At 69.4% G+C, this 48,690-nt stretch carries 45 protein-coding genes and 1 tRNA gene; 21 read left to right on the forward strand and 25 right to left on the reverse strand.

Annotated elements, in window-relative coordinates; translation table 11 throughout:
- The 5 genes from ON30_RS22485 to ON30_RS22505 all read right to left on the reverse strand — a co-directional run.
- The coding region (locus tag ON30_RS22485) for a Ppx/GppA phosphatase family protein (protein ID WP_040709898.1) at positions 1-713 on the reverse strand (713 nt) is incomplete at its 3' end.
- Positions 714-1,232 carry a DUF501 domain-containing protein gene (locus ON30_RS22490; protein ID WP_040709899.1) on the reverse strand — a complete coding sequence of 173 codons (519 nt, stop codon included), beginning with the start codon at positions 1,230-1,232 and terminating at the stop codon, positions 714-716. It abuts the gene before it with no gap.
- Complete coding sequence (locus ON30_RS22495; RefSeq protein WP_040709900.1) at positions 1,229-1,879, reverse strand: FtsB family cell division protein; 651 nt, start codon at positions 1,877-1,879, stop codon at positions 1,229-1,231. Before ON30_RS22495 ends, ON30_RS22490 begins: the two co-directional genes overlap by 4 nt.
- A gap of 90 nt (positions 1,880-1,969) precedes the next feature.
- Positions 1,970-3,256 carry a phosphopyruvate hydratase gene (eno, locus tag ON30_RS22500; RefSeq protein WP_040709901.1) on the reverse strand — a complete coding sequence of 429 codons (1,287 nt, stop codon included), beginning with the start codon at positions 3,254-3,256 and terminating at the stop codon, positions 1,970-1,972.
- A 121-nt stretch (positions 3,257-3,377) separates the two neighbouring features.
- The gene (locus ON30_RS22505; RefSeq protein ID WP_040709945.1) at positions 3,378-4,100 is read right to left on the reverse strand and encodes a lytic transglycosylase domain-containing protein; all 723 of its coding nucleotides are present in this window, start codon (positions 4,098-4,100) and stop codon (positions 3,378-3,380) included.
- A 614-nt stretch (positions 4,101-4,714) separates the two neighbouring features.
- Here ON30_RS22505 and ON30_RS22510 point away from each other — a divergent pair.
- The 5 genes from ON30_RS22510 (at position 4,715) to ON30_RS22530 (ending at position 10,909) form a co-directional block, all read left to right on the forward strand.
- Positions 4,715-5,896 carry a TauD/TfdA family dioxygenase gene (locus tag ON30_RS22510; protein WP_083911602.1) on the forward strand — a complete coding sequence of 394 codons (1,182 nt, stop codon included), beginning with the start codon at positions 4,715-4,717 and terminating at the stop codon, positions 5,894-5,896.
- On the forward strand, positions 5,865-6,878 hold the full coding sequence (locus ON30_RS22515) for an ornithine cyclodeaminase (protein WP_051029784.1): 1,014 nt from the start codon (positions 5,865-5,867) through the stop codon (positions 6,876-6,878). Before ON30_RS22510 ends, ON30_RS22515 begins: the two co-directional genes overlap by 32 nt.
- Positions 6,869-8,254, forward strand: a complete 1,386-nt coding sequence (locus tag ON30_RS22520; protein ID WP_085999391.1) for an alanine racemase — start codon at positions 6,869-6,871, stop codon at positions 8,252-8,254. Before ON30_RS22515 ends, ON30_RS22520 begins: the two co-directional genes overlap by 10 nt.
- A gap of 74 nt (positions 8,255-8,328) precedes the next feature.
- Positions 8,329-9,363, forward strand: coding sequence for a PLP-dependent cysteine synthase family protein (locus ON30_RS22525; protein ID WP_040709902.1), 1,035 nt, complete (start codon positions 8,329-8,331; stop codon positions 9,361-9,363).
- Positions 9,364-9,490: 127 nt separating this feature from the next.
- On the forward strand, positions 9,491-10,909 hold the full coding sequence (locus ON30_RS22530; RefSeq protein WP_051029786.1) for an MATE family efflux transporter: 1,419 nt from the start codon (positions 9,491-9,493) through the stop codon (positions 10,907-10,909).
- 51 nt (positions 10,910-10,960) lie between these two features.
- On the opposite strand, the gene ON30_RS22535 is transcribed toward ON30_RS22530, so the two are convergent.
- From ON30_RS22535 to ON30_RS22545, 3 genes are all read right to left on the reverse strand, one after another.
- Positions 10,961-11,536 carry a TerD family protein gene (locus ON30_RS22535; protein ID WP_040709903.1) on the reverse strand — a complete coding sequence of 192 codons (576 nt, stop codon included), beginning with the start codon at positions 11,534-11,536 and terminating at the stop codon, positions 10,961-10,963.
- 111 nt (positions 11,537-11,647) lie between these two features.
- On the reverse strand, positions 11,648-12,133 hold the full coding sequence (locus tag ON30_RS22540; protein ID WP_040709904.1) for a hypothetical protein: 486 nt from the start codon (positions 12,131-12,133) through the stop codon (positions 11,648-11,650).
- Between the two features lie 112 nt (positions 12,134-12,245).
- Positions 12,246-12,710, reverse strand: coding sequence for a flavodoxin domain-containing protein (locus tag ON30_RS22545; RefSeq protein WP_040709905.1), 465 nt, complete (start codon positions 12,708-12,710; stop codon positions 12,246-12,248).
- A 297-nt stretch (positions 12,711-13,007) separates the two neighbouring features.
- Between ON30_RS22545 and ON30_RS22550 the strand changes: the two genes are divergently transcribed.
- Positions 13,008-14,321 carry a cytochrome P450 gene (locus ON30_RS22550; protein ID WP_051029788.1) on the forward strand — a complete coding sequence of 438 codons (1,314 nt, stop codon included), beginning with the start codon at positions 13,008-13,010 and terminating at the stop codon, positions 14,319-14,321.
- Here the strand turns inward: ON30_RS22550 and ON30_RS22555 are convergent.
- From ON30_RS22555 to ON30_RS22570, 4 genes are all read right to left on the reverse strand, one after another.
- Positions 14,309-15,007, reverse strand: coding sequence for a nucleoside triphosphate pyrophosphohydrolase (locus tag ON30_RS22555; protein WP_040709906.1), 699 nt, complete (start codon positions 15,005-15,007; stop codon positions 14,309-14,311). The genes ON30_RS22550 and ON30_RS22555 overlap by 13 nt on opposite strands.
- The gene (gene mfd, locus ON30_RS22560; protein ID WP_040709951.1) at positions 15,004-18,621 is read right to left on the reverse strand and encodes a transcription-repair coupling factor; all 3,618 of its coding nucleotides are present in this window, start codon (positions 18,619-18,621) and stop codon (positions 15,004-15,006) included. Before mfd ends, ON30_RS22555 begins: the two co-directional genes overlap by 4 nt.
- Positions 18,622-19,755: 1,134 nt before the next feature.
- Positions 19,756-20,403 carry a TetR family transcriptional regulator gene (locus ON30_RS22565; protein WP_040709907.1) on the reverse strand — a complete coding sequence of 216 codons (648 nt, stop codon included), beginning with the start codon at positions 20,401-20,403 and terminating at the stop codon, positions 19,756-19,758.
- 185 nt (positions 20,404-20,588) lie between these two features.
- A complete protein-coding gene (locus tag ON30_RS22570; protein WP_051029797.1) occupies positions 20,589-21,203 on the reverse strand; it encodes a TetR/AcrR family transcriptional regulator in 615 nt (204 codons plus the stop codon).
- A gap of 361 nt (positions 21,204-21,564) precedes the next feature.
- On the opposite strand from ON30_RS22570, the gene ON30_RS22575 reads away from it, so the two are divergent.
- From ON30_RS22575 to ON30_RS22590, 4 genes are all read left to right on the forward strand, one after another.
- Positions 21,565-21,635: transfer RNA gene (locus ON30_RS22575), tRNA-Gln, on the forward strand.
- 114 nt (positions 21,636-21,749) lie between these two features.
- Positions 21,750-23,240: a bifunctional UDP-N-acetylglucosamine diphosphorylase/glucosamine-1-phosphate N-acetyltransferase GlmU gene (gene glmU, locus ON30_RS22580; RefSeq protein ID WP_040709908.1), complete on the forward strand. Its 1,491-nt coding sequence runs from the start codon at positions 21,750-21,752 to the stop codon at positions 23,238-23,240.
- Positions 23,240-24,220 carry a ribose-phosphate diphosphokinase gene (locus tag ON30_RS22585; RefSeq protein ID WP_040709910.1) on the forward strand — a complete coding sequence of 327 codons (981 nt, stop codon included), beginning with the start codon at positions 23,240-23,242 and terminating at the stop codon, positions 24,218-24,220. The genes glmU and ON30_RS22585 overlap by 1 nt, the downstream gene beginning before the upstream one ends.
- 93 nt (positions 24,221-24,313) lie before the next feature.
- Complete coding sequence (locus tag ON30_RS22590; RefSeq protein WP_040709912.1) at positions 24,314-24,577, forward strand: hypothetical protein; 264 nt, start codon at positions 24,314-24,316, stop codon at positions 24,575-24,577.
- Here the strand turns inward: ON30_RS22590 and ON30_RS22595 are convergent, their stop codons facing one another.
- The gene (locus ON30_RS22595) at positions 24,578-26,218 is read right to left on the reverse strand and encodes a fatty acyl-AMP ligase (RefSeq protein ID WP_040709914.1); all 1,641 of its coding nucleotides are present in this window, start codon (positions 26,216-26,218) and stop codon (positions 24,578-24,580) included.
- 232 nt (positions 26,219-26,450) lie between these two features.
- On the opposite strand from ON30_RS22595, the gene ON30_RS36960 reads away from it, so the two are divergent.
- Positions 26,451-27,029, forward strand: a complete 579-nt coding sequence (locus tag ON30_RS36960; RefSeq protein ID WP_245554166.1) for a hypothetical protein — start codon at positions 26,451-26,453, stop codon at positions 27,027-27,029.
- A gap of 52 nt (positions 27,030-27,081) precedes the next feature.
- Complete coding sequence (locus tag ON30_RS41205) at positions 27,082-27,339, forward strand: hypothetical protein (RefSeq protein WP_051029791.1); 258 nt, start codon at positions 27,082-27,084, stop codon at positions 27,337-27,339.
- On the opposite strand, the gene ON30_RS22605 is transcribed toward ON30_RS41205, so the two are convergent.
- Both ON30_RS22605 and ON30_RS22610 read right to left on the reverse strand, forming a co-directional pair.
- Positions 27,340-28,257, reverse strand: coding sequence for a ribonuclease Z (locus ON30_RS22605; protein ID WP_040709916.1), 918 nt, complete (start codon positions 28,255-28,257; stop codon positions 27,340-27,342).
- Positions 28,258-28,266: 9 nt separating this feature from the next.
- Positions 28,267-29,448, reverse strand: a complete 1,182-nt coding sequence (locus tag ON30_RS22610) for an aminotransferase class V-fold PLP-dependent enzyme (RefSeq protein ID WP_040709918.1) — start codon at positions 29,446-29,448, stop codon at positions 28,267-28,269.
- Between the two features lie 181 nt (positions 29,449-29,629).
- Between ON30_RS22610 and egtA the strand changes: the two genes are divergently transcribed.
- The 4 genes from egtA to egtD all read left to right on the forward strand — a co-directional run bounded on the left by egtA (position 29,630) and on the right by egtD (position 34,122).
- On the forward strand, positions 29,630-30,898 hold the full coding sequence (gene egtA, locus ON30_RS22615; protein ID WP_040709920.1) for an ergothioneine biosynthesis glutamate--cysteine ligase EgtA: 1,269 nt from the start codon (positions 29,630-29,632) through the stop codon (positions 30,896-30,898).
- A 62-nt stretch (positions 30,899-30,960) separates the two neighbouring features.
- Complete coding sequence (egtB, locus tag ON30_RS22620) at positions 30,961-32,292, forward strand: ergothioneine biosynthesis protein EgtB (RefSeq protein ID WP_245554167.1); 1,332 nt, start codon at positions 30,961-30,963, stop codon at positions 32,290-32,292.
- Between the two features lie 34 nt (positions 32,293-32,326).
- Positions 32,327-33,154 (forward strand): ergothioneine biosynthesis protein EgtC, encoded by an 828-nt coding sequence (gene egtC, locus ON30_RS22625; protein WP_040709922.1) that lies wholly within the window; start codon positions 32,327-32,329, stop codon positions 33,152-33,154.
- Positions 33,151-34,122: an L-histidine N(alpha)-methyltransferase gene (egtD, locus tag ON30_RS22630; RefSeq protein ID WP_040709925.1), complete on the forward strand. Its 972-nt coding sequence runs from the start codon at positions 33,151-33,153 to the stop codon at positions 34,120-34,122. The genes egtC and egtD overlap by 4 nt, the downstream gene beginning before the upstream one ends.
- A gap of 22 nt (positions 34,123-34,144) precedes the next feature.
- On the opposite strand, the gene ON30_RS22635 is transcribed toward egtD, so the two are convergent.
- From ON30_RS22635 to ON30_RS22650, 4 genes are all read right to left on the reverse strand, one after another.
- Positions 34,145-34,369, reverse strand: a complete 225-nt coding sequence (locus ON30_RS22635; RefSeq protein WP_040709927.1) for a hypothetical protein — start codon at positions 34,367-34,369, stop codon at positions 34,145-34,147.
- Positions 34,370-34,441: 72 nt separating this feature from the next.
- Complete coding sequence (locus tag ON30_RS22640) at positions 34,442-35,083, reverse strand: DUF2461 domain-containing protein (RefSeq protein WP_040709928.1); 642 nt, start codon at positions 35,081-35,083, stop codon at positions 34,442-34,444.
- Positions 35,084-35,144: 61 nt separating this feature from the next.
- Positions 35,145-35,726: an aminoacyl-tRNA hydrolase gene (pth, locus tag ON30_RS22645; protein ID WP_040709930.1), complete on the reverse strand. Its 582-nt coding sequence runs from the start codon at positions 35,724-35,726 to the stop codon at positions 35,145-35,147.
- Between the two features lie 10 nt (positions 35,727-35,736).
- A complete protein-coding gene (locus ON30_RS22650) occupies positions 35,737-36,348 on the reverse strand; it encodes a 50S ribosomal protein L25/general stress protein Ctc (protein ID WP_040709932.1) in 612 nt (203 codons plus the stop codon).
- A gap of 317 nt (positions 36,349-36,665) precedes the next feature.
- Between ON30_RS22650 and ON30_RS22655 the strand changes: the two genes are divergently transcribed.
- Positions 36,666-38,306, forward strand: a complete 1,641-nt coding sequence (locus ON30_RS22655) for a peptide chain release factor 3 (protein ID WP_040709934.1) — start codon at positions 36,666-36,668, stop codon at positions 38,304-38,306.
- Here the strand turns inward: ON30_RS22655 and ON30_RS22660 are convergent, their stop codons facing one another.
- A complete protein-coding gene (locus ON30_RS22660) occupies positions 38,307-38,828 on the reverse strand; it encodes a nuclear transport factor 2 family protein (RefSeq protein WP_040709954.1) in 522 nt (173 codons plus the stop codon).
- Between the two features lie 500 nt (positions 38,829-39,328).
- Positions 39,329-40,228, reverse strand: coding sequence for an Abi-alpha family protein (locus ON30_RS41210; protein ID WP_083911603.1), 900 nt, complete (start codon positions 40,226-40,228; stop codon positions 39,329-39,331).
- A 405-nt stretch (positions 40,229-40,633) separates the two neighbouring features.
- On the opposite strand from ON30_RS41210, the gene ON30_RS22670 reads away from it, so the two are divergent.
- Both ON30_RS22670 and ON30_RS36305 read left to right on the forward strand, forming a co-directional pair.
- Positions 40,634-41,884 (forward strand): hypothetical protein, encoded by a 1,251-nt coding sequence (locus tag ON30_RS22670; protein WP_245554168.1) that lies wholly within the window; start codon positions 40,634-40,636, stop codon positions 41,882-41,884.
- Complete coding sequence (locus ON30_RS36305; RefSeq protein WP_083911604.1) at positions 41,875-42,786, forward strand: Abi-alpha family protein; 912 nt, start codon at positions 41,875-41,877, stop codon at positions 42,784-42,786. Before ON30_RS22670 ends, ON30_RS36305 begins: the two co-directional genes overlap by 10 nt.
- A gap of 1 nt (position 42,787) precedes the next feature.
- Here ON30_RS36305 and ON30_RS22680 read toward each other — a convergent pair whose 3' ends face one another.
- Both ON30_RS22680 and ON30_RS22685 read right to left on the reverse strand, forming a co-directional pair.
- On the reverse strand, positions 42,788-44,575 hold the full coding sequence (locus tag ON30_RS22680; RefSeq protein ID WP_040709938.1) for an ABC-F family ATP-binding cassette domain-containing protein: 1,788 nt from the start codon (positions 44,573-44,575) through the stop codon (positions 42,788-42,790).
- 186 nt (positions 44,576-44,761) lie between these two features.
- Positions 44,762-45,697, reverse strand: a complete 936-nt coding sequence (locus ON30_RS22685; RefSeq protein ID WP_040709959.1) for a 4-(cytidine 5'-diphospho)-2-C-methyl-D-erythritol kinase — start codon at positions 45,695-45,697, stop codon at positions 44,762-44,764.
- Between the two features lie 184 nt (positions 45,698-45,881).
- Between ON30_RS22685 and ON30_RS22690 the strand changes: the two genes are divergently transcribed.
- Both ON30_RS22690 and ON30_RS22695 read left to right on the forward strand, forming a co-directional pair.
- Positions 45,882-46,088: a heavy-metal-associated domain-containing protein gene (locus ON30_RS22690; RefSeq protein ID WP_040709940.1), complete on the forward strand. Its 207-nt coding sequence runs from the start codon at positions 45,882-45,884 to the stop codon at positions 46,086-46,088.
- Positions 46,088-46,972 (forward strand): DUF8832 domain-containing protein, encoded by an 885-nt coding sequence (locus ON30_RS22695; protein ID WP_040709942.1) that lies wholly within the window; start codon positions 46,088-46,090, stop codon positions 46,970-46,972. Before ON30_RS22690 ends, ON30_RS22695 begins: the two co-directional genes overlap by 1 nt.
- 342 nt (positions 46,973-47,314) lie before the next feature.
- Here the strand turns inward: ON30_RS22695 and rsmA are convergent, their stop codons facing one another.
- On the reverse strand, positions 47,315-48,196 hold the full coding sequence (gene rsmA / locus ON30_RS22700) for a 16S rRNA (adenine(1518)-N(6)/adenine(1519)-N(6))-dimethyltransferase RsmA (RefSeq protein ID WP_040709943.1): 882 nt from the start codon (positions 48,194-48,196) through the stop codon (positions 47,315-47,317).
- A 25-nt stretch (positions 48,197-48,221) separates the two neighbouring features.
- Positions 48,222-48,690: resuscitation-promoting factor (locus ON30_RS22705; RefSeq protein ID WP_040709944.1), on the reverse strand; the 469-nt coding region annotated here is incomplete at its 5' end.

Consider the following 48,690-nt stretch of genomic DNA (forward strand, 5'->3'; position numbering starts at 1 on the left):
GGCAGATCCAGCGCGATCGCGGCCAACGTCGTCATCGTGCCCGCCACGCCGACCCAGGTGTGCGCCCGCTCCACGGGCACCTCGGCGAAGGCGGCGGCCAACCGCTCGGTGGCGAATTCCCGTGCCGCCGCGACCTGTTCGGCGGTCGGCGGATTGCCCGGCAGGCAGCGTTCGGTGATCCGCACGCAGCCGATGTCGGCCGAATACGCGGCCTGCACGCCGTCGGCGTCGCCGAACACCAACTCCGTCGAGCCGCCGCCGAGATCGACGACCACGAAAGGCCCTGCCTCGTCGGACAATTCGCCGATCGCGCCGGTGAACGACAGGCGCGCCTCTTCGTCACCGGTGATGACCTCGGCCTGCGCGCCCGGCACGACCGTGCCGAGTTCGGCCCGCGTCATCTCGAAGAAGACCTCGCGATTGGCGGCGTCGCGGGTGGCCGAGGTGGCGACCATCCTGACCTTGCCGACCCGCGCGTCCCGCATCAGCGCCGCGTAATCGGCCAGCGCGACCCGCGTGCGCTCGATGGCCTCCGGAGCGAACGCGCCCGTGGCGTCGACCCCTTGCCCGAGGCGCACGATACGCATCTCCCGGTGCACGTTGACCAGCGTGCCCTCCGCGGTGACGTCGGCGATCAGCAGACGGATCGAATTGGTGCCGCAATCGATCGCCCCGACCCGATTCGGCAGCGCGCCTTCGTTTGGTGCGTTCATTCAGACTTCCTTCGTACCGAGGTGTTCCGGCCAGTCGGCGGGAACGGCCGTGCCGCGCAACCCGTGCGCGGCGGCCAAGGCCACCGCCTCGTCGCCGAACGGGTTCACCCCCGGCCCCTTGGCCAGCGCGTGCGCGATGAGCACGTGCAGACATTTCACCCGATCCGGCATCCCGCCGCCGGTGAATTCGGTGCCCAGCGACTCGATCTCGTTCCGCTCGGCCAGATAGCTCTCGTGCGCGGCGCGGTAGGCGGCGGCCACCTCGGGGTCCGCGCCGAGACGTTCGGTCATCTCGCGCATCACCCCGGCCGACTCCTGTCTGCTGGCCTCGGCCGTCAGCCGCGGATCGGTGAGGTAGTACAGGGTCGGGAAGGGGGTGCCGTCCGGCAACCGCGGTGCCGTCTTCACCACCGCGGGCAGCCCGTCCGGCGTCCGGTAGGCCACGGCCAGCACCCCGCGCGGGGCGCGGCCGAGTTGCTCGGCGATGATCTCGAGATCGCGGTCGGTCGGGGCGGTCACCGTGGTCCTTCCTGGGTGGGCTGCGCGGGCGTCGGCGCGGGAGTGGTACTCGGGGGCGGCTGCCGGGGTTGCGAGATCGTCTCCCACAGTTCGGTGTACCAGGGATCGGGCACTTTCGAGCGCGTCGGCGCGGCCGGCCGCGGCGGCTCCTCGATCCCGGGCACCTGCACGATGTACGGGGTCTCCCCCGGCATCACCAACCGCAGCCTGTCGCGCGCCTCCGCGCGGATGAACGCCGGGTCCTGCTGCTGGGCGCGCCGATCGCGCAACCGCGCCAGATCGGCTTCGAGGTCGCGGCGCTCCTGGGCCAACTGCGCGGCCTCGGCCCGCTGCGCGAAATACGTCCGCATCGGGACAGCCAGCGTCAACGCCAGGGAACAGACCACGACCGCGAGGATGACGGCCTTGCCGGTGGACAGGCCCAGGATCGTGCGGTCCTGACGGTCACCGCCCGCACGCGGGGCGACGGGTCGGGGTGCGGCGGCGCGGTCGGGGTCGGCGCGTCTGCGCGCGGCCCGTTTCGCCGCGGCCGGTCTGGCCGCCGTCTCGGTGTCGGAGCCCGCCCGCGGCCGTGACCTGGCGACGCGCGAGGTGCGGCGATCCCCACGTCCGGCCGGACTGGTCCCGCGCCCGCGTCGCTCCGTCATCGCACTCCCCGCACTCGTGCCGCGGTGCGCGCGGACCGGGGGCGGCGATCTCGCTCGCCGCACTCCGTTCCGTCCGCGCGCACCCGGCGATCACCCCTCGAACGCGAAGCGCGGGAAGGCGACCTCACCCGCGTAGCGGGCCGAATCGCCCAGCGCGTCCTCGATGCGCAGGAGCTGGTTGTACTTGGCGACCCGCTCGCTGCGGGCGGGCGCGCCGGTCTTGATCTGACCGCTGCCCACGGCGACGGCCAGATCGGCGATGGTGGTGTCCTCGGTCTCGCCGGAACGGTGCGACATCATCGTCTTGTAGCCGTTGCGGTGCGCGAGTTCGACCGCGTCCAACGTCTCGGTCAGCGTGCCGATCTGGTTGACCTTGACCAGCAGCGCGTTGGCGGCGCCCTTGTCGATGCCCTCTTCCAGACGCTCCGGGTTGGTGACGAACAGGTCGTCGCCGACCAACTGCACCTTGTCGCCGATCAGGTCGGTCAGCGCGACCCAGCCGTCCCAGTCGTCCTCGGACAGCGGGTCCTCGATGGACACCAGCGGGTAGGCGCCGAGCAGGTCGGCGTAGAACTGCGCCATCTCGGCGGCCGTGCGGACACTGCCCTCGAACTTGTAACCGCTTCCGGCGGTGTAGAACTCGGTGGCGGCGACGTCGAGCGCGAGGGCGACGTCGGTGCCGAGCTTGAGGCCGGTCTTGTCGATGGCGACGCTGATCAGGTCCAGCGCTTCCTTGGTGCCCGCCACGTCGGGGGCGAAGCCGCCCTCGTCACCCAGGCCGGTGGCCAGCCCCTTGGACTTCAGCACCGCCTTGAGTGAGTGGTAGACCTCCGCGCCCCAGCGCAGCGACTCCTTGAACGTGGGCGCGCCGATCGGGGCGACCATGAACTCCTGCACGTCCACGCCGGTGTCGGCGTGCGCGCCGCCGTTGAGGATGTTCATCATCGGCACGGGTAGCACGTGGGCGTTCGGGCCGCCCAGGTAGCGGAACAGTTCCAGTCCCGAGGACTCGGCCGCCGCGCGCGCCACCGCGAGCGAGACGCCGAGCAGGGCGTTCGCGCCGAGGCGGGACTTGTCGGGGGTGCCGTCCAGGTCGAGCAGGGTCTGGTCGACGGTGCGCTGCTCGACCGCGTCCAGGCCGATGACGGCGGGCGCGATCTCGTCGAGGACGCCCTCGACGGCCTTCTGCACACCTTTGCCCAGGTAGCGGTCGCCGCCGTCACGTAGTTCCACGGCCTCGTGCTCACCGGTGGAGGCACCGGAGGGCACGGCCGCCCTGGTCAGGGTGCCGTCGTCGAGGGCGATCTCGACCTCGACAGTGGGGTTACCGCGAGAATCCAGGATCTCGCGTGCTCCGACCTGTTCGATGATGGCCACGAAAACGACACTCCTTCGTTGCTGGCACGGTTGGTCTCACGGGGTGGGTCCGTGCGGTGCCGAGCCTATCGCAGGTCGGCGCGGCCCCGGTGCCGGCACGGCGAGGCGCCCGGGGCGGCGATCACACGCGTCTGCCCACGCTGTAGGCCGCCGCCCGGTCGCGGACGGTCAGCAGATAGGTCCGCGACTGGTTGTAGGTGAGCAGGGCCTTCTGCCAACCGCCTTCGGAGGTGAGATCGCCGCCGATCGCGCAGAGGTAGCGGGCGGCGGTCAGCGCCGCGTCGTCGATGTTCTGCGGATCGATGACGCCGTCGCCGTTGGCGTCCACGCCCCAGCGCTTCCACGTCTCCGGGATGAATTGGAACGGGCCGACGGCCCGGTCGAATTCGGTGTCGCCGTCGAGCAGGCCGCGGTCGGTGTCGCGGATCAGCGCGACGCCCGGTTTCCCGTCGAGCGGGATACCGATGATCGGTGGACTCACCACGCCCTGTTCGCTCACCCTGGCCCGCCCGTGGGTGCCGTGTCCGCTCTCCACGCTCGCGATCCCGGCCAGGGTGGTCCAGGCCAGCCCGCAGTCCGGCCGGGACCGCGCCAGGACGGCCGCGGCGTACCCGTAGGCCTCCAGGGCGACCGCGGCGATCCCGGTGCTCGATTGTTCACCCGCCCACCCGCGCAGTTGGACGGCCGTGCGACCCGGTGCGTCCAGATCGATGGCGGGCAGCGGAGCTCCGGGACCGGGCGGGATCCCCTCGGGGATCGGCGGCAGGTCGGGACCCCCGCCGCAGCCCGAGAGCAGCAGGGTGACCAGGGCGACGACCGCGTAGGCCGCCTTCTTCGACAACACTCCTCCATCATCCTGATCCGCGGGGATGCTCCGCCGGATCGCGTGCCGCGACGCGCACGACGCGCCGAGGGTTGTCCCCAGGGCGAAGTTGTCCACAAAGACGATCCGACGCCCGTACCCAGTCGAACCGCTCGGCGGACCGGTACGCCCTCCACGGAGCCCGCCCAGCCGAATTTTCGTGCGGCGCCGCGCTTTCGCCCGGTCCGCAGGTCGACGCGTAGTGATTTGCGCCTCAGCGCAGCGGAATTCGCGGACCACCGACCTCCACGACGAGCGCCCCCAGCGAATTCCGGGCACAACCCGACACCGCCGCTGACCACCGAGGACAGGCTAGCCTAATTCCTTATCCGCCAACGAGAAAGCCGACACGGAGGCCACGACACGCAGAAGCAATCCAACACGCCGAACGGCCGCCCGAGCGCGCACCACACCGGGCATTACCGTATGCCGTGAGATAGCTCCGACCAGGACCCGACGCACCGCACCCCGCGAGACCCCGCAATTGATCTCGCGACTCGCTTAGGTAAGCCTTGCTTAAGGGGATCGGAAACGCTAGCTTCGCAGATCGGATCGTCACCCCGCTTTTCGACCCGATGCGAAGAAAGGGAATCCTGGTGAAAAGCGTTCTCTCCGAACGTAAGACGCTTCACCCCCCGCATATCGAGCGACGTGCGCTGCCCGCCGAGGCCGGGCAGGCCGTGCGTGCGCTCGCGCGCGAGATCTGTACCGATCTGGAGTCCTTACCCGGAGACCGCCGCGAACTCGCGCGCACCCTCACCGACCCGGAACTCCTCGCGCGCGTCGACGCCCGCGTCGGTGAACTGCCCCCGGTGCTGGACCGGGTGCTGCGCGCGCCGGGCGCCGCCGGGGCGACGATCGTGAGCCGCCTGCCCGTGACCGACGACGAGTTCGGCCCGACCCCCGCCACTTGGCGCGAGGCGGCGGCCTGGGCGGGCGATCCGGGGCGCCGGGCCCGTTCCCTCGAATTCGACGTCGTCATGATGCTGTTGGGGCGGCGCGCGGGCGAACCGTTCGGCTGGCAGGGTCAGCAGGACGGCAGGTTGGTCAACAACATCCTGCCCTCCCCCGGCCACGAGGACGAGCAGTCAGGGGCCAGCAGCAAGACGCTGCTGAGCCCGCACACCGAGGACGCTTTCCATCCGGCCCGTTCGAATCTGCTCGTGCTCGCCTGCCTGCGCAATCCCGATCGGGTGGGCACCACCGTGTCCTCGGTGCGGCGCGTCGCCCTGGACGAGGCCGAACTCGACGTGCTGGGCGTTCCGACGCTGCCGATCCTGCCCGACGTCTCCTACGGCGAGGGCCACCAGCGCTACCGGGCGACGCCGATTCCCACGGTGTGGCGCGAAAGCATCCGGGGCACAGCGGATCTCACGCTGCGCTACGACCCGGCCTACACCCCGCTCGACGACGCCGACCCCGAATTCCGGCGCGCCTACGCCCATCTGACCGCCGAGTTGGAGCGGGTCTGCGTGACCGCCGCGCTCGAGCCCGGTGAACTGCTGCTGGTCGACAACGACGTCGCCGTGCACGGCCGCGTCCCGTTCACCGCCCGCTACGACGGCACCGACCGCTGGCTCAAGCGTGTCAACATCCACCTGCCCGAACGGCGGCGGCGAGCCGCCGAAGCCGACGAGAATGGATACGGGCAGCGAATCGTGGCCCCGTTCCGGGACGGAACGTATCGGCAGGCAACCGGGGACGGGCGGTACGCGGTCCCCGGTGCGGGAGCGGAGTGGGGCAGCGATGACGAACGAGGAACCGTTGAGCACACGTGACCGGGCGACGCCGCTGCGCGTACTGAGCCGCAGCGACCTCGCCGACGTCCCCATCGCGCCTGCCGACGTGGTGCGCGCCGTGGAGGACGCGTATCTGGCCTTCGCCGCCGGGGATTCGGACAATCCCCGCAAGCTCAGCGTCGCCAACCCGGACGGCTGGTCAGTGGCCTACGCCATGCTCGGCCGCGACGGCCGCCGCCGGGTGGTGGCGATGAAGACCTCCTACAAGTTCGATCCGGGTCACGACCGCAGCACCAAGCGCTACTACACGACCATCACGCTCTACGACGACACCACCGGCGCGCCGATCGCGATGATGGACTGCGCGCGGGTGGGAGCGCTGCGCACGCCCGCGGTCTCGGCGCTGCTGGTGCGCGAGACGATGCGCCGCGGCGCGGAGAGCGTCCTGCTGATCGGCACCGGCACCCAGGGCCGCAACGCGCTGCCGCATCTGCTGGCCGCCACACCGCAACTGCGCAAGCTCATGGTCTACGGCACCCACAGCGAGGGGCTCGCGGCGGTGCACCGGCAACTCGCCGAGCACGATCCGCACGCGGTGCTGGAGACGGTGAGCGACCCGCGCGCCGCCGCGGCGGTCGCCGACGTCGTGTTGGCCACGGCCGGGCCCGGTACCGAGGTGGCGCTCGAATCCGCCGATCTGGCACCGGGTTCGACGGTGGTGCTGGTCGGCTACGGTCTCGCGCCCTCGACGCTGGTCGAGGCCGACCGGGTGGTGGCGACCAGCGCCCAGCAGATGCAGTTGACCGGCACCGACATGGCCGGACCGGACGGGACGCTGCGCGGTGTCGACGCGGAACTGCCGCAGATCCTCAGCCGCAGGGCGGTCGCCCGCCAGTCCGACGACCAGCGGATCTTCGTCTACAACAGCGGTTTGGTGCTGACCGACATCGCCGTGGCGCACGCCTTGGCCGAACGCGCCATCGCCGAGGGGCATGGCACGGAGGTCCCGCTGTGGGACTGATCGAACCGGACGCCGTCGCGCACCGGTCGGATCCCACCGCGGCGGCACCCGGGATCAGCGCCGCGCCTCTGCCCGCCCACCGCGACCCGTGGGAGCGGCGACTGCTCGCGGACCCGGATCTGCTGGGCGATATCGCCTTCGCGATCGGCGGCCCGTTCCACGTGCTGTATCCCGACCGCGTCGAGCAGAACATCCGCGGTTTCCGCGACGCGCTGCGGGAGGCGGGCGTCGAGGGGGCGGTGTACTACGGCAAGAAGGCGAACAAGGCCGACTGCGTGACCCGCGCGTGCGCAGACGCGGGCGCCGGGGTCGACGTGGCGAGCGCCGGCGAACTGGTGGCGGCGCTGGCGGGCGGCGTCCGCGGCGACGAGTTGATGGTGACCGGCCCGCACAAATCCGACGAGTTGATCTGGTTGGCGATCCGCCACCGCGCGCTGCTGGCGGTCGACAGCGTCGAGGAACTGGATCGGGTCGGCGTGCTGGCCGCGCAGGCCGGTCCGATCCGGGTGCTGCTGCGCGTACTGCCGCGCGCTTCGGACAGCCGGTTCGGGCTGACGTCCGAGGAGATCGCGGTCGCGACGGCGACGCTGGACCGCGAGGGCCCGGTGACGTTGGCGGGCTTCAGTTTCCACCTGTCCGGCTACGATCCCGTCGCGCGTGCCGAACAGGCCGCCGACCTGGTGGATCGCTGTATCGAGGCGCGGGCGCTCGGACACGACGCCGCGGTGATCTCGATCGGCGGCGGTTTCGCGGTCGACTATGTCGCGGCGGCGCGGTGGTCGGCTTTCACGGAGTCCGTCGACCGCGGTTGGTTCCACGCGGACAAGCGGTTCGAGGGATACTACCCGTACCACAGCCCGCGCCCCGGCCCGGCGATGCTCGCCGCGATCCTGCGCCACGGCGATCTGGCCGCGCGCCTGCGGTCCCACGGTGTGCGTCTGGCGCTCGAACCCGGTCGCGCGCTGCTGGATCGCGCGGGGTCGACGGTGTTCCGGGTGCAGGGCAGCAAGATCCGCCACGCCCACGGTCGGCCGTACCGACTGCTCACCGTCGACGGCACCAGTCTGAGCCTGTCCGAGCAGTGGTTCGACAGCGAATACCTGCCCGATCCGGTGCTGTGGCCCGAGCGCCCGGGCGAACCGACGCCGACCTGCGTGGGGGCCGCCACCTGCCTCGAGTCCGACATGCTCAGTTGGCGGCGCATCCCGCTGCCGCGCGCGGCGGTGGTCGGCGATCTGCTGGTCTATCCGAATACCGCCGGATACCAGATGGATTCCAACGAATCCGCTTTTCACGAGCTGCCGATCCCGCCCAAGGTGGTCCTGCACGAGGGTCACGGCGATCGGTGGCGTTGGAGGCTCGACGCCGGGAAGTAAGGCGTCGCCACCGGCCGCATCCGCGCGATCAGCCCCGCGCCGCGGTCGGGCCGCTCACGAACGAGGAGATACCCATGCCACTCGTCAGCCGCGTGACGGACCTCATCGGTCGCACACCGCTCTTCGAATTGGCCGTCACCGCGACCGGCACCCGGTTGCTGCTCAAGCTCGAGCAGTTCAATCCGACCGGCGCGGCGAAGATCCGCATGGCGCGCGAGATGGTGCTCGACGCCGAGCGCCGGGGTTTGCTGCGCGCGGGCGGACATATCATCGAGTCCACTTCCGGGAATACCGGACTCGGTTTGGCGGTAGTGGCCGCCGAACGTGGGTATCGCTTCACCGCGGTGGTCGACCGTCACGCGAGTAGGGACAAGTTGCGAACGATGCAGGCAATGGGCACCGAGCTGGTCTTCGTCGCCGACGAGGGCGATGACGAGCTGGCGACCTCGGCGCGCGAGGACCTGGCCGAGTCGATGGCCGCCGAGCGTCCGGACGCCTTTTTCACCGAACAGCACAACAACGATGCCAACGCGGTCGGATACTATCCCGTAGCTGAAGAATTGCTAGAAGATGTGGAGCGCGTGGATATCCTACTGTCCGCGGTCGGCACCGGCGGCTCGCTGTTCGGCACCGCCACCCGTCTGCGGCAACTGGGCTGCACACCGAAGGTGATCGGCGTCGAACCGGTCGGCTCCATCGCCTTCGGCGGCGAAGGCGGTCCGTACTGGCAGTCGGGCACCGGCACACCGCCCGGCGCGACGATCGGCACCGCCGTGGACTACTCGCTACTCGACGAAGGCATGAAGGTCTCCGATGTCGACGCCTTCGCCACGGCGCGGGCGGTCGCCGCCGAGGTCGGACTGATGATCGGCGGGTCGGCGGGCGGTTCGGTGTACGCGGGGTTGAGCAGGCTCGACCAGTTCCCGCCGGGGTCGACGGTGGTCACCATCGTCTGCGACGGCGGGGAGAAATATCTGGACACCGTGTTCGACGACACCTGGATGAGCGCGCGCGAACTGCTCGCCCCGGAGGTCGAGGGGAAGGTGGCGGGCCTGCTGCGCCGCTACTCCCCGGCGAATCGCGGACAACGATTGGTACAAGCGGGATGATCCGATCCGGCACGGCGATCGGCCGCGGCTGTGCGGCAGATCACCGTTGCGGTCCCGGCGTGGTGATTGAGACCATCAACCGATACTTAGGTATGCCTAACTCATGGCATTCGAGTGGAGAGGCGCGATGAAGCCCCCGAACATCCGCGAGACGGCGCACCGCGCCGACGGGCGACGGCTCACCGCCCTCGCCGCGCCGATCGCGCTGACCCAACTGGCCCAGATCGCCGTCTCCACCACCAACATCGTGCTCATGGGCACCCTCGGGGTTGCCCAGATCGCGGCGGGCGGACTGGCCATCGCGCTGTTCAACCAGATCCGCACCATGTGCGTCGGACTCGTCACCGGCACCGGCAACCAGATCGCGAGCGCCGTCGGGGCGGCGGGCAAACGCGGCGACAGCGCCGACGCCGAGATCCGCGACCTGGTCCGCTCCAGCTTCCTCATCGCCACCCTGGCCGGTCTACTCGGCGGCCTCGCGCTCATCGGCCTGGGCTGGTCGCTGCAATGGCTCGGGCAGGACGCGGGCGTGCTAGCAGAGGCGCGACCGCTCATGGTCGCCCTCGCGCCCGGTTTGCTGCCCTGCCTGTGGTTCCAGGTCCTGCGCCAGTACACCGTCGGCATGCAGCGACCGCAGGCCCTGCTCATGGTCACCCTCGGTTCGGTGGCGCTGAACCTGGTGCTCGCCCTCGCCTTCATGGATGGCTACCTCGGCCTGCCCGCCCTCGGACTCACCGGCATCGGCGTGGCCACCTCGCTGGTCTTCCTGATCACCTTCGCGGTCTTCTACGCGATGGTGCGCCGCGACGCCGACCTGGGCCGCACCCTGTCGCTGCGGCCGTGGCCGGTGCGCCGTGACACGGTCGTCGGCGAAGTGCGCCTGGGCGCGCCGATCGCGCTCACCTACGGGTCCGAGGCGGGCATGTTCTCGGTGCTGGCCCTGGTGATGGGCAGTTTCGGCGCGGCCGCGCTGGCCGCGCACAGCATCGTCTACCAGATCATCTACATCGTGTTCCAGGTCGCGATCGGCCTCTCGCACGGCGCGTCGATCCTGGTCAGCCACAACGTCGCCCGCGACGAATTCGACCGAGCGAAGGCCGTCGCCAGGCTGGCGCTGGGGCACGCCGCCGTGGTGGCCGCGCTGACCGGCCTGGTCTACGTGGTCGCGCCCGCGGTGGTGTTGCGCCCGTTCCTCGATCCGGCCGACACCGCGACCGTCGAGGTGGCGCGCGGACTGCTGCTGATCGGCATCGTGCTCCAATTCTTCGACGCCGCGCAGAACATCGGCACCGGCCTGCTGCGCGGTCTGAAGGAGACCAAGGCGGGCTTCCGACTGTCCCTGGTGGGCTATTGGATGGTGGGCCTGCCCGCCGCCCTGCTGCTCGCGTTCCCGCTCGACCTGGGGGCCGCGGGCGTGTGGTGGGGGTTGACCGCCGGTCTGGCCACCACCGCGGCGCTCATGCTGCGCCGCTATTTCGCGCTGGTGAACCAACGGCAGCGCGAAATCCCCGGACTGCTTCCCGAAACGCTGCGCACCCCGGGCTGATCCGAGGTGCGCGGGCCGTGCGCGCGTCGCGGCCCGCGCACCCGCGCGATGTCAGATGTGCACGCCGTAGTCGCGGGCGATACCCGCCAGGCCGGAGGCGTAGCCCTGACCGATGGCGCGGAACTTCCACTCCGGGCCGTGCCGGTACAGCTCACCGAAGACCATCGCGGTCTCGGTGGAGGCGTCCTCGGTGAGGTCGTAGCGCGCCAGTTCCGCGCCGGTGACCGAGTCGACGACCCGGATGAAGGCGTTGCGGATCTGTCCGAAGGACTGGGCGCGAACGTCGGCGTCGTGGATCGACACCGGGAAGAAGATATTGGTGATCGTCGGCGGCATGGCAGCCAGATCGACATTGATCGACTCGTCGTCTCCCTCACCCTCACCGGTCAGGTTGTCGCCGGTGTGCTCGATGGTGCCCTCGGGCGAGCGCAGGTTGTTGTAGAAGATGAAGTGCTGATCCGACAGCACCTTCAGGTTCGCTCCGGTGGCGAGCGCGCTCGCATCGAGGTCGTAATCCGCCCCGGTGGTGGTGCGCACGTCCCAGCCGAGTCCCACCGTGACCTTGGTGAGGTTCGGGGCCTGCTTCGACAGCGAAACATTTCCGCCCTTGGCCAGTGTGACGCTCATGATCCCCTTCCGTTCGGCGCGGACGCGCCGGCTATCCAACCGATTATTACCAATGTCCCGATCGACGGTGCGCCGGTTTTCCTTCCGATGCCGACACCTCGCGCGCGCGGGTCAACGGGAATTGTCTGCCCAATCCCGCAAAGTCGCCACCCTGCCTTGCAGAGCATCCAGTTCGGTGGCGTCGAGCACGGTGCGCTGAATACCGTCGGCGACCGCGAAGACCGACTGCCGATGATCGTCGATCACCGAGACGTCGATGCGCACGGCGACGTAATCCTCGGCCTCGGGCATCTGTTCGGCAATCACGGTGGCGGTGCCGCGCGCGCAGAGCGCGACATCGCCGCCGCCGAGGATCAGCAGCGCCATCTGGGGCTGGTCGCGTAGTCGGGCCAGCGACCCGCGATCGGATTTCAGACTGAGCAGCACCGTCCTGGCGTCCGCGCGCACCGGCCAGGAGACCGGAATCGCGTGCGGCACGGCGGTGGGATCGGTGGTGACCAGGACCGCGATGGTCTCCCTCGGCCATTCCGGCAGCGCGTCCAGTTCGGGATGATCGGTCGAGTGGTCCTGCCGCGCGGGGCTCGCTCCGGTTGCCATCTTCGTTCACCTCATGGATCGATGCGCACGACGGGCTGTGCCGCGCGCTGACTCCAGTCTAAGGCGCTGCGTCCCTTCGTCGCTGGCGCTCGGCGCGGCCGACGGTCGCCTCTCAGGTGGTTATCAGGCGCAGGTCGACGGGGATCGGGAGGGTGCGCGCCCAGTCGCGCGCCATGTCGCGCACCCGCACCTCGGCCGAGGCGTCGTGGCGCGCGTGTTCGCCGAACCGGGCGGCCCCGTGGGCGATCAGCGTCCGCGCGGCAATCTCGCCGCCGCGATTGAAGGTGTCGCCGTACACCGAATCGCCGAGTCCGAATACGGCGAAACGCAATCCGGTCAGATCGGGGCGACGCAGGGTGATCGCGTCGAAGAACGGTTCGGCCCCGGTGGGCAAATCGCCGTCGCCGTAGGTGGACACGACGAGGACATATACCGCGGCCGCATCGAGATCATCGATCGAGAAATCGGACATATCGCGTATCGAAACGGTGTGCGATCCGGACAATTCGTCGGCGATGCACTCCGCGGCGGTTTCGGCGGTGCCCATCTCCGACCCGAACAGAATCTCGACGCGCATCACGCGTACTCCTCTCGCCTCGCGACACCCTCGGTCGACTTCGGTAAGGCTACCCTTAGAAAACGCCCCGCAGGGCTGGCCGATCCGCCGGTTGCCCGAAGGTTGACAGACCCGTGCGAGGAGCCCGCGCGCGTACGGTGGAACGCGGCGGTGACCGCACTGATTCACCGTTCATCGCCTCTCGGGAACAGGCCCGCCGGTCACGGCGTGAAACGCCGAGCACCCTGTAGCCGATGATTTGCCGTGTGATATTCGTAACAAAGTAGGTCTGTGCTCGCTCGACGATGGAGGAGCTCGATGAAACCGCAGTACGTGTACCGGTGGGTCAACAATCACGGCGTGATCCGCCTGTTCGCGAAAGCCATGCTCCGTCGCGGCGACCTGTTCTCCCGCCTCAACGGCAGCGTGGAAGGCATCGAGAACCCCTACGCCCTGATCGAGGCGATGCGCGGGGAGGGCGGACTGCACCGGACCATGCCGGTGTGGATCACCTTCGACCACGACATGGTCCGGGACATCCTGCGCGACAACCGTTTCGGCGCGGGCTTCCCCACCGTGCTCGGCACGCCGCGCTCGGTGCGGCGCAGACCGCTCCCACCCAGTCCGGTGTACCCACCCTCGATGCTGGTCATCGACCAGCCCGAACACACCCGGATGCGCAAACCGGTCACCGCCGCCTTCACCCCCCGCGCGGTGGCGCGCCTGCGCGAGCGCATCGAATCGGCCACCGAGGAACTGCTCGACGCGATGCCCGAGAACGGCCCCACCGACCTGGTGTCGCGCTACGCCGCGCAACTGCCCATCGCGATCATCTCCGACATGCTCGGCTTCCCCGACTCCGACCGCGAGATGTTCCTGCGCTGGGGCGACGACATCTCCCCGCTGCTCGACTTCGGCATCTCCTGGCGGCTGCACCAGCGGGCTATGGAGTCCTCCGAACGGGTGCACCGCTACCTCGGCGACCACATCGCGCGCCTGCGCGCCGACCCCGGCGACGACATCCTCAGCCACCTGGTCACCACCAGCGACCTGACCGACTACGAACTGTGCGCGTCGGCGACCCTGCTGATGGCCGCAGGCTTCGAGACCACCGTCAACGCCATCGGCAAGGGCGCCACCTGGCTGCTGCGCCACCCCGACCAACTCGACCGGTTGCGCGCCGAACCGGACCTGTGGCCAAACGCCGTGGAGGAGATCCTGCGCATCGACCCGCCGGTGCAGACCACCGGGCGCACCGCGCGCACCGACGTCGAGGTCGGCGGCGTCCGACTGCGCAAAGGATCGCTGGTCATGCTGTCACTGGCCGGCGCGAACCGCGACCCCGCCGTGTTCACCGAACCGGCCCGCTTCGACATCACCCGCGACAACGCCAAGAACCACCTGTCCTTCAGCAACGGCATCCACGTGTGTCTGGGCGGCGGACTGGCCAGGATGGAGATCGCCTACGCGCTGCGCGCCCTGTTCGAGACCTTCCCGGACCTGCGACTCACCGACCCGCCCGTCCGGCGACCGCTGCGCACCCTGCACGGCTACGAACGGCTGCCCGCCCACACCGGTCGACGGGTGCGCCGCCACCAGACCATCGGCGCGGGGCCCGGTCAGCGCCAGTAGGCGCGCCAGTCCTCGGCCGCGAGCGGGCCGCGCCGTCCGCGCGCGACCTCGGCGGCGTCCTCCGCCCCGCGGATCGCGGCGGCGAATTCCAGCGTCGCCTTGCGCAGTCGTTCCTCGGCGCTGTCGGGGCCGCCGAGCCGCACCGACCGCAATTGCTCCGGAACCAGGTCGTCGGGCAGACCGGCCCTGGTGGCCCGCGCGATCACCTTCTCGGCCAGCGCCAGCGCGGGCTGGGCCATCGCGATGCCGTCCAAACAGGACCGCCGGGCCTTCTCCGCGGATTTAGCCGTCTCCCAAGCGGATTCCTGCGCGGCGATCTTCTCCGCCACCCCCGCGTCGGGATCGAGCCCGGCCCCGTCGAGATGCGGACTGCGGTGCACGAGCTTGGCCACCAACGCCGCCGCGACATCCTCGACGGTGAATTCGCCCGCCTGCTGGGCGATCCGGGAATGGAACAGCACCTGCAACAGCAGATCGCCGAGTTCCTCCTTGACGGTCTCCGCGTCACCGGCCTGGATGGCGTCGAGCAGTTCGTAGGTCTCCTCGAGCAGGTACGGACGCAGCGAATCGTGGGTCTGGGTGGACTCCCAGCCCCCGAAGCGCCACAACCGGTCCATCACCTCGACCGCGTCGGTCAGACCGGCCGCGACCACCGCCGTCTCCCGCGCAGTCGGATCGGCGCTCATCGACTCACCGCGACCTCGGTCGGCACACCGAGATCCACCGCGCCCTTGGCCTTTCCGTCCAACGCCGAGAGCAGATCCGCGACGAACTGGAGCAGTTGGACATCGCGCACCCGGTTCGCGCCGACACTGTCCTCCACCCGCGGCAACGGCAACTGCACCACACCGCTGGCCGCCTTGTAGGACGCGCTCGGATAGATCCGCTTGAGCCGGAGCTGTTTGGAATCGGGCAGATTCAGCAGCGGCGAGATCTTCAACGTGGTGCCGACGACCGCGATCTCGGTGATCTCGTAACTGCGTGCCAACAGCCGCAGCTTTGCCACCGACACCAGACGGCCCACCTCCACCGGCAGCGGTCCGTAACGGTCGACCAGTTCCTCCACCACCGCGGCCAGCGCCGAATCGTCCTGCGCAGCAGCCAGTTTGCGGTAGCCCTCCAAGCGCAGCCGATCGCTGGCGATGTAGTCGGGCGGGATGTGCGCGTCCACCGGGAGATCGATACGGACCTCCTTGACCTCCTCGGTGGTGATCGGCTGACCGTCCGCGGCGGCGCGATACGCCTCCACCGCCTCACCGACCAACCGCACATACAGGTCGAAGCCGACACCCGCGACGTGACCCGACTGCTCCGCGCCGAGCACGTTGCCCGCGCCGCGGATCTCGAGATCCTTCATCGCCACCGCCATACCCGCGCCCAGATCGGAATTCTGCGCGATCGTGGCCAACCGGTCGTAGGCGGTCTCGGTCAGCGGCTTCTCCGGCGGATACAGGAAATAGGCGTAGCCGCGCTCCCGACTACGACCCACCCGCCCGCGCAACTGGTGCAACTGCGACAAGCCGAGATTGTCGGCACGCTCCACGAGCAAGGTGTTCGCGTTGGAGATGTCCAGGCCGGTCTCGATGATCGTCGTGCACACCAGTACGTCGAACTCGCGCTGCCAGAAGCCCTGCACGGTCCGCTCGAGCATGTCCTCGTTCATCTGCCCGTGCGCCACCACCACCCGCGCCTCCGGGACCAACTCACGAATCCGCTTGGCCGCCTTGTCGATCGAGGACACCCGATTGTGCACGTAGAAGACCTGGCCGTCCCGCAGCAGTTCCCGGCGGATCGCGGCGGTGACCTGCTTGTCGTTGTACCCGCCGACATAGGTGAGCACCGGATGGCGCTCCTCCGGCGGCGTCAGGATCGTCGACATCTCCCGGATGCCGGCGAGACTCATCTCCAAGGTGCGCGGAATCGGCGTCGCCGACATGGTCAGCACATCGACGTGCGTGCGCAGCGCCTTGATGTGCTCCTTGTGCTCGACACCGAAACGCTGCTCCTCGTCCACGACCACCAGACCGAGGTTCTTCCAACGCACGCCCGTCTGCAACAACCGGTGCGTCCCGACGACGATGTCCACCGACCCGTCGGCCATACCCTCGAGCACCTGCCGTGACTCGGCCGGATCGGTGAAACGCGACAACCCCTTCACCGTCACCGGGAACCCCGCCACCCGCTCGGCGAAGGTCTGCAGATGCTGCTGGGCCAACAGCGTCGTCGGCACCAACACGACCACCTGCCTGCCGTCCTGCACCGCCTTGAACGCCGCGCGCACCGCGATCTCGGTCTTGCCGTAGCCGACGTCACCGCACACCACCCGGTCCATCGGCACCGGCTTCTCCATATCGGATTTCACCTCGGCGATGGCCGTCATCTGATCGACGGTCTCGGTGAACGCGAACGCGTCCTCCATCTCCTTCTGCCACGGCGTATCCGGGCCGAACGCGTGACCGGGCGCGGCCTGACGGGCCGCGTACAACTGCACCAACTCGCCCGCGATCTCACGAACCGCCTTGCGCGCTTTGCGTTTCGTGTTCGCCCAATCCGACCCGCCCAACTTGGACAGACTCGGCATCTCCCCGCCCACATACCGGGACAACTGATCCAACGACTCCATCGGCACGAACAACCGGTCACCCGGCTGGCCGCGCTTACCCGGGGCGTACTCGATGACCAGGTACTCGCGGCGCGCGCCACCCACCGTGCGCTCGATCATCTCCACGAAACGGCCGATGCCGTGCTGATCGTGCACCACCATGTCACCGGCCGTCAGCGCCAGCGGATCGACCTGATTGCGCCGCTTGGCGGGCAGACGCTTGCCCTCGCCCGGCGCCGTCACCCGATTACCCGTCAGATCCGACTCCGCGACCACCACCAGACCGGCGTCATCGAAGATCACGCCGTCGTGCAACGACCCGCACAGCACGCCCACCACCCCGGCGACCGGTTCCGCGCCCGCCTCCAACACCGCCGCGGGCACCTCGGCATCGGCCAGACGCTCCAAGATGCGCGCCGCGGTGCCGTGCCCCGCGACCACCACCACCGCGCGGCCACCCGTCGTCACATGCGCGCGCAACGACGCGAAGATCGTCGCCACCAACTCCTCGGACCCACGCGCGGCGGGCCCGGCCAACATCGGCAGCACCACCTCCGACGGATCACCCGAGGTCAACGGGCTGACAGTCCACCACGGCAACCCCAGGCGATCGGCGCTCCCGTGGATATCGGGCAGCCCCCGATACCCCGAAGCCGCCAGATCCAGCCCGTGCCCGCCCAACGGCGCCGCGCCACCGAAAGAAGCCGCCGTCCACGACGCCTCCAAGAACTCCTCCCCCGTCCGCACCAGATCCGCGGCACGCGTACGGATCTTCTCCGGATCGCACAACAGCAGATGCGCCCCCACCGGCAACACCTCCGTCAACAACCGCAGCTCCCCCGGTTGCAGCACCGGCAACAGCGCCTCCATCCCCTCCACCGGGATGCCCTCGGCCAACTTCTCCAACATCTCGACCAACGCCGCGTCCGCCGCGTTGTCCGCCGCCACCACCGCCGCGCGCTCCCGCACCGCCTCGGTCAGCAACAACTCCCGACACGGCGGCGCCACCACCGCGTCCACCGCCACCTCCGGCAACGACCGCTGATCCGCCACCGAGAACGGCCGCAACTCGGTGACCTCGTCACCCCAGAACTCGACACGCACCGGATGATCCGCCGTGGGCGGAAACACATCCAAGATCCCGCCGCGCACCGCGAACTCACCGCGCTTACCCACCATGTCGACCCGCGAATACGCGAACTCCACCAGCCGCGAGAGCAATTCGTCGAAATCGAACTCCGCCCCGATCCGCAACACGATCGGCTCGATATCGCCCAACCCCGCCGCCATAGGCTGCATCAACGACCGCACCGTGGTCACCACCACCCGCAATGGCTCCCCGAACACCGCGTCCTCCGGATGCGCCAACCGCCGCAACACCGCCAACCGCCGCCCGACCGTATCCGCCCCCGGCGACAACCGCTCGTGCGGCAGCGTCTCCCACGACGGGAACTGCGCCACCCCGTCACCCAGGATCTCGGTCAACTCGACCGCGAGATCACCCGCCTCCCGCCCCGTGGCCGTCACCACCACCACCGGCTTCGACGCCGCCACCGTCGCCGCCACGAACGCCCGCCCCGCCGCGGGCGCCACCAACTCCACCGACGACTTCCCCACCAACTCGGCAACCGTCCGCAAACCGATATCGGCACTGGCCGCCGCGGCCAGCCCGGCGAGAGGTGGACGGTGGGACGACATCGAAGACTCCTGCACTCCGGCGGGGGATTGACCAGCGCACCGAGTCTAGTTGGGGAGAGTTTCGGGGCGGAGGGGTGGGCATGAGGGAGTCGGTGGACTGATCGAAGTGAGTTGCTGGACTGCTCGGGGGAGTCGCTCAGCTGCCCCGGGGGGTGGGAAGTTGCGGGAGTGCTTCGGAGGGCGGGAGCTGGTGGACTACCCCGGGGCCGGGGTTGCTGGACTACGCAGGGGCGGGAAGCTGCCGGACCACCCAGGAGGGCGAAGTCCCCGAATTGCCCGGCAGACCAGCCGCCGCCGCCCCCCGGGAGGCCGCAGCCGCCGAACCAGCCCGAAGGCCGGAAGCCGCTCGACTACTCGGAGACCGCAGTCACCGACTCGCGCGGGGAGCGGGGCTTGCCGAATGGAGGGGGCTGGGAGTTGCCGGATTACGGGTCTCAGGGCGGTGTACCCGGTGTCTATTGGCCGCGACTCCGTCGCGGCGGGTTCGCGGCCCCTTATGTCTCGTCGGCCGGCGGGCGAGACTCGCGCCTTCGGCGCATGCGCTTCGCCCGCCGGCCGACGAGACGGCCGCGAACGTCGCTCGTCGGGCTCGCTCCCGAGTGGGGGACGTGAGGTGGTGATGTTGCTTGTGGGTTTGCCGGGCAGGGCAGCGTGTGGCGGTGATGTTGCCTGGGGGGTGTACCTAGTGGTCACGTTTGTGGCCGGACGGTTCGCCCGCTGGGCGACGGGACGGTCACGAATGTCGCTCGTCGGGCTCGCTCCCGAGTGGGGACGTGGGGTGGTGTTGGTGCTTGTGGGGTTACCGGTCGCGGTGGGGTCGGATGGGCGTGGCCTGTGGGTTTGCCATGGCCGGGAGACGTGCCGTGATGCCGATCATGGGGTTTACGGTGGCGGTGGCGTGTGCGGCACGAGATCGCCTGGGAGTCAGGCGGAACTCCACCGGCGTCCGCGAACCTGCGATCGTGCCTCTCCGCTGCTACCGGACCACGCCGGAGCGAGCCCGACGAGCGACCGGTTCGCGGCCGTCTCGTGGCTCAGTGGTCGAAGCGCATGCGCCGCAGGCGCGAGTCTCGATCGCTGAGCCGCGAGACATAAGGGGCCGCGAACCCGCCGCGCCGGAGGCGCGGCAAGATGTCACGGCACGTAGCGGCGTAGGCGTCTTGCGGCGAATTCGCGGAAGTACGAGAGCTTTTCGGTGGGGACGATGCTGGGGAGCAGGAAGTACCAGGCGCGTTCCATGCGGGTGGCCATCTGGTCGATGGACTCCGTGCCGACGGCGACGATGTGCACGCCCGCGGTGATCTCCTGGAGCAGCAGGCCGATGGTCTCGGGCTCGAGCTCGGCTTCCAGATCGCCTTGGGCTATGGCTCGTTCGGCGAGGACGCGGTAGGTGTCGCCCCAGGTCTTGGCGATGTTGTCGCCTTGGGCGCCGCGATAGTCGCCGATCTGGTGGGTGAGTTTGAGCATCGCGCCGACCATGGGGTCGTTCATGGAGAGGTCGGCCACCACATAAGTGATGCCGATGCACGCCTCCAGCGCGGGCACCCGGGGGTCGAAGAAACCCTGGCACGAGCCGACCAGGCGTTCGTTGCCCTGGTCGACCACGGCTCGTGCGAGCTCTTCCTTCGAGCCGAAGTGAAAGTACAAGGCGCCCTTGGTCACGTTCGACTGCGCGATGATCTCGCTCAGGCTCGCATTCGCATATCCCAAGCGCAGAAAGACATCGGCAGCGCCCGCGAGGACGGAATCGCGCGTGATCTCCGCGCGCGCTTGCCTAGCCATCAGATCCGCCTGTCATTTTCTTGAACCCAGCCATCCTGAAGTAGACCGACATCCCGAACCAAGACCGACATACCGCCGAACAGCACCCAGAGGATGCGTGAACGGTACCATCACGTGCTCGCGCGATAACCAATTCGAGCATTCGGCCTGCGCTTCCATCGCAATTCGGTGGTTAACGGCGGGCCTCACTCGCCGCCGGCCGTCGGCCACTCCGAATCGAGTTGCGGGTCGGCCTCGAGATGGCTGAGCCCGTTCCAGCACAGGTTCACCAAATGGGCTGCCACAACCTCTTTGGGCGGTGTGCGGACGTCGAGCCACCACGTGGCGGCGGTGGACACCATGCCGACGAGGGCTTGGGCGTAGAGGCCGGCGAGGCTGGTGTCGAAGTCGCGGCGGTCGAAGTCGCCCGCGAGGATGTGGGCGACCTGGTTGGTGGCCTCGTTGAGCAGGCTGGAGTAGCGGCCGCCGTCGGTGGCGGCGGGTTGGTCGCGGACCAGGATCCGGAATCCGTCGGTGCGTTCCTCGATGTAGGTGAGCAGTGCGAGGGCGACCTGTTCGAGGCGCACCCGCGACCGGTTCTGGGTGAGCGAGGAAGTGATCATGTCGAGCAGCATCGACATCTCGCGGTCGACGACGACGGCGTAGAGCCCTTCCTTGCCGCCGAAGTGTTCGTACACCACGGGTTTGGAGACCTGGGCGCGTTGGGCGATCTCCTCGATGGAGGTGGCCTCGTAGCCCCGTTCGGCGAACAGCGCGCGCCCGATCTCGATGAGTTGCTGACGCCGCTGGGTGCCGGTCATCCGCAGGCGGGGCGCGGGGGTGCGGCGGCCTTTGTCGCCCGCGCCGGGATCGACGGCTTCGGTGCGGGTCGCGGAGGCGGTGTCGGCTCGTCCGCGACCGGCCCCGGACGGGTCAGCCATGGTTCGCGGGGGTCGGTCGTCGCTCGGTGCGGTGATGTGCGCGCATGTGTGCCTCCCTGCACGGAGAGTACCGTTCTGCGACAACTGTTCCAGACAGCTCCGACCTCGGGAGCGCCGGCCCGGCGCACCGGGGATATAACGGGTCGGCGGGCTAGCTCGACGTGAGGCCGGGTCTCGTGCGAGTATTCATCCCGTGCCGTGGGCGCAGCGGCGGATTCGCAGAGGTCCGCCGGTGTGGCGATCCGCCGTAGTGTAATGGCAGCACCTCTGATTTTGGTTCAGATAGTTCAGGTTCGAGTCCTGGCGGCGGAGCACACCGGCACGATGGCCTATCGTTGGCCGCGCACATCGCCGACCACAGCCACACCACAGCGCTGACCGAGCACGAAGCCGCCGACCACGATGACAGGCAGCCGAGGGAGATCCATGCCACAGCAGACCGCCGTCGTCGTTCTCGCCGCCGGAGCCGGAACGCGAATGCGGTCGAAGACCCCGAAAGTGCTGCATTCGCTGGCCGGTCGGAGCATGCTCGCGCACGCGCTGCATGCGGCGAACGAGATCGACCCCGCATATCTGATCACCGTGGTGGGCCACGACCGGGAGCAGGTGGGTGCCGCGGTCCGCGCCGTCGCCGCCGACCTGGGCCGTGAGATCACACCCGCCCTCCAGGAGCAGCAACTCGGCACCGGTCACGCGGTCCAGTGCGCCCTGGCGTCCCTGCCGGCCGATTTCACCGGCGACCTGCTCGTCACCTCGGCCGATGTGCCGTTGCTCGACGGGCACACCTTGAGCGCGCTGCTCGATGAGCATCGCAGCTACTCCCCGCGCTCGGCGGTCACCGTGCTGACGTTCGTCCCATCCGATCCGAACGGGTACGGCCGCATCATCCGCGACGCCCAGGGCGGTATCGCGGAAATCGTGGAGCACGCCGACGCCACCCCGGAACAGAGCGCGTTGACCGAGGTCAACTCGGGTGTGTACGCGTTCGACGCCGAGGTGCTGCGCGCCATGATCGGCCGCTTGTCGACGGCCAACGCCCAGCACGAGTTGTACTTGACCGACGTCCTGCGGTTGGCCCGCGAGGCGGGTCATCCGGTGCACGGCGCACGCTTGGTGGACGCGGCGAAGGTGACCGGCGTCAACGATCGCGTGCAGTTGTCGCAGGCCACCCGCACGCTGAACCGCTACATCCTGGAACGGCACATGCGCGCGGGCGTGACGGTCGTGGATCCGGCCACCACCTGGGTCGACGTGAACGTGCGGATCGGGCGGGACGCGGTGCTGCGGCCGGGTGTCCAGTTGTTCGGCGACACGGTCGTCGGCGAGGACGCCGAGATCGGGCCCGACAGCACGTTGACCGACGTCACGGTGGGTGACGGGGCGCGGGTGGTGCGCACGCACGGCGAGGGCGCGTCCATCGGACCGGGCGCCACCATCGGCCCCTACTCGTATCTGCGTCCGGGCACGATGGTCGGTGAATCCGGCAAGCTGGGCGCGTTCGTGGAGACCAAGAACGCCTCGATCGGGGCGCATTCGAAGGTGCCGCATCTGACCTACGTCGGGGACGCGACGATCGGTGAGTATAGCAACATCGGCGCGTCCAGCGTTTTCGTCAACTACGACGGGGTACGCAAACATCACACGGTCGTCGGGTCGCACGTGCGGACCGGCAGTGACACGATGTTCATCGCACCGGTGACGGTGGGTGACGGCGCCTATACGGCGGCGGGTACTGTACTGCGCAGAAGCGTTCCGCCCGGAGCCCTGGCGGTGTCCGGCGGTCCGCAGAAGAACATCGAGGGCTGGGTGCAGCGTCAACGTCCGGACACGGACGCGGCGCGCGCGGCGGCAGCCGCACTGTCGGCGGCCGAGGAGACAAACGGTCGGGTACCAGAGCAAAAGGATGGCAAACAGTAGTGACCGCGTCATGGATCGACAACCAGAAGAACCTGATGCTCTTCTCGGGACGCGCTCATCCTGAGCTGGCCGAGCAGGTCGCCAAGGAACTGGACGTCCACGTCACCCCGCAGACCGCGCGCGATTTCGCCAACGGTGAGATCTTCGTCCGCTTCGAGGAGTCCGTCCGCGGTTCGGACGCCTTTGTCCTGCAGAGCTTCCCGGCCCCGCTCAACGAGTGGCTGATGGAACAGCTCATCATGATCGACGCGCTCAAGCGCGGGTCGGCCAAGCGGATCACCGCGGTGCTGCCGTTCTACCCCTACGCCCGCCAGGACAAGAAGCACCGCGGCCGCGAGCCGATCTCGGCCCGCCTGGTCGCGGACCTGCTCAAGACCGCGGGCGCGGACCGCATCATCACCGTCGACCTGCACACCGACCAGATCCAGGGCTTCTTCGACGGCCCGGTGGATCACATGCACGCGCAGGTCCAGTTGGCCGAATACATCCGCACCAATTACAGCCTCGAGCACATCACGGTGGTCTCCCCCGATTCCGGCCGCGTGCGCGTCGCCGAGAAGTGGGCCGACTCGCTGGGCGGCTCGCCGCTGGCGTTCATCCACAAGACCCGCGACCCGCTGGTGCCGAACCAGATCAAGGCCAACCGCGTGGTCGGTGAGGTCGAGGGCCGCACCTGCATCCTGATCGACGACATGATCGACACCGGCGGCACCATCGCGGGCGCGGTCAAGGTCCTCAAGGCCGCGGGCGCGGGCGACGTCGTCATCGCCGCCACCCACGGCGTGCTGAGCGATCCCGCCGCCGAGCGCCTCGCCGCCAGCGGCGCCAAGGAGGTCGTGGTCACCAACACGCTGCCGCTGACCGAGGCCAAGAAGTTCCCGCAGCTCACCGTGCTGTCGATCGCGCCGCTGCTGGCCCGCACCATCCGCGAGGTCTTCGAGAACGGCTCGGTCACCGGGCTGTTCAACGGCAACGCCTGATTCCGCTTCCGGCCCGGACCTTCGTGTCCGGGCCGTGGTGTATCTCGCGCCCGATTCCGCGATCATCGAGCGAATCGGGGGAATACTCGGGTCATGGACCGTGAACCTCTGGATATGGACATGGGCGACGACGAGCAGGCCGACGAGGTCCGCGAGTACGAGCGCACCATCGAGGATCCGCCCGACGACCTGCGGATCCGCTATCGCGAGAACGACGACGACGGCCGTCTCGGCATCGAGGACGCGCTGCGTCAGGAGTACCGGCCGGGTGACGGGCGCGCGGAGGCCGCCGAAGCGGACGAGCGGCCCGCGGAAGCCGCCGCCGTCGAGATCGTCGACGACACCGATCTGAAGTAGCTATCCCAGGTGGACCGCCGTGGCGGCCCGGCGCAGCTTGCCCGAGGAGGTCTTGGGCAGCGCGCCGGGGCCGAGCACCGACACCGTGCGCGGACGCACGCCGACCTCGGCGAACACCTCGTGTACGACCTCGTGTTCGATGCGTTTGACCGCCGCCGGGTCCTGGTGGTCGTTGGACTCCACGACCACGGCGAAACTCTCCCGCCGCTGTCCGGCGTCGAGCCGCACCGCGACCGCGTTGCCCGGTCGCACCCCGGTCACGCGCATCGCGGCGCGCTCGATATCGGTCGGATAGATGTTGCGGCCGCCCATGATGATGACGTCCTTCTTGCGGCCGCACACCACCACCAGACCGTCGTCGGTGAAATAGCCGAGGTCGCCGGTGTCGAGCCAGCCTTCCGCGTCCTGGGCCGCGCGGAACCCGTCCAGGGTGACGTACCCCTCGGTGACCGCCGGGCCGCGCAGTTCGATCACCCCGACCGTGCGTGAGGGCAGCGGCGTGCGTTCGTCGTCGACCACCCGGCCCTCGAGGTGGTCGACCAGGTAGCCGAGGGTCGGCAGCCTGCGCGCCGTGCCGTGGTGGGTGTCGTGTACCGGCACCGCTTTGCCGATCGCCTCGAGCAGTTCGCCGTCGACCACGTCCAGGACCTGCCCGTGGCCGGGGTCCGGGATGGACACCGCCAGGGTGGTCTCGGCCATGCCGTAGACCGGCGTGAGCGCGGCGGCCTGGAGGCCGAAACGCCGGCCCGCGGCGGCCAGTCGGTCCATGGTGTCGGGGTCGACCGGTTCCGCGCCGTTCCACATGTAGCGGACACTGCTCAGGTCCACCGCGCCGTCGTCGGCCTTGTCCAGCCGGCGCGCCAGCAGCGAGTACGCGAAATTCGGTGCGGCGGTGACGGTCCCGCGATACCGGTCGATCAGTTCGGCCCACAGCATCGGGCGGGTCAGAAAGTCCATCGGCGTCACGCACACCACCTCCGCGCCCAACTGCATCGGGACGCTGAGGAAGCCGACCATGCCCATGTCGTGGAACAGCGGCAGCCAACTCACCATCACATCGTGTTCGAGCTCGAATTTCACCCGGTCGAACATGGCGTAGGCGTTGACCCAGAAATTGCCGTGCGTGATCCTGACCGCCTTGGGTGAGCCCGTCGACCCCGAGGTGAGCTGTTGCAGCGCGATGTCGGTCTCGTCGGTCGGCACCGGGTCGATCGGCTGTCCGTCGCCCAGGTCGGCGAGGTTGACCACGGTGATCCCGCGCTCGCGCAGCAACGGCTCCGCGGCCTCGAACGGCGCGCCGAGCACCACCGCGCGGGCCTGGATCATGTGCAGCACCGCCTCGGTGTCGCGCGCCCATATCGCGAGGTCGGTGCGCGGCGTCGGCTGGTGCAGCATCGTGATCGACGCGCCCCGCATCCACACCGCCTGACATCCGGGCGCGATATCCACCGGCATCCCCGCCAGCACCCCCACCGCGTCGCCGGGTCCGATCCCCGCCGCCGCGAGCCCGCCCGCCATCCGCCGCGCGATCTCGTGGATCTCCCCCCACCCCTGCCGCAGCGGAGCCCCCGGTTCCCCGGTGATCAGACCGCGCGTCGTGGACCGCGCGGTCGCGTACATCTCGTCGGTGAACCTGCTCATATCCGACTCCTCCGCGCGAACCACCGACCGAGCCCCTACATCGCTCGACCTCTCCTCCATCATCCCGCCGAACGCAACCCCTGTTAACCGATCCCCGCCGGACCGCCGATCCCCTCCTGAGCGTTCCAACCGACAACGCTTCACGCGTCCTTTTTGGAACACCGCGAATTTTCCACCCGAACAACGCCTTTCGCCCTTCCTTGCCAGGCTGCTGCCCGGTTACGGTCCGACCATGCCTTCGATCCTCCACGAGATGATGATCGACCTGGTCCGTCATCGACCCGCTCTGATCGCGCCATTGCTCGACTCGCTCGGCTGCGAGCTACCCGACTACCGTCGGGTGGAAATACAGTCGGGCGACTTCCCACAACTCGCCCCCACCGAATACCGAGCTGACGCGGTCACCGTGTTCCACTCGGTCGATGGGCCGGTCCTGGCCGTCGTGGTCGAGGTCCAACTGGGGCACGACAAGGAGAAAGTCTGGTCCTGGCCGGTCTACGTCGCCGCGCTGCGTGCCCGCGTGCAATGCCCGACGGTGCTGTTGGTGCTGTGCACCGACCGGAATGTCGCGAAATGGGCCGCTCGACCGGTCCCCTTCGGCTACGGCTCCCCCTACGTCCACCTTGCGCCGCTCGTGCTCGACCCCGACGGCGTCCCTGTCATTGTGGACGTCGACATGGCCGTCGCTCTGCCGGAGCTGACGGTCCTCTCGGCACTGTCGCACGCCGGGCACCCCGACAACGCCGCCGTCTTCCACGCCCTGTTCAAGCCTCGACACACTCCACGAGGACCGCGCCCGCCATTACTATGACTTCGTATTCTCGCGACTGCCCGAGGCAGCTCGCTCGATCTGGGAGGCACGAATGACCGCCGGACTCCGCGATTACGAATACCAGAGCGATTTCGCCCGGATGTACTACGCCGAAGGGCGGGACGAAGGCCGAAACGAAGGCCGCGTCGAAGGCGAAACCGGCCTCGTGATCGCTGTGCTGGAAAAGCGCGGAATACCCATCTCCGACGACGCCCGCGCACGCATCACGGCCTGCACCGACCACGACCAACTCACCGACTGGGTTCTGCGGGCGGTCACGGCGGAGACGGCTGACGAATTGTTCGGGTGATCAGCGGCGGGGTGGGAAGGGGATGCGGGCGAGGTCTTCGGCGATGACTATTTCGCCGGGGAAGTGGCGGGCGGCTTCGGCGCGGTGGGCGTCGAGGGTGCGGTAGCGCTGGGAGAAGTGGGTCAGGACCAGGGTGCGGGCGTTGGCGCGGGCGGCGACGCGGCCCGCTTGGGCGGCGGTGAGGTGACCGTGTTCGGCGGCGAGTTCGGCTTCGGTGTCGAGGAAGGTCGCTTCGATGACGAGCAGGTCGACGCCGTCGGCGAGTTCGTGGACGCCGTCGCAGAGTCGGGTGTCCATGATGAAGGCCGCGCTCTGGCCGGGGCGGCGTTCACCGACGTCGTCGAGGGTGAGGGTGCGGCCGTCGTGTTCGATCGCGCCCGCGCGCTGGAGTTCGCCGACGGCGGGTCCGGTGAGTCCGGCGGCGCGGAGTCGTTCCGGGACGAGTCGGTGTCCGTCGGGTTCGGTGAGGCGGTAGCCGAACGCTTCGACCGGATGCGAGAGCCGCGCCGTGCTCAGGGTGAACGGCGCGCCCGCGGCTTCGAGGGGGCCGGAGGCCGCGATGGGGTGCGGACGCAGTTCAGCGGTGCGGTGATAGACGCTGGCGTGGCAGAGTCGCTGGTAGTACACCTCGCCGGAGGCCGGGTAGTAGACGTCCACGGGGTGCGGCACCCGGTCGAGGTTGACGCGCTGCACGATGCCGGGCAGGCCCAGGCAGTGGTCGCCGTGGAAGTGGGTGATCGCGATGCGGGTGATGTCGGTGGCCGACACTCCGGCGTGGGTCATCTGCCGTTGGGTGCCCTCACCGGGATCGAACAGCACCCCTTCGGCTCCCCAGCGCAGCAGGTAGCCGTTGTGGTTGCGGTTCTTGGTCGGCACCTGGCTGGCGGTGCCGAGCACGACGAGCTCACGCTGTGACATCGCGTCGGATCATGACAGGCCCGCGACGGCGGCGACGAATCGGTCGAGTTCGTCGAAGCCGACGAAGCAGTGCGGGGAGGCACGCACCACCGCGGCGAGGCCGCGCGAGGTCATGTCGAGCAGGGTCGATCCCGCGTGGCTCACCGTCACGGTGATGTTCTGTTCGGCGAGTCGGTCGCGCACGGCGAGCGGGTCGACACCGTCGACGGTGAACGAGACGATGCCGCTGTGCCGGATGCCGAGGTCGCGCACGGTCACGCCGTCGATCTGCGGGAGGGCTTTGCGCAGGTGTTCGGCGCGCGCGGCGACGGCCGCGTACACCTCGTCGGGGCCCAGGTCGAGCAGGTAGCGCACGGCCGCGCCGAGTCCGAGTCGGGCGGCGACGTCGCATTCCCAGAACTCGAAGCGGGTGGCGTCGGGGGCGAGTTCGTATTCGCGCGGCGCGGTCCAGGAGGCGCTGTGCAGGTCGAGTCGCTGCGGATGCAGGGTGGCGGCGAGGTCGGGGCGCACGTAGAGGAATCCGGTGCCGCGCGGGCCGCGCAGCCATTTGCGCCCGGTCACCGAGAGCGCGTCGACCCCGAGTTCGGTGACGTCGAGCGGGATCTGCCCGGCGGATTGGCAGGCGTCCAGCAGCACCAGCGCCCCGACCGAATGCGCGAGCGCGGTCGCCTCGACGGCCGGGTTCACCAGGCCGCCGTTGGTGGGCACGTGCAGGATCGAGACCAGTTTCACCCGGTCGTCGAGCATCGCGGCGAGCGCGTCGAGGTCGATCTGCCCGCTGCCGTCGCTGGGGATGCGTTCGACCACGGCGCCGGTCTCGCGGGCCCGCTGAAGTGCCGCGATGGCGTTGCTGGCGTAGTCGGAGCCGGAGATCAGGACGCGGTCGCCCGCGGCGAGCGGCACGGCGTAGAAGAAGTCGGCCCAGGAGCGGGACGCGGAGTCGCTGAGCGCGATGCCTTCGGGTTCGGCGCGCAGCAGTTCGGCGATGGCGGTCTTGACGTCGGCGAGGTCGTCGAGCCGTTCGGTGGCGGCGCGGTAGCCGCCGATCTCGGCCTCGCGGCGCAAATGGGACACCACCGTGTCGAGGACCACGCGCGAGGGCAGCGACGATCCCGCGCTGTCGAGGAAGACCAGGTTCGGATCCGAGTCGTAACCAGGGGTATCGGCCCGCACACGTGTCACGTCCAGCATGGTTCGAACCTAGCGCGCGGCATCGGTTTCGTTTCTCGATCGATTTTTTGTCGGCCCCCCTCGCTACGCTGGATTCGTCCGGTGTGTGCGGCCCGCCGTCGTACCGGACGACCAGCCCATCGACATCCGGCTCGGCGAGAACCGAGGTCCCCCTCGGAGAGATATCACTGTGGAGGTTGACATGGCGGTCACACTCGAACACCCGGATTCGACGCTGCCGTCGGAGCAGTTGTCCTCGCGCGCCGCCGCCGAGGCCTATGTGGGCGGAGTCTGTTTCAAACTCGGTCCGCCGGCGTTGATCGGCGCGGAACTGGAATGGCTCACGGTGCACGGTGCGCCTTCCGCGCCCGGCCGCACCGACGCCGCGCGCCCACTGCCCGCCGACGTCGCCGCCGCTCTCGGACTGTACGCGCCGCGGTCCATCGCCCCCGATTCACCGGCTCTCGCACTGCCGGGGGGCAGCCGGGTCACCTTGGAACCCGGCGGTCAGATCGAACTCTCCTCCGCTCCCTTCGGCTCCGCCGCCGAACTGTGCCAGCGACTCGAAGAAGATACGCGTCTCCTGCGTGACCTGCTCGAATCCCGCTCCATCCGCATGGTTTCCGCCTCCGCCGACGCCGATCGACAGCCCGAACGCCTGCTGCACCTCCCCCGCTACCGCGCGATGGAGGCCGCTTTCGGCGGTATCGGCCCGTTCGGCAAACTCATGATGTGCAACACGGCGGCCACGCAGGTCAGCGTGGACGCGGGCGCCGATATCGCCGAGGTCGCCGCGCGCTGGGCGGCCGCGCACGCCGTCGGTCCGGCGCTGGTCGCCGCGTTCGCCTGCTCGCCGACGCTGAACGGCGCGCCGACGGGCGGGTGGGCTTCGCAGCGCATGCGCACCTGGTTGCGCCTGGACAACGCGCGCACCCGTCCGCCCGCCGAGCACTGGTCGGACCCGGTCGCCGAATACGGTCGCTGGGCGCTGGACGTGCCACTGCTGTGTGTGCGGCGTCCCGAGGACGGCGCCGACTGGGCGCCGCCCCCCTGCGCCACCTTCGCCGATTGGCTCTGCGGCGCACTGGACGAGGAGGTGGGCCGCCGTCCCACGGTGGCCGATCTGCACTACCACCTGACCACCTTGTTCCCGCCGGTTCGCGCGTCCGGGCACCTGGAGATCCGCTACCTCGACGCCCAACCCGAGCACGTCTGGGCGGTGCCGGTGCACGCGATCGACGCGCTGCTGTCGACTCCGCGGGTGGTCGAGGAGGCCACCGCGGTCGCCGCGCCCGCGGCCGGGCAGTGGTCGGAGGCGGCGCGGCACGGTCTCGCCGATCCGCTGATCCGCGCGGTCGCCGCGGACCTGTTGGCTTTGGCCGCGGCCCACGCCGCCACTCCCGCCGCCGCGGAGGAACTGGAGACGGCCGCGCGTCGATGTCGCGGCGGGCAACCGCCCGCGCCGCTGTAGCCGGTCGACCACTCGACAGTCGGAAACGATTCACACGCAACACCTCTCGAAAGAGCATGCTCGTGACAACCCAGTATCCGGTCGATACCGACACCGAACGCCTGCGGGAGCGGATCGCGACGGTCCTGCAACGATCCCGCGCGCGCACCCAAGCCCTCACCCAGATCGACGAGGCCGAACTGCTCGCCCAGCATTCGCCGCTGATGAGCCCGCTGGTGTGGGATCTCGCCCACATCGGCAACCAAGAGGAGTTGTGGCTGGTCCGCGACGTCGGCGGCCGCGAAGCGGTGCGCGCCGACATCGACGAACTCTACGACGCCTTCAAACACGCGCGGTCGAACCGACCCGCGCTGCCGCTGCTCGATCCGACGCAGGCGCGCCGCTACGTCGGCACCGTGCGCGAGAAGGTCTGGGATGTGCTGAACGGCAGCGCGCTGCGCGGTTCGCCGCTGGTCGACGGCGGTTTCGCGTTCGGCATGATCGCCCAGCACGAACAGCAGCACGACGAGACGATGCTCGCCACCCACCAATTGCGTTCCGGCGGTCCCGTGCTCGCGGCGCCCGCCGCCCCCACCGCGCTCGCCCCGGTCGGCGGCGAGGTCGTCATCCCGGCCGGCGAATTCACCATGGGCACCTCGACCGACCCGTGGGCGCTGGACAACGAGCGGCCCGCGCACCCGGTGCACGTGCCCGAGTTCGCGATCGACGCGGCCCCGGTCACCAACGAGCAGTACCTGGCCTTCGTGGCGGACGGCGGCTACGACCGTCCCGAACTGTGGTCCGAACAGGGGTGGGCGCACCGGCAACAGGCCGGTCTGGTGGCTCCCCAGTTCTGGGAGCGCGATCCCGGCGGGCAGTGGTGGCGTCGGGTGTTCGGCGTGATGACGCCGTTGCGCCCGCGTCAACCGGTCGTGCACGTCTGCTGGTTCGAGGCGCAGGCGTATGCCACCTGGGCCGGGAAGCGACTGCCCACCGAAGCCGAATGGGAGAAGGCGGCGCGCTTCGACCCGGCCACCGGGGTGTCGCGCCGCTTCCCGTGGGGTGACGCGGAACCCGACGAGGCGACGGCCAATCTCGGCCAGCGACATCTGGAACCGGCCGAGGTCGGCGCCTATCCGCTCGGCGCTTCCCCGGCGGGCGTGCACCAACTCATCGGCGACGTCTGGGAATGGACGTCATCGGGATTCGACCCGTATCCCGGTTTCCGGGCCTTCCCCTACCGCGAATACTCCGACGTGTTCTTCGGCGGCGACTACCGGGTGCTGCGCGGCGGGTCGTTCGGCACGGACCCGGTGGCCTGCCGCGGCACCTTCCGCAACTGGGATCACCCGATCCGCAGGCAGATCTTCGCCGGATTCCGTCTGGCCCGCGACTTGCGGGCGGGAGAACGGTGACCCGGACGCGCTCGCGGATCGAGGACGTCCACTGATGTGCCGTCATCTCGGATATGTCGGCCCGCCGGTGCGCGTCGGCGACATGCTCACCCTGGGTCCGCATTCCCTGCGCACCCAGGCGTGGGCCCCGCGCGACATGCGTCGCGGCGGCACGATCAACGCCGACGGTTTCGGTGTCGCGTGGTGGCGGGCCGAGGACGACACGGTCACGGTGAGCCGCTACCGCAATCCCGCGCCGATCTGGACCGATCCGGCGGTGGAGGAGGTGCTGCCGCACCTGGAGTCGTGGGCGGTGCTGGGCGCGGTGCGGTCGGCGACGATCGGCATGCCGGTGGAGCGTTCGGCCTGCGCGCCGTTCACCCGCGGGCGGTGGGCGTTCAGCCACAACGGCGTCGTGCCCGACTGGCGGGCCGCGCTGACCGCGGTCGCCGCGGAATTCGCCGGCGCCGCCGCCGAACTCGACGCGGACGGACTGTTCGCACCCGCGCGCCTGCTGGAAGCCGAATCGGCCACCGACAGCGCCGCTCTCTGGGTGCTGTTGGGCGCACTGCTGGCCACCGACGTTCCCGACGGCGACTGGGCGGCCGCACCCGCCGCCTTGCGCCTGCTGCTGTCCGCGGTCCTGACCCACGCGCCGGATTCCCGACTCAACCTGCTGCTCGGCGACGGCGCGCAACTGTGGGCCACCGCCTGGTACCACTCGCTGTCGGCGCTGGTCACCGACGATTTCGCCATCCTGTCCTCCGAACCGTTCGATGACGACCCCCGTTGGCAGGCGATCCCCGACCGCAGTCTGGTGACGGCGCGACCGGGTCATCTTGCCGTCGAACCGCTTCCCGATCCCGAAAGGCCCGCGCAATGACCGCACCGACCCTCGAGATCCATCTCTCCGACGCCGACCTGACCGCCGCCCTGCGCGCCGACGCCCGCCGAGGGCTGACCGACGCGCCGAAGACGCTGCCGCCCAAATGGTTCTACGACGCGCGGGGCAGCGAACTGTTCGAGCGCATCACCGAACTGCCCGAGTACTACCCGACCCGCACCGAACGCGCGCTGCTGGAACGGGTGGTCGGGGAGATCGCTCGCGGCGCGCGCTCGGAAGTCCTGGTCGAACTGGGCGCGGGGTCGGCGGCCAAGACCCGACTGCTGCTCACCGCCCTCACCGCGGAGGGGCCGCTGAAGACGTATGTGCCGCAAGATGTCTCCGCCACGGCGTTGCGGGACGCGGCGAATCAGGTGGCCGCGGAGTTCCCGACCTTGGCGGTGCACGGCGTGGTCAGCGATTTCACCGACACCCTCCAGAATCTGCCGCGCGGCGGGCGACGGATGATCGCCTTCCTCGGCGGCACCCTCGGCAACCTGGTTCCCGGTGAACGCGCCGAATTCCTCGCGGGCATCCACGAGGTCCTCGAACCGGGTGAGCAGTTGTTGCTCGGCGTCGGCCTGGTCATCGACGCGGCCACGCTGGTCCCGGCCTACGACGACGCCGCCGGAGTGACCGCCGAATTCAACCGCAATATCCTGCACGTGCTCAATTCCCGCCTCGGCGCCGATTTCGCACCGGACAAATTCGAGCACGTCGCGCTGTGGGACGCGGAGAACGAATGGATCGAGATGCGGTTGGCCGCCACCGAGGACATGACGGTGCGGGTGCGCGAACTCGACCTGACCGTGGAGTTCGCGCGCGGCGAGCAGATGCGCACCGAGATCTCGGCCAAATTCCGGCTCGAGGGATTGCGCGCCGAACTCGCGGCGGCGGGTTTCGACACCGAACAGGTGTGGACCGACCCCGACGACCGGTTCGCGTTGGTGTTGGCCGCGCGCAACTGAGCGCGAACGGCGTCGGCGGGACCTACCGCCGACGCCCCAGCGCGAAATAGGCCAGCGGCAGGACGCCGACCGAGTTCACCACCGTGATCGCGGTCGCCCACACCCGCTTCGAGCCTTTGACCTGTTCGGCCGGGCGGCGGCGCAGATCGGCCAGCGCCACCGCCTTGGCGATCGAATCGAGCGCGGTCGCGACGACGATGAATCGTCGACTGCCCGGGCTCAGGTCGCTCCACCGTTTCCTCGCCATCGCGCGCTCCTTCCGGTTGAAAGCTTCTCGGCGAACGTAGCAAACCGATCGGTTCTCGCCGGTGCGCCGAGGTCACCCGGTGGGCGCGACCACCGCCGTCAGCCATTCCACGAACGGGCGCATCCGTTCCCAAGTGGCCCTGATCTCTTTCGCGGCGCGCGGCGTCGTCAACCATTCCGGTGCGCCGAACTCCTTGTGGCACGTCAGCGATTTGTGCCGCAGCAGCGCGATGCGGGGATGATCCGCCTCGTAGCCTTTGGGCCGAGTCTTCAACGTCTCCCCGCCCAACTCGAAGCCCGCCTTCCCCAACTTCGCGAGAATGCTCTCCAACTCCGCGCCGCGCACCTCGTCGGCGATCGTCGCGCGCAACTGCGCCACCTGCGCGGGCGTCCCCGAATAGAAACCGCCGCCCGCGAACAACCCCGCAGCGCTGATCTGCACGTACCACCCCGCGCCCGGCGCGGTCCGCACCACCGCACCCTGCGCCGTCTTGTAGGGCGTCTTGTCCTGGGAGAAACGCACGTCACGATAGGGCCGGAAGATCTTCGCCTCCCCGAAATCCCCCGCCAATTCCGCCGTCAACGCCGTCATCGGCCCCTTGACCGCCGCCTCGTACACCCCTTTGTGCGCAGTCCAGAACGTCTTGGAGTTGTCGGCCTCGAGGTCCTCGTAGAAATCAAGTCCCGCCAGCGGGAATCCGGTGAAACCGCTCATCCCCCGAACCTACGCCGCACCCCCGACACCCACCGCACGAGCCCGGCGGCGACGGGTGATTTCAGTGGAGGCGGTTCTGGGCGGGTTCGAGGCCGAGTTTCAGGAGGAGTTCGACGGCGTCGGCGGCTTGTTCGACGATGACGGGGACTTCTTTGCGTTCGGGGGTGGCGAAGGGTTTGAGGACGTAGTCGGCGGGGTCCTGGCGGCCGGGGGGACGGCCGATCCCGAGGCGCACGCGCAGGTAGTCCTTGGTGGTGAGGGCGGCGGAGACGGAACGCAGACCGTTGTGGCCGCCTTCGCCGCCGCCGCGTTTGAGTTTGATCTCACCGAAGGGGAGATCGAGTTCGTCGTGGACGACGATGACCTCGGTGGCGGGGACGGAGAAGAATTTCGCCAGCGCCGCGACGGGGCGACCGGACAGGTTCATGAACGACCTGGGCTTGGCGAGCAGGACCTGACGGCCGTCGAGACGGGCCTGGAGCAGGTCGGCGCCGGATTTCTTGTGGGTGGAGAAACGACCGCCGACGCGCTCGGCGAGCGCGTCGGCGACCAGGAAACCGATGTTGTGCCGGGTGCGTTCGTATTCGGGGCCGGGATTACCCAGTCCGACCACGAGCGCTGGGCCGGTCACGGAGTCCGTCATGGGACGAAGATTATTCGGCGTCCTCGGCGGCTTCGCTGCCGGCCTCGGCCTCGGCTTCGTCGGCCTCGGGTTCGGCGGCGGGCGCGGGGATGACGTTGACGATCAGCGTCTCGGCGTCGACGGCCAGGGTGACGCCCGCGGGCAGGGTGACCTCACCGGCGGTGATCTGGGTGCCCGCTTCGACGCCCTCGATGGAGATCTCGATGGCCTCGGGCAGCTTCAGCGCCTCGGCCTCGACGGAGATGGTGGTGGCTTCCTGGGTGACCAGGGTGCCCGCGGCGGCTTCACCGGTGACGGTGACCGGGATGTCGGCGGTGACCTTCTCGCCGCGCTTGACGATCAGCAGGTCGGCGTGCTCGATGTAGCGGCGGATCGGGTGCACCACAACGGATTTGGTGAGGGCGAGCTGCTTCTGCCCGTCGATGACGAGGTTGAGCACCGCGTTGGTGCCGTGCTCGCGCAGGATGGCCGCGAACGCCTGGGCGTTCAGCGACAGGTGCTGCGGGTCGGACTGGTGGCCGTACAGCACGGCGGGGACGTTTCCTGCACGACGGGTGCGGCGGGCTGCGCCTTTTCCGAACTCGGTGCGTACGGCGGCTTCGAGTACGTTGACGTCGGACATGACTGGATCTACTCCCTACGGCTAATCCGGGCTGGTTGCTCACCAGGGGCGGCGATATCGGTTGCCGCAACCCTGATGTGGTGGTCTACTCGTCGGGCGAAGACCGAACGGGGACGGCCGGACAGCCGAGCCGCGTCGATCACGGTGAACGCAAGTGAAACGTCTGCGGTCACCCTCGCCGAGACAACCCGAACACCATACCCCAGCGTGACGGCCCGCTTCGAACCGGGTGGTCAGGTGCGTGCGGGCGAGCCTACGGTGCGGTCACGTACGCTGGACAGGTTGCCGAGCAGGTCGTCTGTGAAAGGTTGTTCCCCGTGACCGCCCCTGAGGATGTCGTCGCTCCCACTCCGCGCGGGCTGGCCGCCGAGACCGCGCGGCGGCGCACGTTCGCCGTGATCTCGCACCCCGACGCGGGCAAGTCGACGCTGACCGAGGCGCTGGCGCTGCACGCCAGGATGATCTCGGAGGCGGGCGCGATCCACGGCAAGGCCGGACGCAAGTCGACGGTGTCGGACTGGATGGAGATGGAGAAGGCCAGGGGCATCTCGGTCAGTTCCACCGCGTTGCAGTTCAACTACCGGGCGGCGGGCTCGGAGGTCGACAACGTCATCAACCTGGTCGACACCCCCGGCCACTCCGATTTCTCCGAGGACACCTACCGCGTGCTGACGGCGGTCGACGCGGCGGTCATGTTGATCGACGCGGCGAAAGGTCTCGAGCCGCAGACGCTGAAACTGTTCCAGGTGTGCCGCCATCGCGGCATCCCGGTGATCACCGTGGTCAACAAGTGGGACCGGCCGGGCCGGGCTCCGCTGGAGTTGCTCGACGAGATCAGCGAGCGGATCGGCCTGACGCCGACGCCGCTGTTCCTGCCGGTCGGCATCGCGGGCGATTTCCGCGGTCTGCTGCGGCGCGGCGCGGACGGCGCGGCCACCGAGTACATCCATTTCACCCGCACGGCCGGCGGGGCGACGATCGCGCCGGAGGAGTCGTTGACCGCCGAACAGGCCGAGGCCCGCGAGGGCGAGGCGTGGTCGACGGCGGCCGAGGAGTCCGAACTGCTCTCGGCCACCGGCCAGGACCACGACCAGGAGCTGTTCCTGGCGGGGCAGACCTCGCCGGTCATCTACGCCTCGGCGATGTTGAACTTCGGCGTGCGGCAACTGCTGGAGACGTTGGTGTCGCTGGCCCCGCCGCCCGCCGCGCGCGCCGATGTGGCGGGCGCACCCCGCGAGACGTCCGCGCCGTTCAGCGCGGTCGTGTTCAAGGTGCAGGCCGGGATGGACGCCGCGCACCGCGACCGGTTGGCGTTCATGCGGATCGTGTCGGGCGAATTCGAGCGCGGCATGGTCGTCACCCACGCCCAGACCGGGCGGCCGTTCGCGACCAAGTACGCGTTGACGGTGTTCGGCCGCGAACGCACCACCGTCGACACCGCCTACCCGGGTGACGTGGTCGGCTTGGTGAACGCGACGGCGCTGGCCCCCGGACACACCTTGTACGTGGACAAGAAGGTGGAGTTCCCGCCGATCCCGTCGTTCGCGCCGGAGCATTTCGCCGCGCTGCGCGCCGAGAGCGCGGGCAAGTACAAGCAGTTCCGCAAGGCCATCGACCAACTCGACTCCGAGGGCGTGGTGCAGGTGCTGCGCAACGACGCCCGCGGCGACGCCTCGCCGGTGCTGGCCGCGGTCGGCCCGATGCAGTTCGAGGTGGTCACGGCGCGGATGATGGCCGAGTTCAACGTCGAGACGAAGATGGATTTCCTCGGCTACACCCTGGCCCGCCGCACCGACGCCGAATCCGCTCCCGAACTGGACCGCCAGCGCGGGGTGGAGGTGTTCACCCGCAGCGACGGCGCGATCCTGGCGCTGTTCAGTGACAAGTGGCGTTTGCAGTACATCGAGAAGGAATATCCGTCACTGACGTTGGAGCCGTTGGTCGCGACCGCCGACTGACTATTCCGGTTCGCGGCGCACGGGGGCGGTGCCCGGGTCGACCTCGACCGGGGCGATGCCGTCCTCGCGGGCGATCAACCCCCAACGGCTAGAGGTCAGCCGCAGGCTGGGCAGGTCGCTGAGCGAGATCACCACCTCGTAGGTGCGCTCGTAACCGGTGTGCGCGATACGCCAGTTCCCGTCCTCGCAGCGCGCGTACCGATCGCTGTAGAAGGCCGCGCCGCGCAGCAGCATGTTGTGTTCGGGGATCAGCACGGTGTCGGCGAGATACCAGGTGCCGACGGCGGTGTCACCGTCGACGTCGATCTCCGGGTGGTCGCAGCGATGTTCGGTGATGACGTGCGGACCGAGGGTGTTGCGCATGAACGCCAGGAACGCGTCACGCGACTCGAACTGGAGATATTCGCTGTAGGTGGCGGTGGCGTCGGGAATCATCGTGTCCGCGAACTCGTCCCAGGATTTGGTGTCCAGGGAACGCAGGTAGCGGAACTTGAGCCGCGCGATGGCGGCGACGTCGTCCAGGCGCGGTCGCGGGGCGGCCGAACGGGTGCGTTCGGCGACGGTCTCTCGATAGGCGGACGCTCCCTCGCGTGACTGCTCGTCGGCCGGGTCGGGTTCGTCGACGGCACCGTCTCCGTCGACGGCGTCGCGCCGGGTCGCCGCATCGCGGTCCGCCGTCGCGTCATGGTCCGCCGCATCGTGCTCGGCCACCGCGTCGTGATCCGCTGTGTCGTGTTCGGCCGCCGCTCCGTGGTCGGCCGCGGATTCAGCCGCGGCTTCGCTCCGCGCGGGCGTTTCGTGCCGCGCCGCGCTCGGGGGCTCGGCGGCCGCGTCGGTGTCGAGTGCCGCGCCGTTGCGGGCCGGGTCGCCGTACGGCCGGTCGGTGGCGTGCACGTCCGGGTCGCCGCTGTCCGGCCCGTCGCTGCCCTGGTCCATCTACTCACGATCCCACCCGGGACCGCCGTACTACACGAATGCGCCAGATCTGTATCAGATCGCTATAACCCCGGCGGGTCGCGTGGTCAGGAGCCGATGGTGAAGCAGGTGCGGCAGAAATCCTCGCCGAATTCGGTCAGTCGCAGGCTCTTGCGCACGATCTTGGGGGCGCGTCCGGCTTTCTTCAGCGCGGCCTCGACCACCGGTTGCACCTCGAGGACCATGTAGCGGCTCAGCACCACCGGATCGTCGGAGGTGAGGGTCAGGCCGAGGCGGTTGAGGTTGATCAGGTAGGGGCGGGCGCGGTCGGGGTAGCGCACCCCCGCCTGTTCCGGGACCGAGGTCAGATCGCCCTGTACGAGTTCGGATCCGATGCCCAGCGGGCGGTTGGTGCGCACGTCCACCGAGGGCTGCGGACCGTTGAGGGCCATGAAGCGCAGGATGCGGGCTTCGTCGGGGGCGAGTTCGTCGAGGATGCGGTCGTAGGCGGGGTGGACGTCCTCGGTGAAGTAGACGTCGGCGGAGCGGGCCAGCAGCGCGTCGCCGCGGCGGCGCAGTTCCTGGGTGGTGGCCGAGCGCAGGTTCGGGCCGATGGCCAATTGCTGGTGTTGCGGCGGTGTGCCGGTGAGGCCGGAGCCGTTGGTCTGGGTCGGCACGTAGCTGACGATCTCGCGCACCGATCCCTCGGTGACGCCCAGCGCGCTGCGCGCGATCGAGCGCAGGGCGTTGCCGGTGCGTTCGGCGATGTCGGCGGAGGATTCGCCGTCCAGGGCGGCTTGGGCGATCTCCCTGGTCACCTCGTAGGAGGTGTTGACCGCCCACTGGCCGCCGCGCACGGCGGTGCCCGCCGCGAGTCCGGCCGCACGGAACACGCCGCGGATCAGCCTGGCCTCGTTGCTGATCTGGCGCTGCTCGACATCCGAGCCGCGCTCCACGGAGCGGGAACCGGCTCGGGTGAGGTCCTGCCCGGCCCTGTCGTCTGTCACGTCTACTCCGATGTATTGCAGTGAACGAGTTGTCCACAGATTATGGTCCGCCAGCCTTCCAGGTACGCCGAACCTCGCGTTCCCCGGGCCGCCGGGCGCGCTGCCGATCTCGTCGCCGCCGGTCTGTGACGGTCGTCATTGTCTCCGGGCCGACCGTGCGACGCGACATTCCGGACATCCACTGTGACCGATATCTCCGGCGGCCGATCGTGTCCCGCGGCACTCGGAGGCGACACGACTCGTCGGCTCACAATGGGGTCCAGCCCGCTACGGGGTGCTAGTTTGGGTTGCCGGTGAGGCGGCGATCACCGGTGGGATCGGTAGGAGGACGTGGTGCTGGAGAGTCTTTTCGGAATCCACCCGACGATCCTCCTGGAGCTTCTGACAATTCCGCTTTTCACAGGCGTGATCGGTTACATCACCAACTGGACAGGCATCCTCATGCTGTTCAAGCCGATCGCCTTCCACGGTATCCGGCTGCCCGGTCTCCGCGCCCTTTTCCCGTTCCTGCCCAAACGAATTCAGATCCTGCCGTTGCTCAGCTACGACGGACGTATCGGCTGGCAGGGCATCGTTCCGTCACGGGCCGACAAAATGGCGAGCATCGCCGTGGACAAAGGTCTGGCCAAGCTCGGCAGCGTCGCGGACTTCTATCGGGAGTTGGAGCCGGACAAACTCGCCGAACATCTGACCTCGATCGCCGACACCCAGATCCGCGACATCGTCGAGGAAATCCTGCGGCGGGAACATCCACAACTCTGGTACAACCTGCCGACCCAGGTGCGCGAGATGGTGCACGCCCGCGTCCGCCAGCAACTCCCGGACATTCTTCTGGAACTCACCCATGAACTCGGCGCGAATATCGACCAACTGATAGACGTCAAACAAATGGTGATCCGGTACTTCCAGGCCCGCCCGCACCTGCTCAATACGCTGTTCCAGGTGCTCGGCGCGAAGGAGTTGCGGTTCATGCAGAACTTCGGCTTCTACTTCGGCGCGCCGTGCGGTGTGGTGCTGGTCGCCGTGCTGCACCTGACCGGGTGGTCGAGCCTGGTGGTGTTGCCGGTCGGCGGTGTGATCATCGGTTGGGTGGTCAACTGGGTCGGCCTGAACATGATCTTCGCCCCCGCCTACCCGAAGTGGTGGTGCCCGTGGCGGCAGGGCCTGCTCATCAAGCGCCAGGACGAGATCACCGCGGGCTACGCCGAACTGGTGTCGAGCCAAGTGATCACGGTCGCCAACATCGGCGACGAACTGCTCAACGGCCCGCGCTCGGACCGGACCATGCAGATGCTCGAGGACACCCTGCGTCCGGCGGCCGACCGCGCGCTCGGCCCGGCCCGCTCGGCGGTGAAGTTCGTGCTGGGCAGTCGCGAGTACGACTCGTTGCAGTCCACGCTGACCACCGAGGCCATGTCGATCGCCCCCATCGCCTTCGCCGACCCCGAGTTCAACGTCCGCCAGGGCAAGCAGATCAACGACTACATCGCCAAGCAGATGGCTGCCCTGTCACCCAACGACTTCGTGGACATGCTCCGCGCGGCCATCAAACAGGACGAATGGCTTCTTTTTCTCCATGGCGGCGTGCTGGGGCTGTTCGCCGGATACGCTCACATTCTGATTTTCGGAACGGGAGTGGCGACGACATGGCTGTGACGGACGCGGACGGCGGCGACGATACCGAGGCCGTCGAGACCTCGGCGGCCGACCGGACAGCGCGGGTGGACCCACCCGCCACAACCCAGCTGAGCAGGGCGAACACCGACGCGGTCGCTGTTCGCCCCAAGCGCCGCCCGACGCGGCCGAGCCCCCTGGACACCGTGCGCGCGGCCACCGGCGTCGCCAAGGTCGCGGTGACGGCGGCGGGCGCGGTCACCAGTTGGAGCGTGGACACCGCGCTCGGTCTGGGCGCGACGGTGGTGCGCGGCAGTATCGCGGGCAACCCGCCGCGCGAGGTGCTGGCCGAGGCCGAAGCCGAGTTCCGCTCGGCGCTGCGGCGCGCGTTGGGCCTGCCGCCGCAGGACACCCCCGACACCCTGGCGGGCGTGCCGACACTGCGCGAACAGGGCGCGGCGCTGCTGAGACTGTCGGCCAACCCGCACGGCGAGGCCCAGGAGATCCATCCGGCCTTCGCGCGGATGCTGGCCGACCTGACCCCCGACGAAGCCCGCATCCTGCGCTTCCTGCACCTGGACGGCCCCCAGCCCGCCATCGACATCCGCGCGGGGCGCCCGCGCGGCCTCGGGGCCGAGAAGGTCATGTCGGGGATCAATCTGATCGGCGAACACGCCGGCCTGCGCTTCCCCAACCGCATCCAGCAGTACCTGCCGAATCTGCGTCGCCTCGGGCTGATCGAGTTCGCGAAGGAACCGGTCGGCAATCCGCACCGCTACCAACTGCTCGAAGCGCAATCACCGGTGCGCGAAGTGCTCAAGCGGTCCGGCTTCGGCACCAAGGTCCACTACCGCAGCATCGTGCTGACCGGCTTCGGCGCGGATTTCGTGCAGACCTGCCTGCCGGTGGTGGTCTCGGACGGACGCGCCTCCGGCACCAGCTGACTCAGGACTCGTCGGCCAGTTCCAGCCAGCGTTCCTCGGCCGTCTCCTTCTCGGCCCGCACCTGCTTGAGCTCGGCCCCGAGCGTGACCAGCCGGTCCGGTTCGGTGGCGGCCTCGGCCAGCGCCGCGTGCAGTTTCGCCTCGCGTTCATCGAACTTGGCGATGGCGCGTTCGAGTTTGGCCAGTTCCTTGCGCGCCGCGCGGTAGGCCGCCGAATCGCCGGTGCGGGTCTCGGCGGGCGCGACTGCGGAACGGGCCTGTGTCTGCTGCGCGGCGGCCCGCTTGGTCAGGTACTCGTCGATGCCGCCGGGCAGGTTGGTGAGTTTGCCGTCGCCGAACAGCGCCCAGGTGGAGTCGGCGATGCGCTCGACCAGGTACCGGTCGTGGCTGATGACGACCAGGGTGCCCGCCCAGTTGTCGAGCAGGTCCTCCAACTGCTGGAGGGTGTCGATGTCGAGATCGTTGGTGGGCTCGTCGAGCAGCAGGACGTTCGGCTCGGCCATCAGGATGCGCGTCAACTGGAGACGACGGCGCTCGCCGCCGGACAAGTCCCCCACCGGGGTGCGCTGCCGCGCGGGCGTGAAGCCGAGGCGTTCGGCCAGCTGACCGGCCGAGATCTCCTTGTCGCCGAGCATGATCCGCTGCGCCACCTGCTGCACGGCCTCGAGCACGCGCATCTCGGTGGGCAGATCGTCGAGTTCCTGCCGCAGCCAGCCGATCTGGACGGTCTGACCCTGGACCCGCTTGCCCGCGGCGAGATCGCCGTCACCGGCCAGCGCGCGCAGCAGCGTGGTCTTGCCGGACCCGTTCACCCCGACCAAGCCGACCCGTTCGCCCGGCGCGAGCCGCCAGGTCAGGTCGCGCACCAGTTCGCGGCCGTCGGGGGTGGTCAGGGTGACGTCCTCGAGTTCGATCACCACCCGACCCAGCCGTTTGCGGGCGAAGGCGGCCAGCGAGACGCTGTCACGCGGGGGCGGCACGTCGGCGATCAACGCCTCGGCGGCCTCCACGCGGTAGCGGGGCTTGGAAGTCCTGGCCTTCGCGCCGCGGCGCAGCCAGGCCAGTTCCTTGCGCGCGAGATTGGCGCGGCGCGCCTCGGAGGCATCCGCCTGGCGGGCGCGCTCGGCCCTGGCGAAGATCCAGTCGCCGTAGCCGCCCTCGTAGCTCTCGACCTTCCCGCCGACCACCTCCCACGTATTGGTAGCCACGGTATCGAGGAACCAGCGGTCGTGGGTGACGACCACCAGCGCGCTGCGCCTGCCCAGCAGATGCTGGGCAAGCCACTGCACGCCCTCGACGTCGAGGTGGTTGGTGGGCTCGTCGAGGACCAGCAGGTCCAGGTCGCGCACCAGGGCGGCGGCCAGCGCGACCCGGCGGCGCTCACCGCCGGAGAGGTTGTCGACCTTGGTGTCCAGGCCGAGGCCCTCGATGCCGATGCCTTCGATCACCGAGCGGATGCGCGGATCGGCGGCCCATTCGTGCTCGGCGAGATCCTCGGTCATCTGATCGTCGGCCAGACCGGCCAGCACCACCGAACCGACCGTCGCGCCCTCGGGCAGGACGCCGCGCTGGGTGACCACCGCCATCCGCAGCCCGCCGACCCGACTGACCCGCCCCGCGTCGGGCTGCTCGAGCCCGGTCAGGACCTCGAGCAGGGTGGTCTTGCCGCCGCCGTTGAGGCCGACCACGCCGATGCGCTCCCCGGCGTGCACGCCGAGCGACACACTGTCGAGGAGCGGTGTGATCCCGAAGCTCTTGGAGACCTGTTCGAGGTTGATCAGGTTGGACATGGATCCTTCCGAAGGTCGCGCAGGCAGCAGGTCGCGCGGGCGGCGCGGTTCGTGCCCGGTCAAGCCTATCGCCCCTGGGCTCGGGTCTTTCGCGCCGATCCCGCCCGCTGCTCACCCGATACGGCTACGACCCGCCCCCGCTACTGCGCGGAGATCGCTCCCCCGATCCATGTAAGCGCCGAGGGATCAGCGCTTGCCCGGCGTCTCCGCCCCCAGAACGCGCGCGCCGGGCACCGGGCCGCTGGCCGTGCGGACGCTGCGGGCCACCCCGGCGCCGGCCAGTTCGGCGGCGACGGCGATCGCCGATTCCTCGCTCTCGCACAGGAACGCGCAGGTGGGCCCGGACCCGGAGACCAGGCCGGTGAGCGCGCCCGCGGTGACGCCCGCGCGCAGGGTGCGGCGCAATTCCGGTTTGAGCGAGAGCGCGGCGGCCTGCATGTCGTTGCCGAGCAGGGGGGCGAGTTGGGCCGGATCGCCGGAGGCCAGGGCCTGCATGAGTTTCTGCGGTTCGTCCAGTCGCGGTGGTTCGCCGTTCTCGCGCAGCCTGTCCAGTTCGGCGAAGACCGCCGGGGTGGACAGCCCGCCCTTGGCCAGCGCGAGCACCCAGTGAAAAGTGTTGCGGGACAGGACGGGCAGCAGCCGTTCTCCGCGCCCGGTGCCCAGCGCGGTGCCGCCGTGCAGCGCGAAGGGGACGTCGCTGCCGAGTTCGGCGGCGATGGTGGACAACTCGTCGCGGCTCAGGCCGATGTCCCAGAGTTCGTTGAGCCCGACCAGCGCGGCGGCGGCATCGGCGCTGCCGCCCGCCATACCCCCCGCCACCGGAATGCCCTTGGTGATGGCGATTTCGACCAGGGGCGCGCGCCCGGCGACGTGGGCCAGACGCACCGCGGCCTGCCACACCAGGTTGGCGCGGTCGGTGGGCACCTCGGCCGCGCCCTCGCCGGTGACCCGTACGCTGAGGGCGGCGGCGGGCGCGATGCGGACGTCGTCGCTCAGCGACAACGCCTGGAAGACCGTGGTCAGATCGTGGTAGCCGTCGGCCCGCAGGTCACCGACTCCGAGGTGGAGGTTCACCTTGGACGGCGCGCGCACGACGACGGGGCTTGGCACTACTGACAACACGATGCTCAAGCCTAACCGCTGGGTACGACACCCGCCGCCCGCGTGACGAGCCGTTCACCCGTCGGGCGCGATTCGGCAACGAAGCCGCGTACGGACGGTTGCGCCACATACCCCCCAGGGGTAACCTGACAGAGGTCCCGATACCCCGGGACCGTATGATCGACCGCGAGCGAAGGAGTCGGCGATGGCCACCACCACCTACACCGTCAAGGGCATGACCTGCGGACACTGCGTCAGCGCGGTGCGCAAGGAGATCGGCGCGATCGAGGGCGTCACCGCCGTGGACGTCGACCTCGCCAGCGGCGCGGTCCGCGTCGACAGCACCGACCCGGTCGCCGAGGCGGACATCGTGGCCGCCGTGGACGAAGCCGGTTACGAGGTCGCGCGCTGATGGCGGTCCGGCCCGGGTTCGTCGTGGCGGGCGGGGTGCTGGTGGCGGTGTTCGCGGTGGTGCTCGGCATCGGCGCGTTCGTCGGCGATCCGGACGGCACGTCTCCCGCGACGGGAGACGCGCACGGATTGTCGGAGGCCGCCTCGGGTTATCGACTCGTCGATCTCACCGCGCCCGCCACGCCGGACCAGGCCGGACCACTGCGCTTCCGCGTCACCGCACCCGACGGCGCGCCGCTGACGCGGTTCGCCACGCGGCACGAGAAGAAGTTGCACCTCATCGTGGTGCGCACCGACACCGCCGAATACCGCCACGCCCATCCGGTGATGGACGCCGCGGGCCTGTGGTCGGTGGACTGGAAATGGAACGCGCCGGGCACCTATCGCGTCTTCGCGGACTTCGCGCCCGAAACCCCGGACTCCCCGGGCGATCTGGTGCTCAGTGACACCGTCGTGGTCGCGGGCGAGGCCGGGACGCGAACACTGCCGCCCGCCGCGCCGACCGCGACCGTCGACGGCTACACCGTGACGCGACAAGGCGAACTCACCACGGCAGGCGGCGAACTGCGGTTCACCGTCACACGGGCGGGCGCGCCGGTGACCGACCTCGAGCCGTATCTCGGCGCCAACGCGCACTTGGTGGCGCTGCGCGCCGCGGACCTCGCCTACCTGCACGTCCATCCGCAAACCGACGGCACACGCGGGCCGGAAGTCGTCTTCCACGCGCAGGCCCCGAGCGCGGGCGCCTATCGGCTCTACCTGGACTTCGCGCACGGCGGCGTGGTGCGCACCGCGGAGTTCACCGTGGACGCGCGTTCGGCCGAAGAACTCACAGGTTCATCCACACCCGGTGGCGGCCATCACAGCGGCGGCGGTCATCCGTGAGCGGACAGGACGAATCGGCGCGGGCCTGATCCGAGAATCATGCCCCCACCTGGGTTTTCACCGCCGCCAAGCACGACAGCGCCGAGGTCGGCTCCGGCATCGCGGCGGGTCCGCCGTCGGATCGGCGACGCACATGGGAAAAGTGAGTTATCCACAGTACGTCCCGAGGCATGGGGATACCGGCGTGCGGTTGTCCACAGCGCCTGATGGTGTTGTCCCCCAACACAAACCGATCGGTCCGGTATTGCGGATATCCGTACCCCCGCCCCGTGGACGGCAACCGATCGGCACCGGTCGCCCATCCTAAGGCCGGGCGACCCGACGGGGCAAATCCCCTGCCCGTCAGTCCTGTTCGGCCAATCGCACGAACGCCGCGGTGTCGAGCGTCTCGCCGCGCGCGGTCGGATCGATGCCCGCCGCGACCAGTCGACGCTCGGCCTCGACCGGCGAACCGGCCCATCCGGCCAGCGCCGCCCGCAGCGTCTTGCGGCGCTGCGCGAACGCCGCGTCCACCACCGCGAAGACACGGCGGCGGTGCGCGTCGTCCAACGGCCACGGCGCGTCCGCGAACCGATCCACCCGCACCAGACCGGAATCCACGCGCGGCACCGGCCAGAAGACCTGCGTGCCGACCGCGCCCGCGCGCCGCACCGACCCGAAGAAACCCGCCTTCACACTCGGCACCCCGTAGACCCGGCTCCCGGGTTCGGCGGCCAACCGGTCGGCGACCTCGGCCTGCACCATCACCAGCGCGGTGCGCAGACTCGGGATCTCGGCCAACAGGTGCAGCAGCACCGGAACCGCCACGTTGTAGGGCAGATTCGCCACCAACGCGGTCGGCGCGACGGGCAGATCGCCCACCGCCACCCGCAACGCGTCGGCCTCGACCACGTGCAACCTGTCGGCCAGCGCGGGCGCGCGATCGGCGACGGTGACCGGAAGGTGGCGGGCCAGCACGGGATCGATCTCCACCGCGACCACCGAGTCGACCACGTCGAGCAGGGCCAAGGTCAGCGAGCCGAGCCCGGGACCGACTTCCAGGACGGTGTCGGCGCGACCGACCTCGGCCGCGGCGACGATCCGCCGCACGGTGTTCGCGTCGTGCACGAAGTTCTGCCCCAGTTGTTTGGTGGGGCGGATGCCGAACCGCTCGGCCAAGGTCCTGACCTCGGCGGGCCCCAGCAGCGCGGCGCCGCCTCTGGCGGAGTTATCGGGTTCGGACACCCGAAGAACCTACCAAGGGACCGGCTCAGCCCAGTCCGAGGCGGCCGGTGCACGCGGGCCAGGCGCCCCAGCCCTGTCGGGCGCGGGTGACCTCGGCGATCGCGATCTGCTCCTCGCGGGTGGCCAGATCCGCGCGCGGCGCGTAGCGCAGGCCGCCCTGCCGCTCCCAGGTGCTCTGGTCGAACTGGATGCCGCCGTAGTAGCCGTTGCCGGTGTTGATCGCCCAGTTGCCGGTGGATTCGCAGCGGGCCAGCGCGTCCCAGATGTGGCCGTCGCGAACCTCGGGGACCTCGGTGCCCGGTTTGGCGCCCTTGCGGACGGTCCTGGGCTGGGCCGGCGTGGTGACGGTGTGGCCGACGGCCTCGCGCCCGACCTCCTCGCCGTTGACCATGGTGACCGCGAAGGTGACGTCCTGCACGCCCGGTTCGCCCGCGTTCTCGACCACGGTGCGACTCATGTTCATGGTCTCGTCCTCGATGACGTTCTCCGGCGGA

Source organism: Nocardia takedensis NBRC 100417 (genome assembly GCF_000308695.1).
Classification (GTDB): domain Bacteria; phylum Actinomycetota; class Actinomycetes; order Mycobacteriales; family Mycobacteriaceae; genus Nocardia; species Nocardia takedensis.

Bases quoted from the DNA above. Each gene is read 5' to 3' on its own strand.
- ON30_RS22495 (WP_040709900.1), bottom strand. From the start codon at position 1,879: ATGACGGAGCGACGCGGGCGCGGGACCAGTCCGGCCGGACGTGGGGAT.
- ON30_RS22610 (WP_040709918.1), bottom strand. From the start codon at position 29,448: ATGCTGGACGTGACACGTGTGCGGGCCGATACCCCTGGTTACGACTCG.
- ON30_RS22605 (WP_040709916.1), bottom strand. From the start codon at position 28,257: ATGTCACAGCGTGAGCTCGTCGTGCTCGGCACCGCCAGCCAGGTGCCG.
- mfd (WP_040709951.1), bottom strand. From the start codon at position 18,621: ATGTCGTCCCACCGTCCACCTCTCGCCGGGCTGGCCGCGGCGGCCAGT.
- ON30_RS22690 (WP_040709940.1), top strand. From the start codon at position 45,882: ATGGCCACCACCACCTACACCGTCAAGGGCATGACCTGCGGACACTGC.
- ON30_RS22650 (WP_040709932.1), bottom strand. From the start codon at position 36,348: ATGTCCGACGTCAACGTACTCGAAGCCGCCGTACGCACCGAGTTCGGA.
- ON30_RS22540 (WP_040709904.1), bottom strand. From the start codon at position 12,133: ATGGCAACCGGAGCGAGCCCCGCGCGGCAGGACCACTCGACCGATCAT.
- ON30_RS22565 (WP_040709907.1), bottom strand. From the start codon at position 20,403: ATGGCTAGGCAAGCGCGCGCGGAGATCACGCGCGATTCCGTCCTCGCG.
- ON30_RS22680 (WP_040709938.1), bottom strand. From the start codon at position 44,575: ATGTCCAACCTGATCAACCTCGAACAGGTCTCCAAGAGCTTCGGGATC.
- ON30_RS22515 (WP_051029784.1), top strand. From the start codon at position 5,865: ATGACGAACGAGGAACCGTTGAGCACACGTGACCGGGCGACGCCGCTG.
- ON30_RS22550 (WP_051029788.1), top strand. From the start codon at position 13,008: ATGAAACCGCAGTACGTGTACCGGTGGGTCAACAATCACGGCGTGATC.
- ON30_RS22545 (WP_040709905.1), bottom strand. From the start codon at position 12,710: ATGCGCGTCGAGATTCTGTTCGGGTCGGAGATGGGCACCGCCGAAACC.
- egtA (WP_040709920.1), top strand. From the start codon at position 29,630: ATGGCGGTCACACTCGAACACCCGGATTCGACGCTGCCGTCGGAGCAG.
- egtD (WP_040709925.1), top strand. From the start codon at position 33,151: ATGACCGCACCGACCCTCGAGATCCATCTCTCCGACGCCGACCTGACC.
- pth (WP_040709930.1), bottom strand. From the start codon at position 35,726: ATGACGGACTCCGTGACCGGCCCAGCGCTCGTGGTCGGACTGGGTAAT.
- ON30_RS22535 (WP_040709903.1), bottom strand. From the start codon at position 11,536: ATGAGCGTCACACTGGCCAAGGGCGGAAATGTTTCGCTGTCGAAGCAG.
- ON30_RS22590 (WP_040709912.1), top strand. From the start codon at position 24,314: ATGGACCGTGAACCTCTGGATATGGACATGGGCGACGACGAGCAGGCC.
- ON30_RS22570 (WP_051029797.1), bottom strand. From the start codon at position 21,203: ATGACCGGCACCCAGCGGCGTCAGCAACTCATCGAGATCGGGCGCGCG.
- ON30_RS22695 (WP_040709942.1), top strand. From the start codon at position 46,088: ATGGCGGTCCGGCCCGGGTTCGTCGTGGCGGGCGGGGTGCTGGTGGCG.
- ON30_RS22530 (WP_051029786.1), top strand. From the start codon at position 9,491: ATGAAGCCCCCGAACATCCGCGAGACGGCGCACCGCGCCGACGGGCGA.
- ON30_RS36960 (WP_245554166.1), top strand. From the start codon at position 26,451: ATGCCTTCGATCCTCCACGAGATGATGATCGACCTGGTCCGTCATCGA.
- ON30_RS22640 (WP_040709928.1), bottom strand. From the start codon at position 35,083: ATGAGCGGTTTCACCGGATTCCCGCTGGCGGGACTTGATTTCTACGAG.
- ON30_RS22635 (WP_040709927.1), bottom strand. From the start codon at position 34,369: ATGGCGAGGAAACGGTGGAGCGACCTGAGCCCGGGCAGTCGACGATTC.
- ON30_RS36305 (WP_083911604.1), top strand. From the start codon at position 41,875: ATGGCTGTGACGGACGCGGACGGCGGCGACGATACCGAGGCCGTCGAG.
- ON30_RS41205 (WP_051029791.1), top strand. From the start codon at position 27,082: ATGACCGCCGGACTCCGCGATTACGAATACCAGAGCGATTTCGCCCGG.
- ON30_RS22525 (WP_040709902.1), top strand. From the start codon at position 8,329: ATGCCACTCGTCAGCCGCGTGACGGACCTCATCGGTCGCACACCGCTC.
- glmU (WP_040709908.1), top strand. From the start codon at position 21,750: ATGCCACAGCAGACCGCCGTCGTCGTTCTCGCCGCCGGAGCCGGAACG.
- egtC (WP_040709922.1), top strand. From the start codon at position 32,327: ATGTGCCGTCATCTCGGATATGTCGGCCCGCCGGTGCGCGTCGGCGAC.
- ON30_RS22595 (WP_040709914.1), bottom strand. From the start codon at position 26,218: ATGAGCAGGTTCACCGACGAGATGTACGCGACCGCGCGGTCCACGACG.
- ON30_RS22555 (WP_040709906.1), bottom strand. From the start codon at position 15,007: ATGAGCGCCGATCCGACTGCGCGGGAGACGGCGGTGGTCGCGGCCGGT.